This is a genomic window from Arcobacter thermotolerans (genome assembly GCF_983172305.1).
Genome location: NZ_CFAFZJ010000005.1, coordinates 57056 through 113659, shown reverse-complemented (window position 1 = coordinate 113659; position 56604 = coordinate 57056). Strand labels below are relative to the sequence as shown.

Here is a 56604-nt window from a genome sequence, read left to right as displayed (position 1 = left end):
CTATGTTTAGATATGAAAGACCTCAGAAAGGAAGATTAAGAGAGTTTCACCAATTTGGTTGTGAAGTTTTTGGAATATCAAATGTTTATGAAGATGCAAATATTATTATGCTTATTCGTGAAATTCTTGAATATTTTGGTATTGGATTTACTTTAAAACTAAACTCTTTGGGTTGCGTTGAGTGTATGCCACAATATAAAAATAATCTAGTAAATCATCTAAATAGTTTTAAATCTGAGTTGTGTGAAGATTGTAATAGAAGAGTTGATACAAATCCAATTAGAGTATTAGATTGTAAAAACGAAAAGTGTCAAACTCTTTTAAAAGATGCTCCAAAAATAACAAATAGTTTATGTAGCTCTTGCGATAGTGATTTTGAAAAGCTAAAAGAGATTTTAGATTTTAATAAAGTAGATTATGAAGTTGATTCAAATTTGGTTCGTGGGCTTGATTACTACAACAAAACAGCTTTTGAGTTTGTAAGCAATGAAATTGGTGCTCAAAGTGCAATTGCTGGTGGTGGAAGATATGATAGATTGGTTGAATATCTTGGTGGAAAAAGTACAGCTGGAATTGGTTTTGCTATTGGTATAGAAAGATTGCTAGAGCTTGTAAAAATGAATAAAGAGCAAAAAGAGTTTTTATATATTGGTGTTTTAGATGAAAGCTCTTTAAACAAAGCATTTGAAATAGCAATTAAAAAAAGAAAAACAACAAAAACTTATCTTGAATACACACCAAGAGGGTTTGCAAAACATTTTGGTATTGCAGAAAAACTAAATTGCAATATTGTTGCGCTAATTGGAGAAAAAGAGCTAGAAAATGGAATAATTTATACAAAAAACTTAAATACAAAAGAAGAAAATAATATAATTTTAGAGGATTTTTAATATGAAAAACAGATATGGAATAGATATTTGGAGTGATGATAATTTTTTTATTGAAGATGGAGTTGTAAAAGTAAACTACAAACCATATCCATCTTTAATCAAAATTGTAAAAGATGTAAGAAAACAAGGATTTAAAGGACCCCTACTTTTAAGATTCCCTCATATTACGAAAAAACAAGTTAAAACACTTTTTAACACTTTCAATGCAAGTATAAAAGAGTATGATTATAAAGGAAAATTTAATGCTGTTTTCCCTCTAAAAGTAAATCAGTTACCAAATTTTATTCATCCTTTAGTAAGTTACGGGAAAAAATATAATTATGGTCTTGAAGCTGGAAGTAAAGCTGAATTAATTATTGCTATGACTTACAACAATATGGGAAGCCCAATAACTATAAATGGTTTTAAAGATAAAGAGATGATACATCTATGCTTTATTGCTAAATCTATGGGACATGATATTACAGTTATTATTGAAGGTTTAAATGAGCTAGAGATGATTTTAGAAGTTCTAAAAGAGACAAAAATGGAAGCTCCAAATGTAGGTTTAAGAGTAAGACTTCATAGCGGTGGAAGTGGTGTTTGGGCAAAAAGTGGAGGAATTGACTCTAAATTTGGACTTACTTCAACGGAAATTTTAGAAGCTTTTGAGCTTATGCAAGAAAATAAACTTGAAGATTTATTAACAATGATTCATTTTCATATAGGTTCTGCTATGAATACTATTAAACCTTTGAAAAAAGCTCTTAGAGAGTCAGGTCATATTTATGCTGAACTTAAAAATCTAGGTGCAAAAAAACTTAACTCTATAAATATTGGTGGAGGATTAAGTGTAGAATATAGTGCTTACGAACAATCTAGATTTTACTCTCTTGCTGAATTTGCAAGTGATGTTGTATTTACTTTAAAAGATATTGCAAAACAAAAAGGAGTTGAAGAACCAAATATTTTCACTGAATCAGGAAGATTTATAAGTGCAGCTTCAACTGTTCTTATAACTCCTGTTTTAGAGCTATTTTCAGCTGAATATGAACTTGATCACTTAAAACTAAAAGAGACAAATCCTCCTTTAATAGAAGAGTTAAGAGAACTTTTCAAAGATATGACAAAGAAAAAAGCATATGAGTTTATGCACGATAGTATAGACCATTTAGAATCACTTTTAACTCTTTTTGATTTAGGTTATATTGATTTACAAGATAGATCTAATGCTGAAATATTAACTCATCAAATTATTAAAAAAGCTATTTCACTTCTTCAAGTTGATGATTATGAAGAGCTTAAAAGATTTGATAAAAATATTCAAGAAAAATATCTACTAAATTTCTCACTTTTCCAATCTTTACCTGATTATTGGGGAATAGATCAAGAGTTTCCAATTATGCCAATAACTCATTTGGATAAAAAACCAACAAGAAGTGCAAGTTTATGGGATATAACTTGTGATAGTGATGGAGAAATTCCTTTTGATATGAAAAAACCTCTATATTTACATGATGTAAATCTAAATAAAGAGGATTATTTCTTAGGATTTTTCAATGTTGGTGCATATCAAGATACTTTAGGGATGAAACACAATCTTTTCTCCCATCCAACAGAAGTAAATGTTGTATTTAAAGATGAAGAGGTAATTTTAGAAAAACTTTTAGAATCTCAAAAAATTATAGATATTTTAGATGATATTGACTATGACACACAAGAGATGCAAACAATTTTAAGTAGAAATCTTCCAAGTGAAACTTATGAGATATTAAAAAAATATTTAGATGATAATAGTTATTTAAAGACTATATGGAGTTATTATGATGACGAATGAGATAAAAAACGAAGAAGAAAAAATATCTTTATGGAGTCAAATTAAAGAAGATTTTTCTGTTCCAAAACTAAATGATCCAGCTTTTAACTCAAACTTTGAGATATTTTTTAATTACCCTGGAGTTTGGGCAATAATAAATCATAGGGTTGCTCATATTTTATATAAAAAAGGTTTTGAAAAACTTTCAAGAGCTATTTCTGGAATATCATCTTTTTTTACAAAAACCGATATTCATCCAGCTGCAACAATTGGAAGAAGAGTATTTTTAGACCATGCAATTGGAGTTGTTATTGGTTCAACTTCTATTATAGAAGATGATGTTTTAATATATCAGGGTGTAACCTTAGGTGGAGTTAGTCTTAATAAAGGAAAACGACACCCTACAATTAAATCAAATGTAGTTATTGGAAGTGGAGCAAAGATTTTAGGAAATATTACAGTTGGTTCTAACTCAAAAATTGGAGCTAATTCTGTTGTAGTTACTGATGTTCCTGAAAACTCAACTGCTGTTGGAGTACCTGCAAGAATTATCAAAAAAGATAATAAAAGAGATAAAATGGCTCATAATGAACTACCTGATATAAACAAAGAGATGTTTAAATATCTAATAGAAAGAATCACTATTTTAGAAAATAATATAAAAAAAGAGAATCAGTGCGATTGTGATATAAATGAAAAAAATGAAATCTTAGAAAAAGAGTATCTTTGTTTCATAGATGCATTAAAATCAAATAAAAAAGAGTAATTTTGGAATTAGAATTATTAGCCTTTGGTCTTATTACAGGTTTTACATCTGGTTTTTTTGGAATTGGTGGTGGAAGTATTTTAATTCCAATGCTTTTGGTTGCTGGATTTGCTATGAAAGAAGCTGTTGCAATATCTATAATGCAGATGGTTTTTTCATCTATTTATGGCTCTTTTTTAAACTCAAAAAAGATAAAAGGTCTATTTCGTGATGGTATAATTTTAGGAGTTGGTGCAAGTATTGGTGGACTTTTTAGTGGTTACTTTTTACCTTCAATTCCAGATATTTATCTTCAATACCTTTTTATTGCTGTGCTTATTTATACCATTTATACTCTATTTAAAGCACCTGCTTCTCAAGAGATTATACAAGAAGATAAAAATATATTTTTACTTGCATTGATTGGATTTTGTGTTGGAATTTTTGCAATGAGTATTGGAATTGGTGGTTCTTTAATGCTTCTTCCAATACTAGTTCAATTTTTAAAATATGATTTAAAAGTAGCTACTGCTTTGGGGCTATTTTTTGTTATTTTTTCATCTATTGGTGGATTTATATCTACTTCACTGTATGGGAATATGTTATATTATGAGGGAGCTATTATTGGTATTGGTTCTTTAATTGGAGTATATTTTGGAATAAAAATAAAAGAAAAAACAAAATCAACTTCTTATAAAAAATTTGTACTACTTTTAAATCTTTTTGTATTAGCAACTATGATTTATAAAACAGTTGAGTTTTAAAATAGTATTTTAATACCATATTCATAATCTAAAATAGCAGTTTTATAGTAATCTTTTCTATTTTCATTTTTAAGCCCAAATCTTTTTTGGGTTTTTAATTTTATCTCAACTTCTCCATTAAGCAAAAGTTCTCTTATTTCACTATGTTTTAACCAGTGTCCATATCGACTAAGAGTATTTTGCCAAATTTTAAATCCACATTTTGAAGTTGATGTTAATTCAAAAAACTCTCCATCTTCAGTTGTCCATGAAGCGTTACTACAAGCATACAATTCAACTTTTTTCCCTCTTACATCTTTTTTTCTAACTTCAATTTCTCCATCATCACAATATGGACATTTTCCTAATAACATATAAATTACCTTTGATTTTTAAACATTATATAAACTTTTGATATATAAAAAGCTAAAAAATTAACTAAAAATTAACTCATTTTTCATATACTTATACATTTTAAAATAAAGGGAAATTATGAGAAAAAAAATTCTTACTTCAATGTTACTTTTGAGTACAACACTTTTTGCGATGGAACACTCTAACCATAATATGCAGCATCACAATACAAACGAAGTGGCTAATCAAAATAGTAGTTTAACTATTCCAAAAGATGCTAAATGTCCTGTTTGTGGTATGTTTGTAGCAAAATATGAAAAATGGATTGCAACAATTAAAACAGAAAAAGAGAGTTTCTATTTTGATGGAGTAAAAGATATGATGAAGTTCTACTTTGAACCAACAAAATATATAAAAAATGCTGATTTAAAAAATTCAACTATAAAAGTTACTGATTACTACACTCTTGAGCAAATAGATGCAAAAAATGCTTTTTTTGTAATTGGTTCAAATGTTATGGGACCTATGGGAGATGAATTAATACCATTTAAAGATGAAAATAGTGCAAATGAGTTTTCAAAAGACCATTTTGGAAAGAAAATTGTGAAATTTAATGAAATAACTTTGGATACAATACCAAAAAAACATCACTAAACAATGCGTTTTCGCATTGTTTAAATAGATTAATCTTTTATAAATGAGCAACAATAATCAACTAAACTATGTACTCTTAATCTAAACTTTGTATTTGCAGGAATAATAAAAGATGCAGGACCTTCAAACTCTTGCCAATCAGAAGCAGGAAGTAATAAATCAATCTTTCCTCTTTGAATATCAATAACTTCTTTATTTACAGTATTAAGCTCATACTCACCCGCTAACATAATTCCTAAAGTTTTTTTGCTTCCATCTTCAAATGTAATAGCACGGCTTGTAATATTTCCATCGTATAAAATATTTGCTGCTTTTGCTATAGAAACACCTTTAAAATATGACATTATAGTCTCCTTAAAATTTATCGCAATATTATAACAAATGAATTATACGATATTATTGAAGCAAAAGGCTAGAAATCTTTTGATATAATTCAAAAAATTAAATAAGGTGTGAAAATGAGTATCCAAAAAGAGCTTAAAGAGATAATAAATAATGAAGTTTTAGTTGAAATAGAAGATCACATAGATGATATTTTTGAAATAATTGCTGCAAAAAAAGATACTCCTGAGTTAAAAGAAGAGCTTGAAAATATGCAAGAGATGAAAAAGGATTTTGAAGAACTTTTAAAAGATTTAGAAGCTGGTGAAATAGATGATGAAGAGGCTCAAGAGATTTATGATGAAATAGTTGATATGCTTGAAGGTTCAAACGAAGATTAATAATAAGATTAAGATGTGCAAGGCTATATTGTTGATATAAAAGCTGTAAAAGATGACGATTTAATTGTCACTATTATATGCGAAAATGAGTTGATTACTTCATATAGATTTTATGGAGCAAGACACTCAAATATCAATATTGGCTATAAAATCGACTTTGAGCTTGAAAATACAAAATCAACTATTTCAAGACTTAAAGATGTGATTCAACTAGGTTTCCCTTGGATTTTAAACAATCAAAAAATGTATGCTTGGCAAAGATATCTTAAACTTTTTTATGTTCATTTAAAAGAGCTTCATGAGTTAGAACCATTCTACTTTTTTCTTTTAGAAAATTTAGTTTCAAAAATAGAGAAACAAAATGTTTACAGAGCTATTATAGAGTCATATCTATCAATTTTAGAACATGAAGGAAGACTTCATACAGATTTTGAGTGTCTTATTTGTGAAGTTGAAATAAATAGTGATTTATCAATAGTAAGAGGTTTTTTACCTGTTCACAAAAGTTGCATAAGAGGAAAAGTTTTTGATTATTTAAAAATAAAAGAGCTTTTTTTTACAAAAAAAACTATAAATCTAAATGATGATGAAGTAGAAGATCTTTTTGAAATCCTACTTCTTGGGCTTTGAGATAGAGTTAATATAAATCTATTTTTGTTTTAAGATTTTCTATGGTTTGAGCTAATATTTTTGTATCAAATCCATACTCTTTTGCTTTTATAATTCCTTCTTTAATTGATTTTTCGCTTAAAGGTTCTTTTATATTTGCAACAGTTTTTATTACACTTAAAATTTTTGCTTTTCTTTCAAACTCTTTTGAAACACTATTTATATCATCTACAAATTCTATACTATTTATCAAATTTGGACTAAGTTTCCAGTGTTTAAAAATTTGTGCTGTTACATATGAACTAGAAAATCCTAAAAACTCTTTTTCTACCTCTTCAATAGATAAAATTCCTTCTTCTATTTGTGCTTTAAACTCTTTTTCTTTTTGCTCATTTAGAATCATATCAGCAATAATATATTTACCAATATCAATCAAAAGTGCAGGTAAAATAATCTCATCTTTTATAGTTTCATCTATTTTACCCAACCATAAACTAGCCAAAACAGATGCAATGTTTGATGAATTCATAAAATTATCATTTGTAAGTCCATATGGAGCCAAAGTTGTAACTAATAGTTTTTGACTACTAGCTGAAATAGCAACCGATATTGTAAAGTTTATTCCAAGTAAAGATATCGCTCTAAGTGGAGTTTCAACTTTACTTCGAAAACCAAACATAGCTGAATTTGCTATTTTTAAAAGATTTGTTACAATCAAAGCGTCTTTACTTATAATATCATGAAGTTCACTTATCTCTTTTTCACTTTTTCTTCTATACTCTTCTATTAAAATAATAGTTCTAGGAAGAGGTGGAAGGGATTCAACTCTTCTTAATAAATCATCAATTTGCAAAATATCCCCTTGAATTTTATCTAAACATTAAATCTAAAATGCATAACATCACCATCTTGAACAACATAATCCTTACCTTCAAGTCTTAGTTTTCCAGCATCTTTGCATTTAGCTTCTCCACCAAATTTAACAAAATCTTCATAAGATATAACTTCTGCTTTTATAAAACCTTTTTCAAAGTCATTGTGAATAACAGCAGCTGCTTGTGGAGCTTTTGTATTTTTTCTAATTGTCCAAGCACGAACCTCTATTTTTCCAGCTGTAAAATAGCTTTGAAGACCTAATTTATCAAAAGCTTTTTGAATAATTTGCTCTAAACCTGATTCAGCAACTCCTAAATCATCCAAAAATGCTCTTGCTTCATCATCTTCAAGTCCAACAAGCTCCTCTTCGATTTTTGCACATAAAACAATAACATCCGCACCAACATTTGATGCATGCTCTTTTACCATCTCAACATAATCATTTGTTCCAACACTTAATGTATCTTCATCAACATTAGCACCATATATTACATCTTTATTTGATAAAAATCTAAGCTCTTTATCTAAAGATATAAATACTTCATTATCCCTATTTTCAAATGTTTTAACAGGTTGAAGCTCTCCAATATGAGAATATAACTCTTCAGCAATAACAAGTTGAGCAGCTGCTTCTTTACTACCTTTTGACTGTTTTTTAAGTCTTTCAATTTTTTTCTCTAATTGTGAAATATCTGCATAAATAAGCTCTGTTTCAATTATCTCTATATCTCTTAAAGGGTTTACATCACCCTCTACATGAACAATATTTCCATCTTCAAAACATCTAACCATATGCAAAATAACTTCTACTTCTCTTATATTTGATAAAAATTGATTTCCTAGCCCCTCACCTTTACTAGCACCTCTTACAAGTCCTGCAATATCAACAAAATCAATAGTTGAGTGTTGAATTTTATCTGGATTTACTATCTTTGCTAGCTCATCAAGTCTTTTATCAGGAACTGGAACTATTGCTTTATTTGGCTCGATTGTACAAAATGGATAGTTTTCCGCTTGAGCATTTTGTGCTTTTGTTAAAGCATTAAAAGTTGTACTTTTCCCCACATTTGGAAGTCCTACTATTCCTACTCCTAATCCCATAATTATCCTTTTATCTTTATTTATAAATATTATACAATAACCATCAAATCGTTGTTTAAATTGGATTCAAATTTTTTTAAAGCACAATAAATTATCATTATTTATAAAAATATCAAATACTAAATAAGAAATAAAATGACAATTTTAAAAGACTCTATCAAAACAATTCCAACAAACGATAAGGCTATCTTCTATAAAGAATATTATAAACGAAAACAACAAAGAAATAGATAAAAGTCTATTTCTTTGTCATAAAGAGTTTTGAATCTCTTTAAATATTGATTTTAAATCTGATAAATCAAAGTTTACTTCACCATTTAAAGCTTTTTTCTCAATATTTTTCAAAATTAAATTTACCAATTAACATATTTACAATACAAAAAAACTTTATTCTGTAATAAACTACTTAAAATTTATAAGGGTTTTTATGAAACAAAAAGTTTGGATTGTTGGTGCTAATGGTGCAATTGGTTTTGAGCTTGTTAAAATATATTTAAAAAATGGTTTTAAAGTGGTTGCAAGTTCAAGAGATATTGAAAATTCAAAAGATTTTTTGAACTTACAAAGTGAAAACAAAACCAATTTGAAGCTTTTGAATATAGATGTTTTAGATGAACAAGCTTCTAAAGGGGTTGCTCATGAAGCTTTTAATAATTTTAATGGGCTTGATATCTGTTTTTATAATGCCGCTGTTTATGAATCTATGAGTTATGAAAAGTGGGATATAGCAAATTTTGAATCCATGATAAATACAAATTATCTAGGAGCAATTAGAGTTTTAAAACCAATAATTAGCCATCTTGAGAATCAATCAAATTCTTCAAAAATAGTTCTAAATTGTAGTTTGGCTAGTTATTTTGGATTGCCTTATGGTGGAGCTTATAGCGCTTCAAAAGCAGCTTTATTAAATCTTGCACAATCAATTCAACCTGAATTAAAAAGAAAAAATATTAATCTTCAAGTTATAAATCATGGATTTGTAAAAAGCAGGCTAACTTCTAAAAATGATTTTAAAATGCCTCAACTTATGCAGCCAGATTTTGCTGCTAAAAAGATATTTGAAGAGCTTAATAAATCTTATAGATTTGATATAACATTTCCACTATTTTTATCAAGCTTTTTAAAGTTTTTATCAATTTTACCATATAAGATAAGTCTAAAAATCACAAGTAAATTTCTAAAATGATCAAAAATAGTACGATATTTTTTTATGGTATTTTAGGAGTTCCTATTGCCTTTTTAGGATTTCCTTTGTATATATATTTACCTCCTTTTTATGTTGAACATATTGGCTTAAATATTGGATTTGTTGGAGTTATTTTATTATTTGCAAGATTAATAGATATGATAGCAGACCCATTTATTGGAAGATTTTGTGATATTTACAGTTCAAAATTTAAAATTATTTTAATATCATCTATTTTTTTACTTATCTCTTTATATTTTTTAATAAAACCGATCTCAAATAGCTATTTTTATCTATTTATTTTCTCAATTATCACTTATATTTCATATAGTTTTGTATTAATTCCATATTTAAGTTTAAATGCCATTTTAGGTAAAAATGAGTTTGATAATACAAAACTTGCTTTTTCAAGAGAGATTTTTATAATTTTTGGTGTTTTATTATCACTTTTAATTCCATATATATTTTTAGTTTCAAATGACTCAAAAAAGAGTTTAGAGCTTTTATTACTATTTGTTTTGATTATATTTCCAATAGCTTTAATACTTTTTTATCAAAAGATTAAATCTTTGGAGATAAAAAGTGAAAATATAGCTCATAACACTTTTTTTAGATCTTTAAAAACACTATTTAAAAACTATCCTAATCAAAAAAAACTATTTTTTGCTTTTTTATTTAATAGCTTAGCAAATGCACTTCCAGCAACTCTTTTTCTGTTTTTTGTTAAATATATTTTGATTTTAGAAGAGCATACAGGACTATTTTTGATAATATATTTTTTAAGTGCAATTGTTGCTTTTCCTATATGGATAAAAATTTCAAAAATAATATCAAAAAAATCAACTTGGATTTTATCTATTTGTGTTGCTATTAGCACATTTATTTTTGTCCCTTTTTTAAATGAGGGTGATTTTTTCTTTTTTTCTATAATTTGTATGTTTACAGGAGCTTGTCTTGGTGCTGATATGGCTATTCCTTCTTCAATTCAAGCAGATGTTGCAAATTTTATAAAACAAAAAGAGGATTTAACTTCTGTTTTATTTGGTTTTTGGGCAATGATTACAAAACTATCTCTTGCTTTTGCTCTTGCAATATCATTTATAACTTTAGAGTTTGCAGGTTTTGACAAACAAAACATAAACGAATACTCAATTTTTGTAATAATATTTTTATACTCAACTCTTCCAATAGTTTTTAAGATTTTTGCAATATTTTTTTTAAATAGATATGAAATGACAAAATGAGTGTACAAAACTATAGAAATTTATAATAAATTATTAAAATTAAATTAGGAGTTTAATTGAAAATTTTATTATTCATTTTCTTGTTTATATCTTTTTCATTTTCAAAAGATTCTATTGATAAAGTTAAATTTTCAGGTCTTTGGTATGAAATAGCAAGAGTTGAAAATAAATTTCAAACATCTTGTGTTGCATCAAGTGTTGAGTACAAAGTACAAGATGATGGAACTTATAATGTTTTTAATAGATGTTTTGAAAATGAATTAAATGGAAAATTAATAGAGTATAACGGTTTTGCAAAATTAGAAGATAATCAACTTTATATGAGATATTTTTTTATTTTTAGAAGTTCATATAAGATTGATTATATAAATGATTATAAAACAGCTGTTGTAGCAAATGATGATTACTCAAATCTTTGGATTATGAGTAGAGCTCCTAGTATTAATAAAGATGAACTAGATAATATCTTAAAAGATTTAGAAAATAAGATGGATATCTCAAAATTGACTTTTACAAAACTTGACCCAAAAGGAAGATATAGATGAAAATAGCTGTTTTAGGAGCTGGAATAAGCGGACTTGGAAGTGCTTATATTTTAAGTAAAAAACATGATGTAGATATTTATGAAAAAGATAATAGATTAGGTGGACACGCAAGAACAACTCTTGTTCAAGAAGATGATAAATTATTTGGAGTTGATACTGGGTTTTTGGTATTTAATTATGCAACATATCCTCTTTTGACAAAACTATTTAAAGAGCTTGATGTAAAAATAGAGAAATCTGATATGAGTTTTGCATTTTGGGATACAACTAAAAACATAGCTTATAATGGTTCATCTTTAAGAGGAATGTTTGCTCAAAAAAGAAATCTATTCTCTTTTTCTCACTATCAAATGATAAATGATATTTTAACTTTTAATAAAAAAGCAAACAGAGATTTAATGGTTGAATCAAAAGATTTAGATAAGACTTTAGGTGAGTATATAAAAAATTATTCAAAAGCTTTTAAAAATAGATATCTTCTTCCAATGGGAGCTGCTATTTGGTCAACACCAAGCAGTGAGATGAATAATTTTCCAGCAAGAACATTTTTAAAGTTTTTTAAAAATCATGGACTTTTGGGAGTAACTACACATCATCAATGGCTTACTGTTTCAAATGGAAGTATAAATTATGTTGAAAAAATAAAAGATAAAATATCAGGAAAGATATTTTTAAACTCAGATGTTATAAAGATAAAAAGAGTTGAAAATGGTGTATATTTAATACATAAAGATGGTGGAAAAACTTTTTATGATAAAGTTATTTTAGCTATGCATGCACCTGAAGCTTTAGAGATTTTAGAAGATCCATCAGCTAAAGAGCTTGAGATTTTAAGTGCTTTTAAATATAAAGCAAATAGCGCTGTTTTACATAGTGATAATAATATCTTACATCAAAATAGAAAAATGTATGCAGCATGGAACTATACAAGCTCAAATATAGAAAATAGTGCTGTTACTTTAACTTATTGGATAAACTCTTTACAAAATTTAAAAACAAAAAAAGATTATTTTGTATCTTTAAATGAGACAAAAAATATAAAAAATGTTATTGAAAATATATCATATGACCATCCTCAATTTGATTCAAAAGCAATTTTGATGCAAGATAGAAAAGATGAGATTTGTGGAGTTAATAATACTTATTATGCTGGTGCTTACTGGAGATATGGATTTCATGAAGATGGACTTTTAAGTGCTACAAAAGTTGCTTCAAAACTTATGTGTGAGTTTTAAATGATAAATAATAGATCAAATCATAATATCTTTGAAGGGACAATTTATCATAAAAGATATCTTCCAAAAAAACATGAGTTTAAATATAATTTTTACCTTCTTGATATTGATGTTTTTGATTTAGAGAGTTTAAAAAACACTATTTTTTCTATAAATAGTTTTAATTTGATGAGTTTAAAAAGTGTTGATCACTTTGGAAAAAGTAGAGATTTTATAAAAAACATAGAAGAGCTTTTAGAAAAATTTGATTTAAAAGCTAGTTCAAAGATGAGATTTTTAACACTTCCAAGGGTTTTAAACTTTGTTTTTAATCCTATTAGTGTTTTAGTTTTATTTGATGAAAATAGTGTTCCAACACATATTTTAGCTGAAGTTCATAACTACAATGGTGGAAGAGTTGTCTATTGTGTAAAACTTGAAAAACATGAAAAAAATGCAAAATCATACTTTGGAGCTGTAAAAAAAGATATGTATGTATCTCCATTTTTTAAGCATGAAGGAGTTTATGAGTTTGAGCTAAAGTATGATGAACAAAAGCTATTTATAAAAATAGATTTGTATGAAAATCAACAACATAAATTAACAGCAATTTTTAACTCAAAAGCAAAGCCTTATAGTTTCAAAAATATTTTAAAAGTTTTTATAAGATATATGTTTAGCACTTTTTTAGTGGTAAGTAGAACATTTTATCATGCTTTTAGGCTTTATTTAAAGGGTTTAAAAATCTACTCTCCAAGAGATAATGACAAAATAAAAAGGTATTAAATATGAAAAAATTGTGGAATAAATTTGCAGATAACTTCTTTTCCAAGATTAAAATAGGAACGCTAGAAGTTATATTTAAAGATAAAACAACAAAACTTTATGGTGAAAAAAAACTTGAAGATAAAATAACTTTAGAGATATACAATAATAGATTTTTTATAAAAACAGTTCTTTATGGAGATATTGGGTTTGCTGAAAGTTTCATAGATAGAGATTTTGAGACTTCAAATCTTACAAAACTAATAGAACTAGCGCTTTTAAATGCAAAATATCTTGGAACTACAAGCGAAAATGAAAAAAATAAACTAATAAATCTAATGCCATTTTTTAATAGATTTAAACATAGTTTAAGACGAAACTCAAAAACAAATGCAAGAAAAAATATCTCTGCTCACTATGATTTATCAAACGATTTTTACAAACTTATGCTTGATAAAACAATGATGTATTCAAGTGCAATTTTCCAAAATAAAGAGCAAGATTTATATGAAGCTCAAAAAAACAAACTTGAAAAATTATCATCAAAACTAAATCTAAAAGATGGTTCAAAAGTTCTTGAAATTGGCTCTGGATGGGGAGCTATGGCTATTCATTTAGCAAAAGATAAAAAATGTGATGTTACAACTGTAACATTAAGTGTTGAGCAAAAAAAACTTTGTGAAGAGAGATTTAAAAAAGAAGGAGTTGAAGATAAAATTGATATTTTATTAAAAGATTATAGAGATTTAAAAGGAGAGTTTGATGCAATTATTGCTGTTGAGATGTTTGAAGCTGTAGGACGTGAGTATTTTCATATATTCTTTAAAAAGTGTCAAGAGCTATTAAAACCAAGCGGTGTTTTGGTTTTACAAGTAATTACAATTCCAGATCAAAGATATAAAGCCTATTCAAAAGGTAGTGATTTTATACAAAAGTATATTTTTCCAGGTGGACATTTACCAAGTATTTTAAAAATTTTAGAGACAACTTCAAAGCATACAAGACTAAATTTAAATCATCTTGAGGAGTTTACACAAGATTATGCAAAAACTTTGAATATTTGGCATGAAAATTTTGAAAATCATTTAGATGAAGTTAAAAAATTAGGATTTGATGACTATTTTATAAGAATGTGGAAAATGTATCTAAACTATTGTGAAGCTGGATTTTTAACAAGAAATATAAATCTTCATCAACTAGTTTTTACAAGAGATCAAAATATATATTTAAATAAAGGATTAATCGCATGAAAAATTTACTATTAATTTTTATAACAACAATTTTATTAACAGGATGTGCAAGTATGAAAATAGAAGATTTTAACAATACAAAACCAGAGTTTGTTCCTCAAGAGTATTTTAATGGAAAATTAAGAGCTTATGGAATCGTAAAAGATAGAAGTGGAAAGATTATTAGAAGTTTCAAAGGAGAGATGATTGGTTCTTGGGATAAAAATGGTGTTGGAACTTTAGATGAGTTTTTTGTTTATGATGATGGTGAAGAGATGAAAAGAGTTTGGACTCTAAAACCAATTGAAAATAAAAAATTTATAGCAACTGCAGATGATATAGTTGGAGAAAGCCCAATGATTGCAAATGGAAATACAGTTATGATTGATTATGTTATGAGAACTCCATATAAAAACTCAACTATTGATTTAAGTGTGCAAGATTGGCTTCATCTACAAGATGAAAAAGTTATCATTAACCACTCAAAAATGAAAAAATTTGGATTTGTGGTTGGAGAGTTGGTAATTACAATAATTAAAGAGTGAAGTGAATAATCCCTAAAAAAGGCACTTTTCTCAAAGACAATAGATTTAATAAAGATGATTTTTTAAGTCTTGACTAAATAGCTTTACATTTATATAAAGCTATTTTAATCAATTTTATGGAATCATTCAATCTTCTTTTATAAAATTTCTAATTTTCCCATTTAAAAAAGGGTTGCTGTGCTTTTTAATTCTTATGAATTTTTATTGATATTTTTACCATTAACTTTAATAATATATTTTTACTTAAACTCCTTAAAACTTATATATGTTAGCAAAATATTTTTAGTGGTTTATAGTTTATTTTTCTACTCTTGGTGGAATCCTATTTATCTTCCTTTAATTTTAGGAAGTATGATTTTTAACTTTTATGTTGGAAAATCTTTGGGCAAGAAAGCATCCAAAAATATGCTTACACTTGGAATTATTTGTAATATCCTACTTTTGGGATATTTTAAATATGCAGATTTCTTTATTGAAAATTTCAATTGGGCTTTAAACAAAGAGATTCCTTTACTTCATTTGGCATTACCTTTAGCAATTAGTTATTTTACATTTCAACAAATTGCTTTTTTGGTTGATAATTATAGAGGAGAAGTAAAAGAGTTTAGTTTTTTAAACTATTCACTTTTTATAACTTTCTTTCCACAACTTCTTATGGGTCCAATAGTTCATCACAAAGAGATGATGCCTCAATTTGCTCTTAAATGGAGAAGTTACATAAGATGGGAAAATATCTCTTTGGGACTATTTATTTTTGCGATAGGATTAGCAAAAAAGAGTCTATTAGGAGACCCTCTTACAACTTATGCTCAATATGCCTTTGATAATGCACAAAATCTAACAATGATTGAAGCTTGGTATGCTTCAACTTCTTATGTATTATCATACTATTTTGACTTATCTGGATATGCTGATATGGCAATAGGTATTGCAAAAATGTTTAATATAGATATACCAAAAAACTTTAATTCTCCGTATAAAGCTAGAAATTTTGCTGATTATTGGAGAAGATGGCATATCACTTTGAGTAGATTTTTAGGAGATTATATCTATAAAAGTTTAGGTGGAAACAAAAATATAGTTTGGATTATCTATTTAAATATTATGATTACATTTTTTGTCTCTGGATTTTGGCATGGAGCTGGGTGGACATTTGTTGTTTGGGGATTATTAAATGGATTATTTGTGATTTTTGCACATATGATGAAAAAAGCAAATCTTGAAATGAACTTTTATCTAGCTTGGTTTTTAATGTTCATTGGACTTATAATCACAAGAATACTATTTGTATCAAAAGATTTCAGTGATGCTTGGTATGTTACAAAAACTCTATTTGATTTTAAAAATTTAAGATTTAATGAGCTATATTATATTGATCCAATTTTCCAAAGTTTTTATATTGTTCTTGCGCTTGTTTTAGCTTTAGGCTTTAAAAATAGTGGTGAAATTGCTCTTAATTTCAAACCAAATATTAAATATACTCTTTATACAGCAATTTTATTATCTGCTTCTTTATTTACTTTTTCAAGTGCCAAAGAGTTTTTATATTTTCAATTTTAGGAAAAATAGATGAAAAAACATAAAAAATTTATATTTTTAACAATTTTATTCACTTTTATCATCTTTTCTATAGGCTTTTTTATAAGGTATCTTATAGATCCTGTTGGAATAAATAATAAATTTGATATAGGTTTAAGAAAAGATTTTGCTTTAGCATATAGAACTCAAAAATTTGTAGAGTTAAATAAAATTCAACCAAATACAATAATTTTGGGTGGTAGTAGAGTTCACTATTTAAATACAAAAGATATTGAAAAATATACTCAAGATAAAGTATATAATTTAGGTCTTCAATTTGGAACATTAGAAGAACAATACTATTTTTTAAAGCACTCTTTAGAAAATTTTTCTATAAATAATGTATTAATAGGATTAAACTTTTATACTTTTGATGAAAATCTAAAAGAAAACAGTAGTGACTTTAATAAAGATATTTTTGAAAAAGGGTTTAATACTTTTTATCAAATAAAACATTATCTAGAAATACCTCTATTTAAATATCTAAAATATGTTATCCCAAATAATGATAGAAATTTATTTTACGAAAATGGAGCAATAACACTATATCATCAAGAACAAGTTATAAAAAATAATGATAAATCCTATATGTGGGAATCAACTCTAGAACACTATAGAAAAACTTATCAAAACTATAATGTTATAGGAAATTCAAACCTTGAGTACTATAAAAAGATAGTTGAATTATGTAAAGAGTACAATATTAATCTAAAAGTTTTTACAACTGCTGTTCACTCTTCTCAATTAAAGCTTATTGAAGAGACAAATACTCTTGATTTATTCGATATTTGGAAAAATGAAATAGCTTCTATATTTCCATTTTGGGATTTTATGACAGAAAATAGTGTAACTTCAAATGAAGATAATTATATTGACTCTTCACACATAAAACAAGAGTTTGGATATTTATATTTTGCAAAAATTTTTGAAGATTTTGATATCGAAATTCCAGAAGATTTTGGAATTTTTATAGAATAAAAATAAGTATCTTAAAAAGATACTTATTTTAAAAGAAAAGTTTAACTAAAAAATATCCAACTATCATCAACCAAATAAACAGAATAAATGATAGATAAAATGGTTTTATACCACTATTTTTAAACTTATCAATACTAGTTTCCATCCCTAAAGCACTCATAGCCATAGTTAAAGCAAAAGTATCAAAAAAATTAATACTTTCTATTGCACTTTTTTCTAAAATTCCTAAAGAATTAAATCCAACTACCATTATAAAAAATATCGCAAACCAAGGAATTACTATTTTTGATTTCTCTTTTTTTGTATGAAAATTTGTTTTAATCAACCATAAAGATAAAAGAATCAAAAATGGAACTAAAAAAATAACCCTAATCATTTTTTCAATAATTGCATTTGTTGATACTATTTCACCTAAAGCATTACTTGCACCAACAACATGAGCTACTTCATGAAGTGTTGCTCCTATATAAATACCCATTTGAGAACTTGTAAAAAGAAATACTCCTAACTTATCTAAAAATGGATATAAAAACATTCCAATTGTTCCAAAAATTACTACAAAAGATACAGCAACTGCACTTTTATAAGCTTCATTTTTTAATACACTTTGTGTTGCCATAACTGCAGCTGCTCCACAAATAGAACTTCCCGCACTACATAAAATAGCTAACTCTTTATCCATTTTTAAAACTTTTGTTCCAATAATATAACCAAAAATAAAAGTAAAAAAAACTATACAAAAAGCTACTAAAATTCCATTTACCCCTACTTCTTGAAGATTTTGAAAAGTAAGTCTAAATCCATATAAAATAATTCCTAATCTTAAAATATATTTTGTAGAAAAAGTAATACCATCTTGAAATATTTTAGAAAATTTTGATTTCAAACTATTTGCATAAAAAATACCTAAAACTATTCCAATTATAAGTGGACTAATTCCTAAGTTTTTAAAAATATCAAATTCTGAAATAATTGTTGCAATAAGTGCAAAAAAAGATACAAGAATTACTCCATAAAAAGTGTTTATAATCTGTTTATTATTAGTTTTCATAATAAACCTCCTTTTGTTTTGAAAGTATAACTTCTATCATTTAATTTGTAAAATATATTATTTTTAATATAATGATTAATATTTTTAATAAGGAAAAATATGACTTTGAAAGAACTAAACTTTTTTTATAAATTATGTGAAAATCCCCAAGTTACACAAGTTGCAAGTGAACTAAATATTAGTCAATCAGCTATTTCCTTAGCTATAAAATCACTTGAAAATAGTCTAAATGAACAACTTTTTGATAGAATTGGAAAAAAACTAATACTAAATGAAAAAGGAAAATATTTTAAAGAAAAAACTCTTCCTTCGTATTTAGCACTTATAGATGCATCAACAATTTTTCAAGAAAACAAACTAGCTGGAAATATAAAAATTGCTGCTAGTAAAACTATTTCAAACTACATAATGCCAAATATTTATTATGATTTTTTGTCAAAATATAAAGATGTAAAACTTGATATTTTAACTATAAATTCAAGTAGTATAATAGATAAAATACTCAAAAATGAACTAGATATTGGTCTTATTGAGGTAGATACTCAAAATAGCAGTCTAATAAAAGAAAAATTAGCAGATGATGAATTGATTGTTGTCTCAAGTGATGAAAAACATCCTCAAATTGCTTTTATTGATGCTATAAAAAAAAGGTGGATTTTAAGAGAAATAGGAAGTGGGACAAGAGAAATTTTTATGAGTAAAATTGGTGAAATCTCAAAAGAGTTGGATATTTTTATGCAATTACAAGATTTTGAAGAGATAAAAACTATTGTTTTAAATAATAAAAATACAGTAACAGTTCTTTCTAAAGTTATTGTTGAAAAAGAGCTAAAAGAAAAAAAATTATTTGAAATAAAATTAAAAAATATTGAATTTAAAAGAGAGTTTTATTTAGTTTATCATAAAGATAAAACAAAAAACCTACTCTTTGAAACTTTTATTGAGTTTATAAAAAATAGGTTGAATTAACTCTCTTCTACTAAGTTATGATATATACAAAATAATAAAAAATTATTTTAACCTTATAATAGTTTGGCACAATCCAATATTATCAGTTATATCAACAATTTCAAAACCAACTTTAAGTAGTATTTTTTCAAAATCACTATATCTAAACATTTTACTATATCCATTTGCAATAGCAGTAAAATATGGGCTTGTATTAATCACACAATATGAAGCTATTTCATTGCTTTGTCTATCCCAAAATGGCTCCATTATACAAACTTGACTATTTTTGTTCATAGATTTTTTTACTTTTAATAAAATCTGCTCTATTTGTTCATCTTCAAAACAATCTAAAAATTGGCTCATCCAAATAATATCTATATTTTCTGGAACATTAATATCATTAAGCAATACATTAGACTCAATAAATGAAACATTTGTTAAATTCTTTTCATAAATATTTTTTTTTGCTAATTTTATTTGTTGTGGTAAATCCATTATTGTAATATCGATTTGTGGATATTTACTTGATAGCTCGATAGCAAATTTACCAGTATTTCCACCAATATCCAAAATAGATTTGATATTTAAATTATTCAAATACTCTATTGCTTTTGGAAATCCAGAATCAGAATAAAAATGGTCAAATTCAAACCAGCTATCTTGAACTTTTTGTGGTAAACTTGAAAGTGCTGGATATATAGTTTCCCAATCTCCAAACACTTTTAAACCTTCAGGTTTTCTATTTTTTATTGACTCTTCTAAATTATAAAGTCCAAGATAATTTACATAGTGGTTATAATTCATATTTGCATTTGTCATCTTATCACTATTTATAAATATTCCAACTTTTGAAATAAAAAGCTTATTATCTTTCTCATATAAAATATTTGCACTTATTGCTGTCTCACTTAAAACTTTTATGGCGTAAATAGATAAATCAGAAATTTTAGATAACTCTTCAATACTTAAACCATTTTTGTTTTTTGACAAAATATTTAAAATATTTGTATCTCTTAAAACTCTAGCAACTTGAAAAACTATTGGAGCAAAAGCTATTTTTTGTGCTTCATATAAAGCCTCTACTGTTGATAAATTTTGTGCATCTTGAAAGAAACTTTTTTCCATATCTTTTCCTAATATTTTTCTTTATTATTCATTGTTACTTTTTTATGAAATACTTTTTTTGTTACTGGACTTATAATAGTAGTTAAAGAAAAAATTATATCATTTATTCCTTGACTAAAAATAGCACTATTATTGGCTTCTATTTTTGAACCTGCAATATCTAGTTTTGAATTCAAGAGATTTATTGCAATATCTCCTTTTATAGTACTAGAAGTTATGTTTATATTAGAGTTTATTGCTTGAATTGAGTTAGAGCTTGAACCTATATTTGAATCTACTATATAAACATCAGAATTTTCAATTATAAGTCTTTCTATATTACAGTTGTTTAAATGTAAATTATTTGAATTAGTAATTTTTAAATATTTATAACTACAATCTTTTAATTCACCTTTACTATTTTTTAGCTCTCTATTCAAACTACTTTGTTTATAGATTTTTTCATCTTTTTTTATATCATTACTCAAAAAATAATCTAAATAATTAAAATATTCTTCTTTTGAATCAAGTATTGGAACATGTCCACTATTTTTTATTATAAATAGTTTTGAATTATCCAATAAAAAATTTAAAACATATCCACTTCTTAAAGGAGTAACTCCATCATTTTCACCCCATAATATCATTGTAGGAGTTTTAATATTATGTAATTCAAACCAATCTTCAGTCATAAGACCTAATGCTGCTATTGAAGTTGGCGAATTTAAAAATTTTGTTCTGATTCTTTCATCTCTTACAACACTACTTAAATCTTTTGGTAAAATACTTGCTAAACTATTTGTGATATTTGTTGCAAATTGTGATATTTGACCATTTAATTCACTTCTACTATTTTCATCAACCATTTTACTAACTTGATTTTTTATCATAAATTCACCATAGGAATCTTTATGTAAAATTCCAGCAGAATCAATAACAAAAAGTTTTTTAATTTTATCTTGATGTAAAGTAGAATATTTAAGACTAATAGCTCCACCCATAGAGTGTCCAACTAAATAAAATTGTCTATTATCTAAAAATTTAGAAACTAAAAAATCTAAAACTTGTGCATATTTTTCTGGTGTATATTCAACATTATCTTTTGATGATTTTCCAAATCCTGGTAAATCAAAAGTTATCACATAGTAGTTATCTTTTAATTTATGTATAGTTTCTTGCCAAATAGTTGAAGCTTCATCACCTAAACCATGTACAAAAACTATTGGTTCATTTTCAATATTTCCATCAACATTTATATACACTTGTGAATTTAAAACTGGTTCTTGTATATAAAACTCATCTGCAAATATCTTAGAAAAAAGAAAAAATATTACAAAAATATATTTAATCTTGTAACTTAACAATAAAAGTTCCTTTTGCATAAATATCATTTTGGTTTATAAGTTCAAAGCTAAACTCATTTAATAAATCAAAGCTTGTATCTTTTTTAATCTTTATTTGAAACTCCAAAATATCACAATCTTTTAAAAGTTCAACATCTTTAAGGCTAAGTAAAAAGCCAATTTGTGGTTTTTCATTTTGTGAAAAAACAATACTACTTTGAGCTGCCGCTTCGCATATCATTGGAAGGGTTGGCAAATAAGGAAAAGAGCAAGATACAAAAATATAATCTGCATCTTTTTTTACAATCTCTTCTACAAATCTTATTGGCTTTTGGTGAGGTAAATTTTTCATATATCAACTCTTACGATATTTTTTTTAGTTTTATCAAAATTTTGAGCAATAAACATAATATGTTTTATAGAGTTAGGAAAACCTTTTAAAGTTATATTTTCAAGATTTATAGTGCTATCCTCTTTACTTATTTTTACTTTTAAAGCAACAACAGATTCTAAAAAATCAATACAAGAATTCACCTCTTGTATATTTGGAATATTTATAGTTTCACTACAAATCAAAACAACCTCATCATTATCTAAAGCTTTAATGGCACCTGCTTTTAAAACTTTTAAAGAAGTTTCATCTCCACTTGAAATAGTTAATATCTCATTTTTATTTTCAAATAAAATAGAGGCATATGATACAGCTGTATTATAAACAGAGTTTTGAAAATCTGTTGGAGATAACATACTTTCATCTAAAATAGCTTTTAATATGTTTGATGAAGATAGCAACTCTCCAAAAGAGCTTCCGTATATAATTCTACTGTTTTTTGCATCTATTTTATGTAAGGCTTCAATTACAAGTTTTGAAGCTTTTGTTAATCTTCTTCTAAAAACCATTTGAGGTACTAACTCTTTTGTATTTAGCTCTTCAATACTATCTTTATCAAAAAGATAAAAAGCATCTAATATCTCTAAATTAATCTTCATTACACAATCCAAAAATTAAAGATGTATTATTACCACCAAATGCAAACGAGTTACTAATAGTATATTTTATATCTTGTTTAGAAGTAACCATTGGATAGTTTATTCCTTCCATTTCTATCTCATTTAAACCTTTATTTGGCACAATAGTTTGATTTTTTAAAACCATACAACATATAATTGCCTCAATAGCTCCAGCAGCACCTAAAGTATGTCCAGTAATTGATTTTGTAGAACTAACTTGTGGTTTTGTTTTACTATCTTTAAAAAGCTCTTTAATTGCTGTTAATTCTGAAAAATCATTTGCATAAGTTCCAGTTCCATGAGCATTTATGTAATCTATATCATCTGGTTTTAGCTTAGCATCTTTTAAAGCATTTTTCATAGCTTCTATTGCACCAAGTCCATTTGGATGTGGTTGTGTCATATGGTGTGCATCTGAACTATATCCAACACCTAAAATTTCTATTGAACTATCTTGTTTTTTATCTTGTAAAAATAAAATACCAAAACCTTCCGCTACATTCATACCTTCTCTATTTTTATCAAAAGGAGTACAAGGTTTTGAAGATAAAACACTTAAAGCAGAAAATCCACAAACAGTTGTATATGATAAATCATCAATTCCAACAACTAAAACATTTTTATATATACCTTTTTGTATTACCTCTTTTGCATAACCTAATGCATTTGCACTTGAAGTACAAGCAGTTGAAAAAGATATATCATCATAAAAAGTAAACTGTTTTTTTAAAAAATATGCTATTGAATCTATTGGATGTTTTTTATAATCTATATTTTTATAGTTTTTATCTTTAAAATATAAATTTTCAGTTTCACTCATTCCTCCAACGCTTGAACCTACAACCAAAAGAGTATCTTGAAAATCTTTTAAATTTAAATTTTTCAATAGTTCTTTCAATCTTTCAAGCAATATATCATTTAAAGATTTATCTTTTTTTATCTTTCCAATAGCTACAACTCTATCTTTTACATAATTTGTATCTAAAGTTATAGTATCTTTTTTCTCACAAATTGAAGAGAAAAGCTCATTAGCATTATCTCCTGCACAAGAGATAGTGTCAAAATAGTTTACAAAAACTCTATTTTTAAAATTCATTAATTTTGGCTCTCACTCATCTCAACAAGCGCATCAATTCTTTGCTTTGTATTTTTTACAAAATAGTTATTTTCATCCCAAACATAGCCTGAAAGTATTGAAGCAATAGATTGTTTTATCTGTTTAGATTTGTTTTTAGCATAAAAAATTTTTCTTAGTTTTCCACTATACCAAGCATATACAAACTCTCTAAAGACATTTATACCCATCATCATATAATCTTCATAATCTTTTTGCCAATCTACTTCTTGCCCATTTAATTCATCAATAATCAAAGATGCAACTCTTGAAGATGACTCCAATGCCAATGTAACACCTGAAGAGAAAACAGGATCTAAAAACTCTGTAGCATTTCCACTCATTGCAAAACCTTTCCCATACATCTTTTTAATAGATGCTGAGTAACCATTTATAATTCTTACAGGTGCCACTTGTTTTGCATTTTTATATTTTTCTTTTAAATATTTATGACTATTTATAGCTTTTAACAAAAACTCCTCTTTTGAAAGTCCTGTATCTAAGAAATAGTTCTCTTCACAAACTATACCAATAGAAGTTACTCCATCGCTAAAAGGAATTCCCCAAAACCAAGCTTTATTATCATCGTGTATAACAATATCTATAAAACCTTCATTCTCTTTATCTCTTCTTGTTTCGCCTGTCATTCTTGTTAAAATTGCATTTCTTAGTTTTAAATCAGATGGCTCATCAAGATTTAAAAGTTGTGGTAAAACTCTTCCATATCCAGAAGCATCTAAAACAAATCTTGCTTTAAAACTACTTTTTACTCCATCTTCATTTTGTGCGTATATAATATTTTTTTCATTATCATAATCTATAACTTCAACTTTATGTCTTACATCAGCTCCTAGTTTAATTGCTGTTTGAAGTAAAACATTGTCAAACTCTTCTCTTTTTACTTGAAAACTTGTATTGCATTTTTGACCTAAATTATCTCTAAAATCAATTATCTCTTCGATTTTATTCTCATCAATAAAAATTGCTCCTGGTTTTAACATAAAACCTTGCTCTTTTATAACATCTAATATTCCAATACTCTCTAAAACTTCATTACATTTTGGAAGAAGTGACTCACCTATTACAAATCTTGGAAACTCTAATTTTTCCAAAATTGTTACACTAAACCCAGCTTTTAAAAGTTTACAAGCAGCAATAGAACCACTAGGTCCTCCCCCAATTATAAGTACATCACAATTTTCTTCCATGACAACTTCTTATTTTAAATTTTCATTTATATAGTTTAATAAATTTTGAACTGATGAAAAAATAGTCTTATAATCAGCACTATTACTAATTTTTACTCCATACTCTTTTTCAATAATTAAAACTAACTCTATTGAATCAACAGAGTCTAAACCAATCCCATCTTCTCCAAACAAAGCTGAATTGTTATCTATATCATCAACTGTTATATCTTCTAGCTTTAAACCATCAATTAACACTTGCTTAAAATTATCTATTGAAATTGCCATATTTTCTATTCCCTTATATAAAAATTAAGGGATTATTATATCTATATTACTCTTAAGCTTTAAAAAAATAATATTAAGAGAATTTATTATATAATCACTACCAAAAATTTATCCTAGGTACATTATATTTTGAAAAATCTATTTAAAATTTTAGAGATAACAAAAAAAGAGAGTGAAAAAGAGATAACAATTTTATTAACAAATAAAAGTCATCCTTTTTTTAAAGCTCATTTCCCAAAAAATGAGATTTTGGCTGGATTTTTACAAATAGATATTATTGCAGATGTTTTAAAACATAGTGTTAAAAAGATAAATAAGGCAAAATTTTTATCTATAATAAAACCAGATGATATTATTAAATATTGTATTAGTTCAAAAGATAATATATCATATAAAATTATTATTAAAAACAAAGAAAATAAGAAAATTAGTGAGTTTAGTTATGAAATATAAAGATATTATAGTTATTGTCCCTACCTTAAACAATGATTTAACAATTCAAAATGTTGTGGATGATATTTTATCTTTTGGATATAAAGTTATTGTAATTGATGATGGGTACACAAATCCTGTATTAAATTTTTTAAAACAAAATGATAATGTAACTATAATTAGACATGAAAAAAATAGAGGTAAAGGTGAAGCTATTTTAAGTGGAGCTAAAAAAGCAAAAGAGTTAGGTTATGAATATTTTGCTAGTTTAGATGGTGATGGACAACATATGGCAAGTGAAATAAAAAAGCTTCAAAATACAATTTCAAAAGAGAATCAAATAATTATTGGTGCTAGAAATTTTGATATTGCAAATGTTCCAAATGGCTCAAAATTTGGAAGATGGTTTAGTAATTTCTGGGCTTGTTGGGATACTGGATATAAAATAACTGACTCTTTATCTGGATTTAGAATTTATCCTATTTCAATATTAGACCTTCCATACAAAACTTCAAAATTTGATTGGGAAATGGAAGTTTTAGTAAGACACGCATGGGCTGGAAATGAGATAGTTGAAACAGTTATAGAGTGCTACTATCCAAAAGCCGAAGAGAGAGTTAGCCATTTTAGAAAATTTGAAGATACTATGGCTATTGTTTGGGTTCATGTACAAATGCTTCCAATAAAGTGGACAAATATGTTTTTAAATCTATTTAGAAGAAAAAATAAGTAATGGCTACTATTCAAAGAGGAAGTGGATGGAGTATAAAATTAGTTTTTACTCTTTATAAATTTTTTGGTTATAAATTTACATACTACCTGATGTATCCTGTAACATTTTTCTATTTTATTTTTGCAAGTAATGTTTATAAATCTTTAAAAATATATTATGAAAAATTAAATGTTCCATTTACAAAAAAAATCTATTACAATCATCTTTTTATGTTTGCTATGTGCATGGTAGATAGATTTATCTCAAAATATGATTGTGCTTCTTATACTTACACTTATGAAAATAAAGATTTTATAAAAGAAAAAGTTGATAGTGGTTCTATTTTACTTCTTTCACACTTTGGAGGATGGTCATCTTCTACTTGTAATACATTAAGCAATAATATTATTAATGTTGTGATGAAAGAGGTTATTTTAAATAGTATTAAACAAATTGAGAATTCTATTAATAATCCTTTAAAAAATGTTAGAGTAATTGACCAATCTTTAAATCCAATCGAGGTCTCTATAAAAATAGCAAATGCAATTTCTAATAAAGAGTGTGTAGCTTTTATGGCAGATAGAGCAGTAGATCCAAGATTTACACAAAAAGTAGAGTTTTTAGGGGAATTAGCCTCTTTTAATACAAATCCATTTAAAGTTGCATATAAAACAAAGACTCCTTTAACTCTATTTTTCATAGTTCATAAAGATTTACAAAACTACTATGTTCATAGTAAAGAGATAAAAATGGATTTTTCATTAGATGAAAATAGTGCTGTTACAAACTCTTTAAATGAGTATGTAAAAGATTTTGAAGCAATTGTGAAAAAATATCCAAATCAGTGGTTTAATTTATATAATTTTTGGGAAAGGTAATTAAAATTGATAATAGATGAAAGATATATAACTCTAAGTGAGATTATAAATAGTGATAAAATAGAGATTTCAAATGATAAAAAGTTTATAGACCATATAAATGAAACTCATAATTTTTTAATAAATGAGATAAAAGATGGTAAACCAATTTATGGTATTACAACAGGATATGGAGCTAGTGGTAAAAACTATGTAAGCTATGAAGATAGTAAGATTTTACAAACAAATCTTTTCAGATTTCATGGATGTGGTGTAGGAAAAAAACTATCTTATAAAGTTTGTAAATATGCACTAATTGCTAGAACTATCTCTTTAAGTAAAGCAAAATCTGGAGTTAGCATTGAACTTCTTAAAAGACTTGAGATGCTAATACAAAAAGATATTATTCCTGTTATTCCATCTCAAGGTTCTGTTGGAGCAAGTGGTGATTTAACACCACTTTCATATATAGCTGCTGCAGTTGCTGGTGAGAGAGAAGTTTATTATAAAGGTGAGATAAAAGATGTAATGGAAGTTTATAAAGAGCTAAATATTACACCTTATACTTTTAAGCCAAAAGAGGCTCTTGCAATCATGAATGGAACAACGATAATGAGTGCAATTGCACTAGCAGCTATTGAAGAGTTTGAAACAATTTTAGACTCTATGGAATCATTTGTTGCAGGTATGTTTGAAGTTTTATTAGGAGATGATACACCAGTTGCTGATTTTGTGCATCTTTCAAAACCTTTTAGTGGACAAATCCAAAGTGCAAAAAATATAAAAAGAAAAATAGAAGGCTCAAAATTAACTCATGGAAGAGATGATAGATATGATAAATTTTTTGCTGATAATGATTTAAATATTCAAGATAACTACTCAATGAGATGTGCTCCTCAGGTTTTAGGAGTAATTAGAGACAACCTTGAAATTTCTAAAAATTGGGTAGAACAAGAGATTAACTCTGTAAATGACAACCCTTTAATTGATGGTGAAAATAAAAAAATATACACTTCTGGAAACTTTTATGGTGGTTATGTAGCTCACGCAATGGATACACTAAAAATTTGTGCTGGAAATTTAGCTGATTTACTAGATAAAGAGTTTGCACTTTTAGTTGATCATAAATTCAATCGTGGTTTAGGTGAAAATTTAAAACTATCACATGAGCCTTTTTATCATGGTTTTAAAGCTATGCAAATAACTCTTAGTTCACTTAGTGCAGATGTTATGAAAAATACAACTGCTGCTTCAATATTCTCAAGACCAACAGAATCTCTAAACCAAGATAAAGTCTCTATGGGAACAACAGCTGCAAATGATTTTTCTAAAATGATTCCAGACCTTTATAATATGCTTTCTGTTGCATTTATAGGAATGGCTCAAGCTGTTGATATAAGAGGAAAAGATTTAGTTTCACCACATCTTACAAATATTTACGAAAATATTAGAAAAGATGTAAAACCTTTATATGAAGATAGAAGAATGGATTTTGATATTGAAAAAATTTATACTCTAATTGAAATGAAGAAGTTTATATAGATGAAAAAAGTATTAGTTACAGGTGCTACTGGAAGTATTGGCGAAGAGATTGTAAAAGAGTATGCAAAAAATGGTTTTTTTGTATATATTCACTACAATAGTAACCATCAAAAAGCTCAAAATTTACTAGAAGAGATAGATAACAAAGGTGAGCTTATCTCTTTTGATATCAAAGATAAAGAGTCTATAAAAAATAGTTTAGAAAATCTTGATGTTGATGTTTTAATAAATAATGCTGGAATAATAAAAGATAATCTCTTTTTCTTCATGAGTGATGATGAGTGGGAAGATGTAATAAACACAAATTTAAATGGTAATTTTTATATTACAAAAATCATTTCTAAAAATATGATGATGAATAAAAAAGGAAGTATTGTAAATATTGCATCTATTTCTGGAGTTAGTGGAAATGCTGGTCAAGCAAACTATAGTGCAAGTAAAGGTGCAATTATAGCTCTTACAAAAACTTTATGTCTTGAGCTTGGTCGTTATAATATTAGAGTAAATGCTCTTGCTCCTGCAATAATAGAGTCAGAAATGACAAAAGATATTCCAAATCTAAAAGAGATGAAAAAAGCAATTCCTCTAGGAAGATTTGGAACAGCCAATGAAGTAGCAAAGTGTGCATACTTCATAGGAGTTGATGCAACTTATATTAGCGGTGAGGTTTTAAATATTAGTGGTGGTATGATTAGATAAAATGAATTTAATCATATCTTTAATCTATGCTCCCATAGTACTTTTTTCTTTAAAATATTTTGATATAAAAACAGCATCTATTTATATTTTTATCTTCTCATTTTTTTGGTTTTTATTAAATATGAAAAAAGGTTTAAAAGAGTATGGGTTTTCGATTCTTTATATGATTTTTGCTCTAGTAGCATTCTTTGTAGAAAATAGCCTATTTCTTAAAATTACACCATCTATACTTGCATTTATAGTTACTGCATTTGTTTTATACTCATATCTTTCAAAAAGTTCTTTTGTGATTTATTATATTGAGAAGTTCAAAAAAAATTTAAGCATAGAAGATAAGATTTATCTTCAAAACTCAACTCTATTTTGGTTTTTTGTGGCTCTTACAAATTTATTATTACACATTTTTATTTTATACTACAATGATATTGTGATTTGGACTATATACTCAAGTTTTGCTTGGTATTTTGTTTTTATTTTTGGTTTGATTATCCAAATAATTCATAAAAAACTATTCTTTAAAAAGGAAAACTATGCTTAAGATTTTTATATTTTTATCTATTTTTATTTTAAATGTTTTTGCACAAACTATAACTTTTAAAGAGGAAAAATTCTTAAATGCTTTACAAACAAGTGTTTATAAAGATGGGAAAATAGATTTTAAAAAAGATTATATAGAGGTTTCATATAAAAACCTAAGTACATCTTACATTTTTTTTGATGACCATTTTATCTCAAAAGATAATCAAACAGAACAAAAATTAAACTATGAAGATAGAGTTGAATTAAACCTATTTTATAAATTAATAAATTTTATTTATAAAGATAAAAAAGATGGAATTGAAGAGTTTTTTAAACTACAAGAGATTGAAAATAAAATGGTATTAATACCAAATGAATATATATCAAACTCTATTTCAAAAATTGAGTTTAAAAAAGTTTCAAATAAACTAGAGTTTTTAAAAATATATTTCAAAAATGAGGATTATATACAAATTGTTCAAAATTAAAAACTACTTCTCTTTATTAATATTTGCTTTTGTATTAGCTTTAGTTTTTGCTTTTAACTCTTTTAAAACTATATCTACAAATTTAGAAGCCGTAGTTTCTAATAGTGAAAAAAAAGAGCTTTTAAAAAAATTCAATGAGTTTAAAATTAGCAAAAAACTATTTTTATATGTTGATAATTTAGATGATAAATCTTTAAATAAAATAAAAGATATTGAAAATAAACTTTTAGAAATTTCAACTCTAACTTTAGAGAAACAAAAAAACAACGAAGCTTTAAATGAGTATAAAAAAAAGTATTTTTTATACCAAAATAGTTTGAATTTGGAAAAACTTATTAACTTAAGCAACTTAAATATAGAAAAAGAATTAGAAAATTTAAAATCAAATCTTTTAAACTCACAATTTGGATATTTTGTAAATAGCAACGACCCATTTTCTATTTTCAAAAAAGAGCAAGAAGAGAGTAATTTTTTTATAAAAAACAACCATTTAGCAGTTAAAGACAAAGGTTATTTTTCTATCTTTTCAATTTCAAGTAGTGTAAACTCTATTGATGATTATGAAAATTTATACAATGAAATATCAAATATAACAAAAGATGATAAAGATATAAAAATATTCTCTTCAATATTCTATTTTGTAGAGAACTCTAAAATAATTAAAGATGATGTAAATAAGATAATCTATCTTGCAACTTTTATTCTTGTTCTTCTTTATTTGATTATTTTAAGAGATTTAAAACTTCTTTTTAATGCTTTATTAACACTTAGTTCTTCAATTCTTTTTGCACTATTGGTTTGTTCTTTTATCTTTCCTGAAATAAGTATATTTGTGCTTGTTTTTGGAATATCTATATCGACTGTTGCTATTGATTATATGTTTCATCACTATGTTCATAAAGAGTATGAAGGAGCATTTAAGTTTAATAAAGATGTATTTTTAGGGATGCTTACAACTATTACAGCATTTTTTATACTCTCATTTATCTCTTTTAATTTGATTAAACAATTAAGTCTATTTACATTTTTTACGCTTCTTTTTTCATACATTCAATTTGCTTTTATATATCAAAAAATTGGATTTGAATATAAAGAAAACAATTTTTTCAATATCAAAACTATAAACAATATCTCTCCTAAATACATATTACTTTTTACTATTATTGCCCTACTTTTAGCTATTTATAACTTTAAATTTGACTCAAATTTAAAAAACTTAGATGTTGAAAACAAAAAATTAAACTCTTTACAAGAGTTTTTTAATAAAGATATAGCAAAAAATGACAAAGTTCCTTTTTTAATAAAAGCAAAAACTATTGATGAATTAATACAAAACTCTAAAACTTTAAAAGAGAAATTTCCATCTAGTGTAGCTCCTTTATCAACTCTTATAAGTAAAGATGAGTTTTTAAAAAAACAAGAGCTTTTAAAAAATCAAAAAATATCTGAGATAAATTCTAAATTAGAAGATAAAGCAAAAGAGTTTGGTTTTAAAGATGGATACTTTAAAGACTCTTACAAAATTTCACAAAAAGAGCCAAACTATACTTTAGAATATCTTCAAAAATTAGATTTTGAAATTCTAAAGTTTGAAAACTCATTTATTTCATATGTAAATGTATCAAAAGATGATATATCACTTCTAAATAATTTTGATTTTGTTATAAACTTAAGTCTTAAATCTATGTTTGAAGATGAGTTAATTAAAATAGAAAAAGAGTTAATATTTTATGGGGCTTTATCAATATTTTTTATAATATCAATTATTTCAATAAGTTACAGAAAAAATATTCTAATATATCTAGCATTTCTATTTTTCCCATTTTCTATGATTTTATCATTAACACTATTTATAGAATTAAACATTTTACATATTTTTATTCTTTTTATTATATTATCCATCTCAATTGATTATGGAATTTATATAAGTTCATACAAAAAAGATAAAAATACCAACAAAGCAATATTTTATTCAATTCTTACAACATTTGCAGGATTTGGAGTTTTAATTTTTTCTAGTATTAATGCTCTTTTCTCAATAGGAATTTCAGCAACTATTGGTGTTTTATCAATTTTATTTTTATTAATATTTTTAAAAAAGGAAAAATGTGCATCTAATAATCTATAATGATGATAAAACAATTAGCAAACATAAAATATCAAAAGAGCTATTTTTTGATAAAAACTTGCAAAATTGCGTTTCATATATAGCAAGTTCAAGTAAAGAACAAAATGCACTAAAAATTTTTAAATCACACTTTAGTGATGCAAAATCAATACTATTTGATGACTCAAATAAGATTTTACAAAATGAGTTAGAAAAATTAAATATTCCAAAGTTTTCAGATCTTAAAAATAAAATTAAAGCTTCAGAAAATATTTTTGATAAATATAACTTCTCTTTTTTATATTACACTTCAGGAAGCACAGGATTTCCAACAGCTGCTTTAAAAACAAAAGAGAATATTAGTAGTGAGATAGATGATTTAACAACTCTTTTAAGTAGCTACACTATCAAAAAAGTTATAGTTACCGTACCATTTATACATATTTATGGCTCGCTATTTGGACTGTTTTATCCTCTACATAACAATATTGATATAGTTTTAAAAGAGCATTTTTTACCAAATGATTTATTAGATTTAATTGATGATTACTCTTTAGTAATTACAACTCCTCTATATATAAAGGCTTTAAATAAAATAAGTTCAAAAAAAGACTTAAAAAAATCTATTTTTATAAGCTCAACAGCTCCTTTAATGAGTGAAGATGCAAAAGAGTTTAAAGATAAATTTAACTCAAATATTATTCAAATCTTTGGTTCAACTGAAACTGGTGGGATTGCTTATAAACAAAATGATGAAGAGTTATGGACACCATTAAAAAGTGTGAAAATTTCTACAAATAAAAACAGTGAATTAAAAGTAAACTCTCCTTATGTATCAAATATAATATATGAAAAAGAGTTTAAACAAACAAATTATGATATACAAACTTTTGATTATATAGAACTTTTAAATAATAAATTTAAACTTATTGGAAGAAGTTCTCAAATACTAAAAATTGCAGGCAAAAGATACTCTACAGTTCAAATAGAAAATATCCTAGAAAAAGAAGAAGATATATCTAGAGCATTAGTTTTAGTAAATAGTAATAATAATTCATTAAGAGGTGAGATTTTAGATATTACTTTGGAAACAAAAAAAGATTTTACAACAAAAGATATTCAAAATATTTTGAAAAAAGAGCTTTCAAATCTAAAATTTTCTATAAATTTAAAACTAGTTGATAAGATAAAAACGTCATCAACTGGTAAAAAGCTAGCGATACAATAAAATGTCAATTATTATAAAAAATCTAAACAAATCATATAAAGATACAAAAATCTTAGAAAATCTAAATTTAGAGATAAAAAGTGGCTCTATTTTTGGACTTTTAGGACCAAATGGAGCTGGAAAAACAACTTTAGTATCTATTTTAAATAGTTTGATAAAAAAAGATAGTGGTGAAGTTTTTATATATGATTATAATTTAGATAGTGAATTAAATAAAATAAAAGCTATTTCATCTTTTGTTCCTCAAACCTATGCTTTTTATCCAAATCTAACAGTTTATGAAAACTTAGAGTTTTTTGGTTCTTTATATGGATTAAAACAAAATAGATTAAAAGATAAAATAGAAAATGCCATAAGTGCTTGTGCCTTGGAAAAATATATAGATAAAAGAGCTTTAACTTTTAGTGGTGGTGTAAAAAGAAGGCTAAATATTGCTATTGGACTTTTAAATTCTCCAAAGATTTTATATCTTGATGAACCAACAGTTGGAATTGACCCACACTCAAGAAGATATATTTTGGAGATAATAAAAGATATAAATAAAAATAGTGATACAACAATTTTTTATACATCTCATTATATGGATGAAATTGAATTTTTATGTGAAGAAGTAGCTATTTTAGAAAACAAAAATATAGTTTTAAAAGATAGTATAAAAAATTTAAAACAAAACAACAATTTAACTCTTGAAGAGTTATTTTTAAATATTACAAAAAAGAGTTTAAGAGATTAATGTTTTACTATATTTTAAAAAAAGAGTTTAAACTAATTTTTAGAGATATTCATGCTTTATTAGTTCTATTTTTAATGCCATCAATATTTATTTTAATTATGTCTTTAGCTCTTAAAAATACATATTCACAAAATATTGAATCAAAGTTAAAAGTTGCAATTATTAGCCAAAACAGTAAAGATATAGATCTTTTAATAGAAGAGTTAAATAAAAATCCTTACTTTGAAGCTAAAATCGAAAATAGCACTTCAAATAAAGATTTAATTTATGAATTAAAATATGATTTTGCTATTAAACTTGATTCAGATTTTAAAAATCAGATAAATAAAAATAGCAAAGATTTTTTTATAGAAATATTTAGCAAACCAAATATCAAATATGAGTTTTATACAATTTTAAAAAATGAGATTGTTAAAAATATTTCAAAATCAATAACAAAAGATTTTTTTATAAATTCAAAAATTGATGCAAAAAATCTTGATAATCTTGATAATTTAATATCAAATCAATATATCTTTAAAAATGAAAAAGATAGCTCTATTATAAACTCAGTACAACAAAGTGTTCCTGCTTGGTTAATTTTTTCTATGTTTTTTATACTTATTCCAATTTCAAATACATTTATAAATGAGAAAAATTTTGGAACAATTCAAAGAATAAAAAGTATAAATATCCCACTTTATACTTTGCTTTTAGGGAAAATTTTGCCATATTTTATAATCAATCAAATACAACTAATCTTTATGATTTTAATTGGAATTTATATTGTTCCTTTATTTGGTGGTGACTCTTTAAAAATAGAAGGAAGCTATTTTTTAATTATTCTAATATCTTTTGCCATATCTTTTGCAGCTATTAGTTTTGCACTTTTAATTGCAAATATTAGCAAAACAACTGAAGAAGCTACATCAATTGGAGGGGTTATAAATATTATTTTTGCAGCAATTGCTGGAATAATGGTTCCTAAATTTGTTATGCCACAATTTATGCAAGATTTAAGTCTATTTTCTCCAATGTCTTGGGGACTTGAAAGTTTCATAGAAATTTTAGTTAATAATGGAAGTTTTAGTGATATAAAATCATATTTGTTATACTTAGTAATTTTTGGTACAATGTGCCTCATTTTTGCAAATTTTATACTAAATAAAGGAAAAAATTAATGTCAGATTTAAAATATGAATTAAAAAAACTAATCATAGAAGAGTGTGAAAAAGATTGTCAAATAGAAGATATAAAAGATGATGAGCCACTTTTTGGACCTGATTCTATTTTAGAACTAGACTCTATGGATGCTTTACAAATATCTATGGCAATTCATAAAAAATATGGTTTAAAAACGACAGATAGCAAGGAATTAAGAAAAATAATGGAATCAATAAACACTATGGAAGAGTATTTAAGAAAAAATGCATAAAGTTTTCATCACTGGCTCTTCAATAATTTGTGCTTTGGGAAATAATAAAAAAGAATCTATAAATAAACTTAAAAATATTAATAATAAAAACTATAAAGAGTACCTAAAAGAGAACTTTGAAGATATAAACTATTATAAAATAAAACAAAATTTTAAAACTCAAAAAGAGAAATTTTTCTCTATTTTAGAAAAAACTATTTTAGATGCTATAAATGATGCAAAACTATCAAAAGAAGATAGAGAAAATTTGCATATTTATTTAAGTTCAACATCTATGAATATCTCTTTAATTGAAGAGAGTTTTTCAACAACAAATAGTATTCACGCTATTAATTTTGAAGAGATTTCAAACTTTGTAGAAAATATTATATCTTCAAAATATCCTTGCGTGTTTATTCAAACAGCTTGTACATCTAGTGCAAATGCAATTATAAAAGCTAGTAATGAGATAAAAAATGAAGATATACAAAAAGCTATAATAATTGGTTTTGAATTTTTTAATCAATCAACTTATAAGGGATTTGAATCTTTAATGCTACTTAGTTCTAGTGGCGAGTATAAACCATTTGATAAAGATAGTGATGGTTTGATTTTAGGAGAAGCTTGTAGTTGTGTAATCTTAGAAAATCATAAAAAAGCAGATGATGATTTTGAAATAGTTTCATATTCAAATAGTTTTGATAATTACTCAATAACTAGTTCAAATCCCGATGCAATAGCAACTTTTAATTGTTTAAATCAAGCTTTACAAAATGCTAATTTAGAAATTAGTGATTTAACTTGCCTAAAAGCTCATGCGACAGGAAGTGAAAATTCAAATCTTTCAGAGGTAAATGCAATAAACAATCTATTTAAGCATCATAAAAATAGTTGTGATGTTGTAGTTTTAAAACCATATATTGGTCATACATTGGGTTCTTGTGGTACAAATGAAATAATTCTTTTATGTGAAAGTATAAAAAGTGGAACTTTGCCAAAAACAATAAATTTTAAAAATGGGTATGAAAATATAGATTTTAAACCTCTTTTAGAAGATAAAGTTGTAAATGGTGCAAATATTTTATTTCATTTTGTTGGATTTGGTGGAAGTAATGCTTCACTTGTTTTATCAAATAAAAGGTCTTAAATGTATATAAAATATTTTTTTAAACATGAAACTCCTTCAAAAAGTGAAAAAGATTATAAAGCACTTTTAAAAGAGATTACGACTCTTGATGTAAGAAAAATATCAAAACTTAACCTACTTGCTATTTATGGTGCAATTAAAACTTTGAAAGATAAAGAACATAAAAAAGATTTAAGTCTATATGCTGCATCAAATTTTGCTTGTATTCAAGAAACTTACAAAATATTGCAAGAGTTAAAATCCGAAAATCCAGTTATGCCTTTTGATTTTTTGAATATAAATACAAATAATATGGGTTTTTATATAAGTAAAGCTTTAAATACTATGGGAAATAACTACACTATATCATCAGATTATCTATCTTTTGAAAAAACTCTATATACAATATTTTTAGAGTATAAAAATAGAGTTAATAGTAGTTTTTTAGTAGGAGAAGTTGATAGTTCTTTAGAAAATCTTCCATATTTAGGAGATTTATATGCTTTTGAAAAAAATATCTCAAATGATATTTCATCATGGATATATTTTGATGATATTTCAAATAACTCTATAGCAAAATTAGAATTTGTAAAATATTTTTACTCAATAGATGATTTAAATAATTTCTTAAAAGCTAAAAAATATGATGCAATATCTTTAAATAGTTTTGCAACAAAATTTAAAGATGAGTTAAATATAGATAACTCTTTAATTAAAACTTATCAAAACTTTTTTAGTTCTTCAAATATTATAAATCTTTTAAATGATGAATTTAAAAACTCAATATTTATTAGTTTAGATAATAAAAAAAGAGCTTACTTATTCTATTTTACTAAATAGTTTTTAAAATCCCAAAAGCCTCTTCTTCGTATTTAGAGGCTTTTATTAAAATATCTGATATCTCTTTGGGCTCAAATCTATCTATTTTCTTTGCACTCTCCACACATTTTAAAGCAAACTCTCTTAGGGTATCTCCTGAAAGTAAAATCAGTTCACTAGCTTTTTCAAGTTTATTAACATCAAGATTGTAAGTTTTTGCCTCTTTTAAAAATGCTGAATACAAATACCTAAAACCTCCACCACCTGTTCCTATCTCTTCTTGCATTCTTACAATATGTGTTAAATAGTTTTTTATATATCTCTCATCTTTATTTTTAAGTTTTTCTATAGACTTTGCTAGTTTTCTCATACCTTTAACTCCAGCATACGGGAAAGGGGTAAGCATAGCTTTTGCGTTTTTTCTTATAGATTTTTTTAAAATATTATCAAAATCAATCTGCTTTGGAATATTTAAAACATAATACATAAAACCTTTTGGAGCAAAAACTCCTTTAGCAAATCTAGCTTTTATCAAATCTTTTTGTGAACACTCTACAACATCTTCAAAAACAGGATCTGAAATTTTATAATTCTTACCAACTTTTGCATAAACCAAAAGATTATGTGCATTAAAATGAAATCTCATATTTTCTGGCATATATGGAAGATAAAAAACAGAAGTTTGAAGACCTACTATTTTCCCATCTTCTATTGCCAAATCTAATTCTATATTAGCTTCCAGCATATTTTTAAAACTTTTTTTGAAAATCTTAACACCTAAAACTTTCTCAATACTATTTATAATATTTTTTGGAATTGCTCTATATGCAATTAGTGGCATATTATTTACTTTTATAATTGGAAAAAAAGCAAAAGTAAGAGTACTAGTAAGACCAAAAACCATAGGTTCGCTTAGCTTCAATCCAGAATTTGTAAGCATAGAAGATATAACTCCACTTTCACAATGTGCAAATTGTGAGTGTTTAAAATTATTATTCATAGTTAAACTCTTTTAGCTCTTTTAGACTAATATCAAAAAGATTTGAATATTTTTTTAAAATTTCATCATTTAGTTTGTTAAAATGTTTCATTTTTAAATGTCTTTTTACTCTAAAACTAAACATTCCTACACCACTACATAATGTTGGTAAATCCATTCTATTTTTATACATAAAATATTTTATAGGAGAAGATACACCTTGTTTAATCTCTTCTAAGCACTCTAGTTCTAAAACTTTATACTCATTTACAGCTGTTAATGTTGCAAACTCCTCAGCACTACTTCCATAATTTACTCTACTAAACTCTCCACTATTATTTTTTGCATACATAACTTTTTGTTGTCCATTTAGTGTAGAGTTCTCTTCTTGAGGAATATAATTATTCACTATACAACTTCAAGTGAAAAAAATGCAGTAGAAAATCTTCCACTTTCAGGAACATAACATAGAATTTTTTCACCTTTTTTTAATTTTCCACTATTAAATAACTCTTCTAAAATTATATAAATTGATGCACTTCCTGTATTTCCAAAATTTGTAAGATTTGTAAACCATTTTTCATAAGGGATTTCAAAATTAACTTTTTTTAACCCTTCATACAGTTTATCTCTAAAATATAAAGATGAGTAGTGAGGTAAAAAATAGTTATAATCACTAGCTTTTATATCTCTCTTTTTTATAATCTCTTGAAGTGGTTTTACGACTGTATATTCAACTATATTTTCATTTAAAAGTTTTACATCTTGTCTTACACTTAAAAGTGATTTTTCCATAACTTCATTTTGATCAAATGCTCTCCAAGACTTTATTTTACTATCTTCTAAAATCTCTAATCCACTATACATACAAACTGGCATTTCTCCAGCATAAGATAAAATATCTATAAACTCTATTTTTAATGAAATCTTATCTTTATTTGGTTTATCCTGTAAAAGCATAGCACCAGCACCATCTGATAACATCCATCTTAAAAAATCTTTTTCAAAAGCAATATTTGGATTTGTTTCCAACTCTTCAAGGCATTTTGACTCTTCCTCAAAATTTCTAGCACTTAATATTGGAGATGATGCTTCAGAACCTGTAGATACTCCACATAAAATCTCTTTTGATTTAATAGCTAAATATATATATTTAAGAGCATTTACTCCACTAAGACATATTCCTGAAGCTGAAATTGTCTCTATTGGTTTTAATTTTAACTCACCTTGAACCATCAAACTATGTCCTGGCATAAGTTGGTCAGGAGAAGTTGTACCACAAGCAAGAACTTCAATATCATCAAGAGAAAAACTAATATTTTGAAGCTTTTTTATAGCATTACTACAAAGTTCTGCATTTGTAAAAAGCTGCTTTTGAGTACCCTTTTCTAATACATAAAATCTTCTTTTAATTCCATTACTTCTTAAAACAATATTTTTTGCTTTTGATTTTTTACCACCAATATATCCCAAATAATCCTCAATCTCATCATTAAAAACAGGTTCATTTGGCATAAATTTTTCAATTGCATTTATATAAACATCAACCACTATAAAAACTCCTTCATTCTAAAATCTTTGCTTCCACTTGGTAATTCATAAAACTCTTTTTCTTTTAAAACACTATTCTTGTTTAATTTTCTTAATATAGTTTGAACTATCATATTTATAGGCACTACAGTTAAAATCATTAAAATTAAAAATACCAAATATATCATTACAGCTACTCTTCTTTTTTTATCGCCAAAATTACCAATTTTTCGTATTAATTTTCCCCAAATTAGAAAACTCTTATTTCCTATTTTTTCACTTTTAATTAATTTAATATCAACCTCAACAGCTTTTAAACCTTGTAAAAGACTCTTCTTTTCTATTTCTTTATTTTGCTCTAAAGCTTGAACTAATGCTTTCCCAAATCTTTGAGATTTCATAATATCTTTTTCATCTATTCCAGCACTTGTTAATCCTAAAAAACTATCTTTTTTTCCTGTTAACATCCATCTAGGAGTTGTTATAAATGTCTCTAAAGAGCTTCCTTTATCAATCAAAACTACATTGTCAATTAAAGTAGCCTCTAACTCTTTTAAAAGAACTTTTACTTTTTCTTGAGCCATTATCCACATATTTCTACAAGCAATTAATGTAATAACTGGTTTATCTTTAAATTTCTTCTTAGCATACGAGCTTTTTAAAAAACTACTTATAGGAATAGATGGAGATAAAAACCAAACTGTATAAGCTAAAATGATTAAATCAAAGTCATCTTCATCATCTTCTATATCTTGTAATTCACAAGGAACCATATATACAGACTCAGGAAAAGTATCCATAAAAGTCATAAAATCCCATGGAAAAGGATATTTATTTTTAGGTTTTATATTTTTAAATATTAACTGAAAATTTTCATTTCCTAAAAAAGGTTTTGTAAAATTCTCAACTAAACTATTTAATTGTCCAGTTTGCGAATATGATAGCACTAAGATTTTTTTTTGATTCAAGTTATTACTTTTTATAAATTATTTTAAAAAAGAGCTATTAGCTCTTTTTTAATTTTGTTAGTCTTCTAAATTATTTAGTTGAACTCTAATAGCATTATTTAGATTTTGTACCCAACCATTATAGTTAGGGTGAATAGTCTGTTTAGCTGCATCATATTTTAAACCACTACTACTATTTTTATAGTTAATAGCATAAGAAGTTCTGTTATATGGAATTTCAACAGTAGCCGAATGCCCTCTTAAATTCAACTGTCCCTCAGCAAGCCCTGGCTTAACTTTTGTTATTATCCAACCTAATTGAGAACCAGCTGTTCTTATAGCTTTAAAAACTTGATCGTCAGTTGTACCTTTTTTAACACTTATGTCACTTGTAGGAACATTATATACAGTTGCTCCAGTTCTACAACCTGTAAGAATAAAAATGCCCACAAGACCTATCAACAATATTTTAAAAATATTAGTCATATTTTCCCCTTTTTTGTAAAATTAGGTTTTAATAATATCAAATTTTCTTTAAATTTATTATTATTTTTGTGTAAATAATCTATAGATTATCACTCTTAAGAAAAATAGTTCTTTAAATAATCATTTTTTAAAGAAATTCAGACTAATTTTAAAAATCTATAAAACTATAACTCTAATTTAGTTTTAACCTTGCATTCCAGAAGTAGAGTTTTGCTTTGTTTTACAAAAACTTTTTTTTGCAACTACTATCTCTTTTTGTCTCTCTTTTCTTAATGTATCTTTTTCAACAAATATCTTCTTTTTTGTAAAAGGGTCTAACTCTGTATAGTACATAACAGCTGAGTAAGTTCCAGGTGTTGGAGTGAAAACTTGTGCTTGTTCTGGATTTATCTTTAACTCATGAGTTGTAAACTGTTTAAGCTCATGCATATGGCTCTCTTTACACCCTGGATGAGCAGCTATTAGATAATATGTTAAAAACTGTTTTTTACCACTCTCTTTATTTAAATCATCAAACATCTTTTTAAACTCAATAAGTGATTGTTTACCTGGTTTTCCCATATGATGAAGCACTTCATCACTTGTATGTTCAGGAGCAATTTTCATTTGACCTGATATATGATGGTCAATTATCTCTTTTAAATACTCTTTTCCATGATTTTTATCAGCATCTATAAAATCGTATCTAATACCTGAAGCTATAAATGCTTTTTTAACTTTTGGAATAGCTCTTATATCTTTTAGAAGTTTTATGTTTCTGCTATGATCTACTTTCATTGTACGACATAGTCTATGAGCATCCACACATCTTTTATTATCTATACAAGTTCCCAGATTCATCTTCTTTTTGCACTCATAACCATACATATTTGCAGTTGGTCCTCCAACATCAGAGATTATTCCTTTAAAATCTTTTAGTGTTGTAAAATGTTTTGCTTCACTTAAAATATTTTCTTCACTTCTTGTTCTTATTGTTCTTCCTTGATGGGCTGCAATCGCACAATAGTTACACTCTCCCCAACATCCATGATGAGTCATAATTGAGAATTTTATAGTCTCTAATGCCTTTACTTTTCCATCTTTTGCATGATATGGATGTAAATCTCTTTGATATGGAAATGAGGCAATTTTATCCATCTCATTTTCTTCTAAATACCTACTTGGTGGATTTTGTATTAGAAATCTGCCATCTACTTCTTGGCAAAGACCTTTTGAATACATTGGGTCGTTATTATCATAAAAAGCTCTAAATAGATCAATATATTTCTCTTTATTCTCTAAACACTCTTTGTGTGAAGGTATTTGTAAATACTCTTTTACGGGCTCTTTTGATATATAACATAGTCCTGCAATAGTTCTTACATCTTTACCCTCTTTTAAATAAAGTCCTAAATCTATTATTGCTTGTTCACCCATTCCATAAATCATATAATCAGCTTTTGAATCAAATAAGATAGGTTTTCTAAGAGTGTTTGACCAATAATCATAGTGCGTAAGTCGTCTAAGACTTGCTTCTATTCCTCCCAAAACAATAGGCGCTGTATTTTTAAAATATCTTCTTATGAGATTTGTATATACTAAAGTTGCCCTATCTGGTCGCTTATTATTTTTTCCACCAGCAGTATAATCATCATCATTTCTAAACTTTTTTGTAGCAGTATAGTTTGAAACCATTGAATCAATACTTCCACCACTAACTCCCCAAAAAAGTTTTGGCTCCCCTAGTCGTTTTACATCAACATCACTATTAATATCTGGTTGCCCAATAATTCCAACTCTTAAACCAATATCTTCAAGGATTCTTCCAACAACAGCAATACCCATAAAAGGAGAGTCTATATAGGCATCTCCTGTTATTAAAACAACATCTAGTTCATCCCAACCTCGCTGTTTCATCTCATCTTTTGTTGTTGGTAAAAATCTATTTTGTTTATTCATAATTCTTCTTTTATCTATATTTATTAATATAATAGCTAAATATGTTTTATGATACTATTTTAGTAAATTTTACTAGGGGGATTAAGAAGATGAAAAAATTGTTAGCTTTAACTATGGCTTTTATGTTATTTTTTAGTGGGTGTTATCAAAAAGCAAAAGGAAGAGAATACTATGAAGTTTTTGATGAAAAAATAGTTGCATTTGCTATGAAAGAAGATGATAAATCTTTTATTATTTTAGGAGAAAAGTATAGTTATGTTTTTAAGCCTGATAAAACGCTTGAATATCTAATCCAAAATCTTAATGAAGCTTATAAGTTTGATATAGAAAATGGAGGTTATACTATACTATCTGATGAGAAAAATGTAGTTGCAGGTTTTAAAGTTATTATTGATGAAGAAAATTCATCAAAAGAGCTTCTATCTTGGGCTAAAAAAAATGGTGCTTATAAACCCAAAATAGAAGGTATGGAAAAATATCTTTTTATAAATATGTATATGGAAGGTAAACTATATTTACCAAATGAAGAATTAAATAAATCTGTACCAAAACTAGATAAAGAATTCAAAATAAAAGTTAAAAAAGAAAGGTTTGTAGATACAGATAGAACAGAATTAACGAAGTTAGGAAATTTTGGTGCTATGATGGTGTTTATTCCTATATTTCTTATTTTAGAGGTAGTTGACTAAATCAGTTAGTAGATAGCTAATCTTAGCTATCTACACTTTTTCTTACACGAATATGTAACTCTTTTAATTGAGCTTCATCAACGCTTGATGGAGCTTGAGTTAATAGACATTGAGCTTTTTGAGTTTTAGGGAATGCTATAACATCTCTAATAGAATCAGTTCCAGCAAGTAACATTATCATTCTATCAAGACCTAATGCAAATCCTCCATGAGATGGTGCTCCATATTGTAGTGCATCAAGTAAGAATCCAAACTTCTCTTTTGCCTCTTCTTGGCTAATTCCCATAAGTTCAAATACTTTACTTTGAATCTCTTCTTTGTGAATTCTTATACTTCCACCACCAAGCTCTGTTCCATTTAAAACAATATCATAAGCGATTGATTCAATCTCTTCTAAATCTTCTTTGTTTAAATCTTTTGGCATTGTAAATGGATGGTGAAGTGCTTTTGTTCTTCCATCTTCAACTTCAAACATAGGGAAATCTACAACCCATAAAAACTCATATGTATCTGCTGGAATAATATTCATCTCATTAGCTAAGAATAGTCTAAATCTTCCCATATAATCCCAAACAGTTTTTTTATCCCCTGCTCCAAAGAATACTACATCTCCAACTTCAAGATTTGTAACTTTTACAATCTCTTCTAAATCAGCTTCACTAAAGAATTTTGTAAGTGGACCTTTAAGTCCATCTTCTTTCATTTGGAAATATCCAAGACCTTTTGCTCCAAATTTTCTTACATAATCTTCAAAGCTTTTCATTTGTCTTTTTGAGAAGATATTATCTCCATTTGGACATCTTAATGCTTTGATTCTATTATTTTTCTTATCTTTTGCAATATCTGTAAAAATTTCGTTTGTTGATTTTTCAAAAATATCAATAACATCAATTAAAGGCATATCAAATCTTAAATCAGGTTTATCACTTCCATAACTCTCCATAGCTTCACTATATTTCATTCTTCTAAAAGTTTCTGGAATAGTTTTACCACATTTTGTAAATATATCATAGATTAATTTCTCAGCAACAGCTATAACATTCTCTTGAGTACAGAAACTCATCTCAACATCTATTTGTGTAAATTCTGGTTGTCTATCTGCTCTTAAATCTTCATCTCTAAAACATTTTGCAATTTGGAAATATCTATCAAATCCAGCAACCATTAAAAGTTGTTTAAATAGTTGAGGAGATTGAGGAAGTGCATAAAACTCACCTGCATGAACTCTTGATGGAACTAAATAATCTCTTGCTCCTTCTGGAGTTGATTTTGTTAAAATTGGAGTTTCTACATCTAAAAATCCTAACTCATCAAGTGTATTTCTAGCTTGAATAGTAGCTTTACTTCTTAGTTGGAAAATATCAAAAGATTTTTTGCTTCTAAGCTCTAAAAATCTATTTCTTAGTTTTATCTCATCATTTACTTTCTCATCATTTATATCAAAAGGCATAGCTTTAGATCTATTTTCAATAATAAGATTCTCTAAAATAATCTCAATTTTTCCAGTCTCTAAGTTTGGATTTTCTAACCCTTCACCTCTAGCTCGTACAGTTCCAGTTGCAATTAAAACATACTCATCTCTTACAGTTTCAGCAACAACTAAAGCATCTTTACAATCTTGTGGATCAGCAACAAGCTGAACTAAACCACTTTTATCTCTTAAATCTATAAAAATAATTCCACCGTGATCTCGTCTGCTATTAACCCAACCAGCAACAGTAACTTTTTGACCTATTAAATTCTCTTTTACACTTGTATTATAATGTGTTCTCAAAATTAAACTCCATTTTCTAAATAAGGGGTGATTTTATCCAAATTTTACTTAATCTCAACAAATCCATACTCTGTACTTTTAAATAGTCTTGGAGTATAAACAGCTTGATTTTCTACTATTTTAGTTGGTATTAAATTATTGTTTCCATTTACTAAATAGTTTGCACCAACCAAAGTTGAGTAATCAACCCATTCAAAATTTATATTTCCACCAAAATTTAAAATCTCATCTCTTAATTTGTTATCAATTTTTTCAATAGAGTTTGCAAGAACCATTTTTTCTCTATCTTTATCTTGAGTTAGCGTCATTAACATAGGATCAAAATTTATTTGAGTAGAAAATATAAACTTTGGATAAATATCATTTGCTCTTAGTTGAGACATTATTAGTGAACTTTTTACTATATCTACATTTAAAAATATTGAGCTATTTCTTAATCTTGAATCTACAACAATATTTTTAAAGTTTGTTTCACCATTTTTTATCTCTTTTCTTGCTGTTGTATAACTAACAACATTTTCATAACTATTTTTTAACTTATTTCCCAAATATGTATTTTGATAAAAAAGTACATTTGGACCATCAGAGTAATAACTTAATTTTTTAAGTTGATCTTCATAAGAGATAGAACCAAAAATTAAATTATCGTTTTGAGATAAACTATCTTTTTTTTCAATTAGTGGAAGATAAACCATAATATCATTTAGTGGCGTTGTATTTAAATTATTTATTGCGTTTGGAGTATAAAGTGCAATTACTTTTGTAATTCCCTCTTCTTTAACTTTATTAAATGCATTATTTATACTATCAGCACTCTCATTTTGACTATCAATTACAACTAAATCATAATTTGCATTTAAAAATGTCAAATACCCAGCAACTGTATTTATAGAATTTTTTGCATATTTAGATACTAAAGAGGATGGATAAACAAAGGCAATCTTAAGATTTGCCTTTGTGCTATCAAATTTTATTTCAGGTTCACTAGATGCTAAAACTTCACTATTCTCTTCTTGTGTTATCTCATTTTTAGAACCATTGTTGTTTATAATCTCTTCTTGAATTACACTATCGTTTGAGATAAACTCTTCAACAACTGTTTTTTTATCTTCCTCAACTTTTTTTACTGGAACATTCTGATTTGGCATTTTTAGCTTTACAACTTTTTGTGTACAACCCGCCACTAAAAAAGCCATAAAAATTAAAATAAGTAGATGCTTCAATTTAACTCTCCTCATATAGATTTTTGATTTTTAACATATCAAGATAAGTATCTTTTTTCAAAGATGGATTTTTTAGTAAATAAAGAGGAGAAAAGATTGGTACTAAAATAGCAGAATTAAAGCTTAAAACTTTTCCTCTATTTTTTAAAAATTCACCACTACTTTTTAACAAATAGTCATGAACTCTCTCTCCTACAGCAACAATAATTTTTGGTTTTATAACCTCAATTTGCTTTAACAAATAACAATTACAACTCTCAAAATTTTGAAAACTTGCCTCTTTTGTTCCTCTACATTTTACTAAGTTTGTAGTGTAAACTTCATCTTTTTTTATTTTTAAACTACCTTCAATCATTTTTGCTAACATATCACCAGAATTTCCAACAAAAAAAGAACCCAAATCATCTTCACTTTTTGATGGCTCATCGCAAATAAACATAATTTTTGAATTCTGACTTCCATATCCAAAAAGTGTATGTTTTCTTGTTTTTGACAAATCACACAAATAGCAGTTTGTAACTGATTTTTTAAGCTCTTCTAAACTGTTTGGCAATGCAAAATCACAACTACTATAAAAGTTTATATTTAAGTCACTATGATATTTAATTCCAAAAAGTTTTTGATTATAAAGGTATTTTAAAACTTGATTCTTAACTTTATTTGTCATACTTCATTTTACAAAAAATATGCTTTAGTATCAATTTTTAAGAAGATTTATTAAATAGAGAAACTTCTCTATTTAATAACTATTTTTTTCTATGAACAATTCTTCCCTTATCAAGTGAATAAGGTGTTATCTCAACTGTTACAGTATCATTTGGTAATATTTTTATATAGTGCATTCTCATTTTTCCAGAGATATGACACAATACAACATGACCATTTTCCAACTGAACTCTAAACATTGCATTTGGTAAAGCTTCAACTACTTTTCCATCAACAACAATTACATCATCTTTTGCCACATTAGCCCCTTAATTTTCTCTATTACTTAAAATAACTGCTCGTCCATCAACTACAGCAACCGTATGCTCATAATGACTCCCTCTTAAACCATCGGCTGAAACAACATCCCAACCATTTTTAAGAATAACAGGGTTTCTATCTTTTTGACATATCATGGGTTCTATACAAAACACCATTCCATTTTTTATTTTTGGTCCAGATTTTGTACCACCATGTTCTAAGTAGTTTGGAATTTCAGGTTCTTCATGTGGTTTTCTTCCAATTCCATGTCCACAAAATCTAACTAATGGCTGATAACCTCTTGAAGTAATAAAATCTTCAATAGCTTTTGATAACTCTTTAAATCTCATACCATCTTCAATTATGTCAATAGCATAATACAAAGCATCTTTTGCACAAGCTATCAGCTCTTCATCTTTTTTAGAGATATCTCCAATTGGCATTGTAATAGCACTATCACCATACCAACCGTCAACTTCAGTTCCTATATCAAGACCTAAAATATCACCATCTTTTAAAACTGTATCGCTTGGAATTCCATGAATTATAACTTCATTTAGTGATGTACAAACAGCATTTGGAAATCCATATAAACCTTTAAAAGCAGGTCTAGCTCCTAGGCTTAAAATAAATTTTTCGCCCATAGCATCAACTTCTTTTAAAGTCATTCCAGCTTTTACATTCTCTTCTAGATATTTTAGTGTTTTTGCAACAGCTTGATTTGCAACAAAAAGTTTTTCAATCTCTTCAGGTTTTCTAAGCGCAATAGACATTTTATAGTCCAACTGCACTTAAAGTTTGATATTTATTTGAATATTGTTGAGCCTCTATTTTTCTCATAGTATCAATAGCAACTTGAACTACAATTAAAACTGAAACCCCTCCAAAATAAAAAGGAACACCCATTGCTTTTACAATTAACCAAGGAAGTGTAGAGATTAATCCCATATAAATAGCTCCCCAGAAAGTTAATCTACTAGCAACTGTATTTAAAAACTCGGCTGTACTAGCTCCTGGTCTAACACCAGGTATAAATCCACCTTGTCTTTTTAAGTTTTCACTTATATCTTTTGCATTAAATGTAATTGATGCATAAAAAAATGCAAAGAAAACTACAAATAAAAACATAAATAAGTTAAATGTATATGAACTAGGATTCATATAATCAGCTATCATCACTAAATATTTATTTTGACTTCCTTGTAAAACTGTTGCTGGAAACATCAAAATAGCACTTGCAAAAATAGCAGGAATAACTCCACTTAAATTTACTTTAATTGGAATGTAGTTCATAACTCTTTTACTTTGGTTTTGCATAATTACTTTTCTTGAGTATGAAACAGGAACTCTTCTCTCTCCCAACTCAACATAAATAATAGCTCCAACCGTTGCAAAAATAACTAGTAAAATACCAATTACAGTTAAGAAGTACATTTGACCATTATTTACTAAATCAATAGTTCCACCAATAGCACTAGGAATTGCTGAAACGATACCTGCAAAGATAATCAGTGAAATACCATTTCCTATACCTCTTTGAGTTATTTGCTCACCTATCCACATTAAAAGCATTGTTCCTGTAAGCATTGAAATAGCTGAAACTGCAATAAATGTATTCATATCAATAGAAATTGCTGCTTGCCCATTTTGTCCAGTTAATGAATTAAGACCAATAGATACTCCAATTGATTGAATCAATGTAATAACAATAGTTGTATATCTGATGATTTGCATATATTTTTGCATCCCATCTCTCTCTTTTTTCATTTTACCAAGTGCTGGGAAAGTTGCTGCTAGAAGCTCCATAATAATTGAAGCTGTAATGTAAGGCATAATTCCTAGTGAGATAATACTTAGTCTTTCAACTGCATTTCCACTAAACATATTTACAAGACCTAATGCATTGTTTGCATTTGAATCAAAGAACTCTTTAACTACATCAATATTAACTCCAGGTACTGGCACATATGCCAGTAGTCTGTAAAGAAAAATAAAGCCTAATGTAATAAGAATCTTATTTACTAGATCTTTACTCATAATTATTTTCCAGTAGTTGTAACGTTTTCGTCTTTAATCTTAGCACTTAAATTTTTAGCTGTTGCACCAATAAGTTTTACTTTTACAACAGTTTTTGATAATTTATATACAGATCTAATTGATTCAACTGTAATTTCTGGTAATTCAGCAATTGCAGTTACTTTTTCAACATTAATTGTATATGGTTTAACTACTCTTGATACAAATCCAACTTTAGGAAGTCTTCTTGCTAGTGGTTGTTGTCCACCTTCAAAACCTCTTTTTACATTGTATCCAGATCTAGCTTTTTGACCTTTATTACCTTTTCCAGCAGTTTTACCGTTACCGCTTCCTTGACCTCTACCTTTTCTTTTAGGAGCTTTTGTGCTTCCGCAAGCTGGTTTTAAATTTTCTAATATCATATTCTTATCCTTTTATTCTTGCTAAAGCTTCAACTGTAGCTTGTACAAGGTTATTTGGATTATTTGAACCTAAAGATTTTGCAATAATATCTTTAACTCCAGAAAGCTCAAGAACAGGTCTTGCAGCTCCTCCAGCGATTAGTCCAGTTCCTTCTGAAGCTGGTCTTAATAAAATTTTACTTGCATTATATTTGTGTTCAATATCATGTGCAATTGTAGTTCCTTTTATAGAAACTGTCACTAAGCTTTTGAATGCATCATCTAAAGCTTTTTTAATAGCATCTGGAACTTCTTTTGCTTTTCCTGTTCCAAAACCTACTGTACCGTTTTTATCTCCAACAACAACTAAAGCTGTAAATCTGAATCTTCTTCCACCTTTTACAACTTTTGTTACTCTTCCGATTTTAACGATTGCTTCTTGAAAATCTTCTCTATTTACTGCCATCATTAATCCTTATAATTTAATACCATTTTCTCTTAATGCGTCAGCAAATGCTGCAACAACACCATGATAAAGATACCCGTTTCTATCATAAACAACTGTTTCAATACCAGCTGCTTTTAATTTAGAAGCAAACTCAGCTGCAACTTTTACAGCACCCTCTTTATTTCCACCTAAACCCATAGTTTGTGAGCTAACTGCTGCTAAAGTTCTACCTTCAACATCGTTGATAGCTTGTGCACTAATGTATTTGTTAGATTTAAAAATCGATACTCTTGGTTTTTCAGCTGTACCAGAAATATTAGCTCTAACTCTTTTTTTTCTTTTTATTCTTAAAGCAATTTTTTTTGCTAAATCTTTTTCTCTACTCATAGTTACACCTTATTTCTTAGCAGTTTTTCCGGCTTTTCTAATGATTTTCTCATCAGAATACTTAACACCTTTACCTTTGTATGGTTCTGGTTTTCTAAAGCCTCGAATAATAGCAGCAGCTTGCCCAACTTGTTGTTTATCTGCACCTTTAACTGTAATAATGTTTTTCTCAACAGAGATATCTAATCCTTTTTGGATTTCAAAATTAATTGGATGAGAATAACCTAAGATTAACTCTAAAACATCACCTTTTACAGCTGCTTTATATCCAACTCCATTGATTTCTAAAGTTTTTGTGAAACCTTCATGTAAACCATTAACTGCGTTTGCTGTTAATGCTCTGTAAGTTCCCCAAAATGCTGCAGCTTCTTTTGTTTCTCCATTTTTTGTTAAAACAACTTGACCATCTGCAACTTCAATTCCAACTCTTCCATGAGTCTCGACTGTAGAAACATTGTTTCCTTTTTTAACACTAATTAGTGTTCCATTTACTGTTACTTCAATTCCAGCAGGAATTGTGATAGGTTTTTTTCCAATTCTAGACATTACACTCTCCTACCAAACAGTACAAAGTACTTCTCCACCAACATTAGCAGCAAATGCTTCATCATTTGCAATAATACCTTTGTTAGTTGAAAGAATAATAGTACCGTATCCGTTTTTGAAATTTTTAATTTCAGAAGCTGGTTTATAAACTCTTCTTCCTGGTTTTGAAACTCTTACAATTTCGTTAATTGCTGATTTCTCTTTATCATCATACTTCAATTCAACTTGAATTGTTTTTTTATTATTTTGTCCGTCAATAACTTTGAATCCAGCGATATACTCTTTTTGTAAAAGTACATTCATTACTCCAACAACTGTGTTTGAGTGTAATAATGTTGCAACTTCTAATCTTCTCATTGCAGCATTTCTAATTCTAGTTAAAGCATCTGCGATTAAATCATTCATCATAGCTTTTTTCTCCTACCAACTAGCTTTTCTAACACCAGGTAATAAACCTTCGTTAGCCATTTTTCTTAAACAAACTCTACATAGACCAAAATCTCTATAAACTGAGTGAGGTCTTCCACAAACAGAACATCTTGTGTATGCTCTTACAGCAAACTTAGGTGTTCTTTGTTGTTTAGCGATCATAGATTTCTTTGCCATTACGCTCTTCCTTTTGTAAATGGAATTCCAATTAACTCTAACAATCTATATGACTCAGCATCACTTGTTGCAGTAGTTGCGATTGAAATATTCATTCCGTGTGTTTTAATGATGTTATCATAAACTACTTCTGGGAACATCAATTGCTCATCAAGTCCGAAGTTAAAGTTTCCTCTTCCATCAAATCCATTCTTGTTTAGACCTCTAAAGTCTTTTACTCTTGGTAATGCAATGTTACATAATTTATCTAAAAAGTGATACATTTGCTCACCTCTTAAAGTAACTTTAATACCAACAGGCATTCCTTCTCTTACTTTAAATCCAGCTACAGATTTTTTAGCAATAACTTTAACTGCTCTTTGACCAGCAATTAAAGAGATTGTATCTTGCATATTTTGGATTAATTTAGTATCTTTCATAGCTTCACCAGCACCAACAGAGATAACAACTTTATCAACTTTAGCTGTTAAAGTTTTATTTTTTGGAAACTCTGCTTCAAGAACTGGCTTGATTTCAGCTTTATATCTTTCTAATAATCTTGATGCCATATTTTACCCTTCCACTTTTGCCACATTTGAAATATCAATTGGCATCTCTTTATTTATAAATCCACCATCTGGATTTTTTTCTTGATCAGGTTTAACAGTTTTTTTAGCAACTTTACAATCTTTTACGATTACTTTGTTTACTTTTGGTAATACTTGTAAAACTTCTCCAGTTTTTCCTTTGTCATCACCAGCAATGATTCTAACTGTATCACCTTTTTTTATTTTTAATTTAATAGCCATTATAGTACCTCCGGTGCAAGTGAAACGATTTTCATAAATCCTGAATATCTAACTTCTCTAGCAACTGGTCCAAAAATTCTTGTTCCAACTGGCTCTCTTTTAGCATCTAAAATAACAGCAGCATTGTCATCAAATCTGATTAATGAACCATTTTCTCTTTGAACTTCTTTATGAGTTCTTACAATTACAGCTTTAACAACTTGACCTTTTTTAATTTTTCCAGTTGGAAGAGCTTTTTTAACAGAAGCAACAATAACATCACCAACAGTTGCATATCTTCTTTTAGAACCACCTAAAACTTTGATACACATAATCTCTTTAGCACCTGTGTTATCTGCTACATTTAATCTTGTAAAACTTTGAATCATTATTTAACTCCTGTAGCAAGGATCGTTTTTAATCTAAAAGATTTAGTTTTAGATAGTGGTCTACATTCAATAGCAATAACACTATCACCAACATTTAATTCATTTTTTTCATCATGAATTAAATATTTTTTAAATCTTTTAACTGTTTTATGATACTTTGGGTGTAAAACTGATCTAGTTACTAAAACAGAAGCTGTTTTATCACCTGATCTTTTTACTACTACACCTTGAATCTCTCTTTTATGTGTCATACTTAGATCCTTAGTTAGCTTTAACAGCTGTAATAGCAGTCTGAATTTTAGCAATATCTTTTTTTGCTACTCTTAATTCAGATGTATTTGTTAACTGCATAGTTTTTAGCTTAGCTTTTAATTCAAAAAGAAGCACCTTTTTTTCTTTTAATAACGCTTGTAATTCGCTCAAGCTTTTATCTTTAATATCAGTATAGTTCATTTTCGCTATCTCTTGTTACAAATTTAGTTTTAAATGGTAGTTTATGCATAGCTAAAGCTAAAGCTTCTCTTGCTAAACTTTCATCTACTCCAGCCATTTCGAAACAAACTCTTCCTGGCTTAATGTTCATTACCCATTTATCAACGCTACCTTTACCTTTACCCATTCTTGTTTCAAGTGGTTTAGCAGTTAGTGGTTTATCAGGGAATACCATAATCCAAACTTTCGCTTGTCTTTTTACTTTTCTTGTCATGGCAACCCTAGAAGCTTCAATTTGTCTTGAATCTACTCGTCCATGCTCAACAGCTTTAATTCCGAAATCTCCATAAGCTAAAGAGTTACCTCTGTGAGCTTCACCTCGATTTCTTCCTTTCATCATTTTTCTAAATTTTGTTCTTTTAGGCATTAACATAATTATTTACCTCTTTTCTTTGCTGGTCTTCTTTTTGGTTTAGACTCAGGAGTTTCAGATTTTTCAGTTGGAATTCCTTTTGCAAGAACTTCACCTTTAAATATCCAAACTTTAATCCCAATACAACCATAAGCTGTATGAGCTTCTGCAAAACCATAATCAATTCTAGCTCTTAATGTATGTAAAGGAACTCTTCCTTCTAAATACCACTCAGTTCTTGCCATTTCAGCTCCACCAAGTCTTCCAGAAACAGATACTTTAATACCTTTTGCTCCACCTTTAAGTGCATTTTGCATAACTCTTTTCATAGCTCTTCTAAATGCAACTCTTCTTTCTAATTGTTGAGCAACATTCTCAGCTGAAAGTAGTGCAGAAGTTTGAGGTTTTCTCTCTTCTTTAATATTTACAGCTATCTCTTTTCCTACAAGTTTAGATAAAGAGTCTTTTAGTTTTTCAACATCTGCACCTTTTTTACCGATAATAATTCCAGGTCTAGCAGCAACAACAGTAACTCTTACTTTTTTTGCAGTTCTTTCAATAACAGTTTGAGCAATTCCAGCATAATATAACTCTTTTTTAACAAACTTTCTTATTTTGTCATCTTCAGCTACATTTGCAGGCATTGTTTCAAATTTTGGAAACCATCTAGACTCCCAATTTCTATTAATACCTAATCTTAAACCTATTGGATTAACTTTTTGACCCATTACTTGTCTCCTTTTGTAGATGCAGCTACTTCAATCATAATATGTGCAGTTGGTTTATGCTTTGGTGAAGCTGAACCTCTTGCTCTTGGAGTAAATCTTTTAAGAACTGGTCCTTTGTCTACTCTAGCACTTGTAATTACTGCATCAGCTGAATCCAATCCAGAGTTTGCAACAGCAGAAGCTATTACTTTAGATATAATTCCAGCAGCTTTGTTTGGAGTAAATTGTAAAGATGCAATTGCATACTCTGCATTCATCCCTTGAACTTCTCTAGCAATTAATCTTGCTTTAATAGGAGAAACTCTAATAAATTTTAATATCGCTCTTGCCATTATTACGCCTTTCTTTGAACAGAACCTTTATGGCCCTTAAATGTTCTAGTTGGTGCAAACTCACCTAATTTATACCCAACATGGTTCTCTGTAACATTTACAGGAACAAAGTTTCTACCATTATGTACATT

The 56604-nt window shown here is 27.0% G+C and carries 71 protein-coding genes (2 of these 71 only partly in view); 32 read left to right on the top strand and 39 right to left on the bottom strand.

Annotated elements, in window-relative coordinates; all coding sequences use genetic code 11:
• The 4 genes in view from hisS to AC5LG6_RS05900 are tightly spaced (at most 2 nt apart) and all read left to right on the top strand, a layout consistent with a single transcriptional unit that may run on beyond the window.
• Positions 1-890, top strand: the 3' portion of a protein-coding gene (hisS, locus tag AC5LG6_RS05915; protein WP_498585948.1) for a histidine--tRNA ligase. The gene continues 340 nt to the left of window position 1, outside the view; only the last 890 of its 1230 coding nucleotides appear in the window; its start codon lies beyond the left edge, outside the window; its stop codon occupies positions 888-890.
• A gap of 1 nt (position 891) precedes the next feature.
• Positions 892-2706 (top strand): biosynthetic arginine decarboxylase, encoded by a 1815-nt coding sequence (speA, locus tag AC5LG6_RS05910; RefSeq protein WP_498585947.1) that lies wholly within the window; start codon positions 892-894, stop codon positions 2704-2706.
• A complete protein-coding gene (gene cysE, locus AC5LG6_RS05905) occupies positions 2696-3451 on the top strand; it encodes a serine O-acetyltransferase (RefSeq protein WP_066358818.1) in 756 nt (251 codons plus the stop codon). The genes speA and cysE overlap by 11 nt, the downstream gene beginning before the upstream one ends.
• A gap of 2 nt (positions 3452-3453) precedes the next feature.
• On the top strand, positions 3454-4194 hold the full coding sequence (locus AC5LG6_RS05900; RefSeq protein ID WP_066358812.1) for a sulfite exporter TauE/SafE family protein: 741 nt from the start codon (positions 3454-3456) through the stop codon (positions 4192-4194).
• Here AC5LG6_RS05900 and AC5LG6_RS05895 read toward each other — a convergent pair.
• The gene (locus AC5LG6_RS05895) at positions 4191-4547 is read right to left on the bottom strand and encodes a hypothetical protein (protein WP_431393839.1); all 357 of its coding nucleotides are present in this window, start codon (positions 4545-4547) and stop codon (positions 4191-4193) included. The genes AC5LG6_RS05900 and AC5LG6_RS05895 overlap by 4 nt on opposite strands.
• 118 nt (positions 4548-4665) lie before the next feature.
• On the opposite strand from AC5LG6_RS05895, the gene AC5LG6_RS05890 reads away from it, so the two are divergent.
• The gene (locus tag AC5LG6_RS05890; RefSeq protein ID WP_498585946.1) at positions 4666-5181 is read left to right on the top strand and encodes a nitrous oxide reductase accessory protein NosL; all 516 of its coding nucleotides are present in this window, start codon (positions 4666-4668) and stop codon (positions 5179-5181) included.
• A 29-nt stretch (positions 5182-5210) separates the two neighbouring features.
• Here AC5LG6_RS05890 and ppnP read toward each other — a convergent pair whose 3' ends face one another.
• Positions 5211-5525, bottom strand: a complete 315-nt coding sequence (ppnP, locus tag AC5LG6_RS05885) for a pyrimidine/purine nucleoside phosphorylase (protein ID WP_498585945.1) — start codon at positions 5523-5525, stop codon at positions 5211-5213.
• Between the two features lie 114 nt (positions 5526-5639).
• Here ppnP and AC5LG6_RS05880 point away from each other — a divergent pair, with 114 nt between their 5' ends.
• Both AC5LG6_RS05880 and recO read left to right on the top strand, forming a co-directional pair.
• Entirely contained in the window at positions 5640-5903 is a 264-nt protein-coding gene (locus AC5LG6_RS05880; RefSeq protein ID WP_066155257.1) for a hypothetical protein, read from the top strand.
• A 15-nt stretch (positions 5904-5918) separates the two neighbouring features.
• Positions 5919-6533 (top strand): recombination protein RecO, encoded by a 615-nt coding sequence (recO, locus tag AC5LG6_RS05875; RefSeq protein WP_120987196.1) that lies wholly within the window; start codon positions 5919-5921, stop codon positions 6531-6533.
• A 7-nt stretch (positions 6534-6540) separates the two neighbouring features.
• Here recO and AC5LG6_RS05870 read toward each other — a convergent pair whose 3' ends face one another.
• Both AC5LG6_RS05870 and ychF read right to left on the bottom strand, forming a co-directional pair.
• Complete coding sequence (locus tag AC5LG6_RS05870; protein WP_066347928.1) at positions 6541-7365, bottom strand: HDOD domain-containing protein; 825 nt, start codon at positions 7363-7365, stop codon at positions 6541-6543.
• A 20-nt stretch (positions 7366-7385) separates the two neighbouring features.
• Positions 7386-8489 (bottom strand): redox-regulated ATPase YchF, encoded by a 1104-nt coding sequence (ychF, locus tag AC5LG6_RS05865; protein ID WP_066407085.1) that lies wholly within the window; start codon positions 8487-8489, stop codon positions 7386-7388.
• Positions 8490-8916: 427 nt separating this feature from the next.
• Here ychF and AC5LG6_RS05860 point away from each other — a divergent pair, with 427 nt between their 5' ends.
• The 9 genes from AC5LG6_RS05860 (at position 8917) to AC5LG6_RS05820 (ending at position 17773) form a co-directional block, all read left to right on the top strand.
• Complete coding sequence (locus AC5LG6_RS05860; protein WP_498585944.1) at positions 8917-9675, top strand: SDR family NAD(P)-dependent oxidoreductase; 759 nt, start codon at positions 8917-8919, stop codon at positions 9673-9675.
• Positions 9672-10919, top strand: coding sequence for an MFS transporter (locus AC5LG6_RS05855; protein ID WP_498585943.1), 1248 nt, complete (start codon positions 9672-9674; stop codon positions 10917-10919). The genes AC5LG6_RS05860 and AC5LG6_RS05855 overlap by 4 nt, the downstream gene beginning before the upstream one ends.
• Positions 10920-10975: 56 nt before the next feature.
• Entirely contained in the window at positions 10976-11464 is a 489-nt protein-coding gene (locus AC5LG6_RS05850) for a lipocalin family protein (RefSeq protein ID WP_319058778.1), read from the top strand.
• On the top strand, positions 11461-12699 hold the full coding sequence (locus AC5LG6_RS05845) for an NAD(P)/FAD-dependent oxidoreductase (protein ID WP_498585942.1): 1239 nt from the start codon (positions 11461-11463) through the stop codon (positions 12697-12699). Before AC5LG6_RS05850 ends, AC5LG6_RS05845 begins: the two co-directional genes overlap by 4 nt.
• Positions 12700-13464 (top strand): DUF1365 domain-containing protein, encoded by a 765-nt coding sequence (locus tag AC5LG6_RS05840; RefSeq protein WP_498585941.1) that lies wholly within the window; start codon positions 12700-12702, stop codon positions 13462-13464. It begins immediately after the preceding gene.
• Between the two features lie 2 nt (positions 13465-13466).
• Positions 13467-14693, top strand: a complete 1227-nt coding sequence (locus AC5LG6_RS05835) for a class I SAM-dependent methyltransferase (RefSeq protein ID WP_498585940.1) — start codon at positions 13467-13469, stop codon at positions 14691-14693.
• Positions 14690-15217: a DUF3833 domain-containing protein gene (locus AC5LG6_RS05830; RefSeq protein WP_498585939.1), complete on the top strand. Its 528-nt coding sequence runs from the start codon at positions 14690-14692 to the stop codon at positions 15215-15217. The genes AC5LG6_RS05835 and AC5LG6_RS05830 overlap by 4 nt, the downstream gene beginning before the upstream one ends.
• A gap of 177 nt (positions 15218-15394) precedes the next feature.
• Positions 15395-16777 (top strand): MBOAT family O-acyltransferase, encoded by a 1383-nt coding sequence (locus AC5LG6_RS05825; protein WP_498585938.1) that lies wholly within the window; start codon positions 15395-15397, stop codon positions 16775-16777.
• Positions 16778-16786: 9 nt separating this feature from the next.
• Positions 16787-17773: a hypothetical protein gene (locus AC5LG6_RS05820; RefSeq protein WP_498585937.1), complete on the top strand. Its 987-nt coding sequence runs from the start codon at positions 16787-16789 to the stop codon at positions 17771-17773.
• 28 nt (positions 17774-17801) lie between these two features.
• Here AC5LG6_RS05820 and AC5LG6_RS05815 read toward each other — a convergent pair whose 3' ends face one another.
• Positions 17802-18824, bottom strand: coding sequence for a YeiH family protein (locus tag AC5LG6_RS05815; protein ID WP_498585936.1), 1023 nt, complete (start codon positions 18822-18824; stop codon positions 17802-17804).
• Positions 18825-18923: 99 nt separating this feature from the next.
• Here AC5LG6_RS05815 and AC5LG6_RS05810 point away from each other — a divergent pair, with 99 nt between their 5' ends.
• Positions 18924-19793: a LysR family transcriptional regulator gene (locus AC5LG6_RS05810; protein WP_498585935.1), complete on the top strand. Its 870-nt coding sequence runs from the start codon at positions 18924-18926 to the stop codon at positions 19791-19793.
• Positions 19794-19835: 42 nt separating this feature from the next.
• Here AC5LG6_RS05810 and AC5LG6_RS05805 read toward each other — a convergent pair whose 3' ends face one another.
• The 7 genes from AC5LG6_RS05805 to AC5LG6_RS05775 are packed head-to-tail and all read right to left on the bottom strand — an operon-like array spanning position 19836 to position 25822.
• Positions 19836-20900: a methyltransferase gene (locus AC5LG6_RS05805; protein ID WP_498585934.1), complete on the bottom strand. Its 1065-nt coding sequence runs from the start codon at positions 20898-20900 to the stop codon at positions 19836-19838.
• A gap of 8 nt (positions 20901-20908) precedes the next feature.
• The gene (locus AC5LG6_RS05800) at positions 20909-22243 is read right to left on the bottom strand and encodes an alpha/beta fold hydrolase (RefSeq protein ID WP_498585933.1); all 1335 of its coding nucleotides are present in this window, start codon (positions 22241-22243) and stop codon (positions 20909-20911) included.
• Positions 22224-22574, bottom strand: coding sequence for a hotdog family protein (locus tag AC5LG6_RS05795; RefSeq protein WP_066154729.1), 351 nt, complete (start codon positions 22572-22574; stop codon positions 22224-22226). The genes AC5LG6_RS05800 and AC5LG6_RS05795 overlap by 20 nt, the downstream gene beginning before the upstream one ends.
• Positions 22571-23212 carry a beta-ketoacyl synthase chain length factor gene (locus AC5LG6_RS05790; protein ID WP_498585932.1) on the bottom strand — a complete coding sequence of 214 codons (642 nt, stop codon included), beginning with the start codon at positions 23210-23212 and terminating at the stop codon, positions 22571-22573. Before AC5LG6_RS05790 ends, AC5LG6_RS05795 begins: the two co-directional genes overlap by 4 nt.
• Positions 23202-24329 carry a beta-ketoacyl-[acyl-carrier-protein] synthase family protein gene (locus AC5LG6_RS05785; protein WP_498585931.1) on the bottom strand — a complete coding sequence of 376 codons (1128 nt, stop codon included), beginning with the start codon at positions 24327-24329 and terminating at the stop codon, positions 23202-23204. Before AC5LG6_RS05785 ends, AC5LG6_RS05790 begins: the two co-directional genes overlap by 11 nt.
• Positions 24329-25555, bottom strand: coding sequence for an NAD(P)/FAD-dependent oxidoreductase (locus AC5LG6_RS05780; protein WP_434275290.1), 1227 nt, complete (start codon positions 25553-25555; stop codon positions 24329-24331). The genes AC5LG6_RS05785 and AC5LG6_RS05780 overlap by 1 nt, the downstream gene beginning before the upstream one ends.
• A gap of 9 nt (positions 25556-25564) precedes the next feature.
• The gene (locus AC5LG6_RS05775) at positions 25565-25822 is read right to left on the bottom strand and encodes a phosphopantetheine-binding protein (protein ID WP_164469748.1); all 258 of its coding nucleotides are present in this window, start codon (positions 25820-25822) and stop codon (positions 25565-25567) included.
• Positions 25823-25951: 129 nt separating this feature from the next.
• Here AC5LG6_RS05775 and AC5LG6_RS05770 point away from each other — a divergent pair, with 129 nt between their 5' ends.
• Genes AC5LG6_RS05770 through AC5LG6_RS05705 form a run of 14 tightly spaced genes read left to right on the top strand, consistent with a single transcriptional unit; the run spans position 25952 to position 38498 of the window.
• Positions 25952-26275, top strand: a complete 324-nt coding sequence (locus AC5LG6_RS05770) for an ApeI family dehydratase (protein WP_066219857.1) — start codon at positions 25952-25954, stop codon at positions 26273-26275.
• Positions 26265-26987 (top strand): glycosyltransferase family 2 protein, encoded by a 723-nt coding sequence (locus AC5LG6_RS05765; RefSeq protein ID WP_498585930.1) that lies wholly within the window; start codon positions 26265-26267, stop codon positions 26985-26987. The genes AC5LG6_RS05770 and AC5LG6_RS05765 overlap by 11 nt, the downstream gene beginning before the upstream one ends.
• Entirely contained in the window at positions 26987-27844 is an 858-nt protein-coding gene (locus tag AC5LG6_RS05760; protein ID WP_260880668.1) for an LpxL/LpxP family acyltransferase, read from the top strand. The genes AC5LG6_RS05765 and AC5LG6_RS05760 overlap by 1 nt, the downstream gene beginning before the upstream one ends.
• 6 nt (positions 27845-27850) lie before the next feature.
• Positions 27851-29365: an HAL/PAL/TAL family ammonia-lyase gene (locus tag AC5LG6_RS05755; RefSeq protein WP_498585929.1), complete on the top strand. Its 1515-nt coding sequence runs from the start codon at positions 27851-27853 to the stop codon at positions 29363-29365.
• Complete coding sequence (locus AC5LG6_RS05750; protein WP_260896130.1) at positions 29366-30064, top strand: SDR family NAD(P)-dependent oxidoreductase; 699 nt, start codon at positions 29366-29368, stop codon at positions 30062-30064.
• Position 30065: 1 nt separating this feature from the next.
• Entirely contained in the window at positions 30066-30602 is a 537-nt protein-coding gene (locus AC5LG6_RS05745; protein ID WP_390850134.1) for a hypothetical protein, read from the top strand.
• Positions 30595-31071 carry a hypothetical protein gene (locus tag AC5LG6_RS05740; protein WP_434249204.1) on the top strand — a complete coding sequence of 159 codons (477 nt, stop codon included), beginning with the start codon at positions 30595-30597 and terminating at the stop codon, positions 31069-31071. Before AC5LG6_RS05745 ends, AC5LG6_RS05740 begins: the two co-directional genes overlap by 8 nt.
• Complete coding sequence (locus tag AC5LG6_RS05735; RefSeq protein ID WP_498585928.1) at positions 31058-33199, top strand: MMPL family transporter; 2142 nt, start codon at positions 31058-31060, stop codon at positions 33197-33199. Before AC5LG6_RS05740 ends, AC5LG6_RS05735 begins: the two co-directional genes overlap by 14 nt.
• The gene (locus tag AC5LG6_RS05730; RefSeq protein ID WP_498585927.1) at positions 33180-34406 is read left to right on the top strand and encodes an AMP-binding protein; all 1227 of its coding nucleotides are present in this window, start codon (positions 33180-33182) and stop codon (positions 34404-34406) included. The genes AC5LG6_RS05735 and AC5LG6_RS05730 overlap by 20 nt, the downstream gene beginning before the upstream one ends.
• Before the next feature lies 1 nt (position 34407).
• Positions 34408-35139 carry an ABC transporter ATP-binding protein gene (locus AC5LG6_RS05725; RefSeq protein WP_260892854.1) on the top strand — a complete coding sequence of 244 codons (732 nt, stop codon included), beginning with the start codon at positions 34408-34410 and terminating at the stop codon, positions 35137-35139.
• Positions 35139-36299, top strand: a complete 1161-nt coding sequence (locus AC5LG6_RS05720; RefSeq protein WP_120987261.1) for an ABC transporter permease — start codon at positions 35139-35141, stop codon at positions 36297-36299. Before AC5LG6_RS05725 ends, AC5LG6_RS05720 begins: the two co-directional genes overlap by 1 nt.
• Positions 36299-36553, top strand: coding sequence for an acyl carrier protein (locus AC5LG6_RS05715; protein WP_066154680.1), 255 nt, complete (start codon positions 36299-36301; stop codon positions 36551-36553). The genes AC5LG6_RS05720 and AC5LG6_RS05715 overlap by 1 nt, the downstream gene beginning before the upstream one ends.
• Positions 36546-37679, top strand: a complete 1134-nt coding sequence (locus tag AC5LG6_RS05710; protein WP_498585926.1) for a beta-ketoacyl synthase N-terminal-like domain-containing protein — start codon at positions 36546-36548, stop codon at positions 37677-37679. The genes AC5LG6_RS05715 and AC5LG6_RS05710 overlap by 8 nt, the downstream gene beginning before the upstream one ends.
• Positions 37680-38498 carry a hypothetical protein gene (locus tag AC5LG6_RS05705; protein ID WP_498585925.1) on the top strand — a complete coding sequence of 273 codons (819 nt, stop codon included), beginning with the start codon at positions 37680-37682 and terminating at the stop codon, positions 38496-38498. It begins immediately after the preceding gene.
• Here the strand turns inward: AC5LG6_RS05705 and darH are convergent.
• The 6 genes from darH to AC5LG6_RS05675 form a co-directional block, all read right to left on the bottom strand.
• A complete protein-coding gene (gene darH, locus AC5LG6_RS05700) occupies positions 38491-39477 on the bottom strand; it encodes a BtrH-related acyltransferase DarH (RefSeq protein WP_498585924.1) in 987 nt (328 codons plus the stop codon). The two genes, AC5LG6_RS05705 and darH, sit on opposite strands and share 8 nt — an antisense overlap.
• Positions 39470-39865, bottom strand: a complete 396-nt coding sequence (locus AC5LG6_RS05695; protein WP_434247554.1) for a DarG family dialkylresorcinol biosynthesis protein — start codon at positions 39863-39865, stop codon at positions 39470-39472. The genes darH and AC5LG6_RS05695 overlap by 8 nt, the downstream gene beginning before the upstream one ends.
• Positions 39865-41007, bottom strand: coding sequence for a beta-ketoacyl-ACP synthase III (locus tag AC5LG6_RS05690; RefSeq protein ID WP_276527780.1), 1143 nt, complete (start codon positions 41005-41007; stop codon positions 39865-39867). Before AC5LG6_RS05690 ends, AC5LG6_RS05695 begins: the two co-directional genes overlap by 1 nt.
• Complete coding sequence (locus AC5LG6_RS05685) at positions 41007-41954, bottom strand: dialkylresorcinol condensing enzyme (protein ID WP_498585923.1); 948 nt, start codon at positions 41952-41954, stop codon at positions 41007-41009. The genes AC5LG6_RS05690 and AC5LG6_RS05685 overlap by 1 nt, the downstream gene beginning before the upstream one ends.
• A 57-nt stretch (positions 41955-42011) precedes the next feature.
• Positions 42012-42419: a hypothetical protein gene (locus AC5LG6_RS05680; RefSeq protein WP_066219904.1), complete on the bottom strand. Its 408-nt coding sequence runs from the start codon at positions 42417-42419 to the stop codon at positions 42012-42014.
• A 183-nt stretch (positions 42420-42602) separates the two neighbouring features.
• On the bottom strand, positions 42603-44357 hold the full coding sequence (locus AC5LG6_RS05675; protein ID WP_498585922.1) for a YgiQ family radical SAM protein: 1755 nt from the start codon (positions 44355-44357) through the stop codon (positions 42603-42605).
• A gap of 89 nt (positions 44358-44446) precedes the next feature.
• Between AC5LG6_RS05675 and AC5LG6_RS05670 the strand changes: the two genes are divergently transcribed.
• The gene (locus AC5LG6_RS05670; RefSeq protein WP_498585921.1) at positions 44447-45046 is read left to right on the top strand and encodes a hypothetical protein; all 600 of its coding nucleotides are present in this window, start codon (positions 44447-44449) and stop codon (positions 45044-45046) included.
• A gap of 22 nt (positions 45047-45068) precedes the next feature.
• Here AC5LG6_RS05670 and aspS read toward each other — a convergent pair whose 3' ends face one another.
• The 21 genes from aspS to rpsS form a co-directional block, all read right to left on the bottom strand.
• Positions 45069-46820 carry an aspartate--tRNA ligase gene (gene aspS, locus AC5LG6_RS05665; RefSeq protein ID WP_498585920.1) on the bottom strand — a complete coding sequence of 584 codons (1752 nt, stop codon included), beginning with the start codon at positions 46818-46820 and terminating at the stop codon, positions 45069-45071.
• Positions 46821-46864: 44 nt separating this feature from the next.
• On the bottom strand, positions 46865-48043 hold the full coding sequence (locus AC5LG6_RS05660; RefSeq protein WP_498585919.1) for a hypothetical protein: 1179 nt from the start codon (positions 48041-48043) through the stop codon (positions 46865-46867).
• Position 48044: 1 nt separating this feature from the next.
• Complete coding sequence (locus tag AC5LG6_RS05655) at positions 48045-48710, bottom strand: uracil-DNA glycosylase (RefSeq protein ID WP_498585918.1); 666 nt, start codon at positions 48708-48710, stop codon at positions 48045-48047.
• 79 nt (positions 48711-48789) lie between these two features.
• Positions 48790-49008 carry a translation initiation factor IF-1 gene (infA, locus tag AC5LG6_RS05650; protein WP_066154649.1) on the bottom strand — a complete coding sequence of 73 codons (219 nt, stop codon included), beginning with the start codon at positions 49006-49008 and terminating at the stop codon, positions 48790-48792.
• A gap of 9 nt (positions 49009-49017) precedes the next feature.
• A complete protein-coding gene (map, locus tag AC5LG6_RS05645) occupies positions 49018-49782 on the bottom strand; it encodes a type I methionyl aminopeptidase (RefSeq protein WP_066154646.1) in 765 nt (254 codons plus the stop codon).
• Between the two features lies 1 nt (position 49783).
• Positions 49784-51046, bottom strand: coding sequence for a preprotein translocase subunit SecY (gene secY, locus AC5LG6_RS05640; protein WP_498585917.1), 1263 nt, complete (start codon positions 51044-51046; stop codon positions 49784-49786).
• Between the two features lie 2 nt (positions 51047-51048).
• Entirely contained in the window at positions 51049-51447 is a 399-nt protein-coding gene (gene rplO, locus AC5LG6_RS05635; protein ID WP_066154641.1) for a 50S ribosomal protein L15, read from the bottom strand.
• 4 nt (positions 51448-51451) lie between these two features.
• Positions 51452-51892, bottom strand: a complete 441-nt coding sequence (gene rpsE, locus AC5LG6_RS05630; protein ID WP_066154638.1) for a 30S ribosomal protein S5 — start codon at positions 51890-51892, stop codon at positions 51452-51454.
• A gap of 9 nt (positions 51893-51901) precedes the next feature.
• Positions 51902-52261 carry a 50S ribosomal protein L18 gene (gene rplR / locus AC5LG6_RS05625; protein ID WP_066154635.1) on the bottom strand — a complete coding sequence of 120 codons (360 nt, stop codon included), beginning with the start codon at positions 52259-52261 and terminating at the stop codon, positions 51902-51904.
• A 9-nt stretch (positions 52262-52270) separates the two neighbouring features.
• On the bottom strand, positions 52271-52807 hold the full coding sequence (gene rplF / locus AC5LG6_RS05620) for a 50S ribosomal protein L6 (RefSeq protein ID WP_066154633.1): 537 nt from the start codon (positions 52805-52807) through the stop codon (positions 52271-52273).
• A gap of 9 nt (positions 52808-52816) precedes the next feature.
• Positions 52817-53215 (bottom strand): 30S ribosomal protein S8, encoded by a 399-nt coding sequence (gene rpsH, locus AC5LG6_RS05615; RefSeq protein WP_066154631.1) that lies wholly within the window; start codon positions 53213-53215, stop codon positions 52817-52819.
• A gap of 12 nt (positions 53216-53227) precedes the next feature.
• Complete coding sequence (locus tag AC5LG6_RS05610) at positions 53228-53413, bottom strand: type Z 30S ribosomal protein S14 (RefSeq protein WP_004510833.1); 186 nt, start codon at positions 53411-53413, stop codon at positions 53228-53230.
• Positions 53413-53961 carry a 50S ribosomal protein L5 gene (gene rplE / locus AC5LG6_RS05605; protein ID WP_498585916.1) on the bottom strand — a complete coding sequence of 183 codons (549 nt, stop codon included), beginning with the start codon at positions 53959-53961 and terminating at the stop codon, positions 53413-53415. Before rplE ends, AC5LG6_RS05610 begins: the two co-directional genes overlap by 1 nt.
• 3 nt (positions 53962-53964) lie before the next feature.
• Entirely contained in the window at positions 53965-54201 is a 237-nt protein-coding gene (gene rplX / locus AC5LG6_RS05600; RefSeq protein ID WP_066154625.1) for a 50S ribosomal protein L24, read from the bottom strand.
• Entirely contained in the window at positions 54201-54569 is a 369-nt protein-coding gene (gene rplN, locus AC5LG6_RS05595) for a 50S ribosomal protein L14 (protein ID WP_024776088.1), read from the bottom strand. The genes rplX and rplN overlap by 1 nt, the downstream gene beginning before the upstream one ends.
• Positions 54569-54820 (bottom strand): 30S ribosomal protein S17, encoded by a 252-nt coding sequence (gene rpsQ, locus AC5LG6_RS05590; RefSeq protein WP_066154623.1) that lies wholly within the window; start codon positions 54818-54820, stop codon positions 54569-54571. Before rpsQ ends, rplN begins: the two co-directional genes overlap by 1 nt.
• Before the next feature lie 10 nt (positions 54821-54830).
• A complete protein-coding gene (gene rpmC / locus AC5LG6_RS05585) occupies positions 54831-55022 on the bottom strand; it encodes a 50S ribosomal protein L29 (protein WP_066154621.1) in 192 nt (63 codons plus the stop codon).
• On the bottom strand, positions 55009-55434 hold the full coding sequence (gene rplP / locus AC5LG6_RS05580; RefSeq protein ID WP_066154618.1) for a 50S ribosomal protein L16: 426 nt from the start codon (positions 55432-55434) through the stop codon (positions 55009-55011). The genes rpmC and rplP overlap by 14 nt, the downstream gene beginning before the upstream one ends.
• Before the next feature lie 2 nt (positions 55435-55436).
• Entirely contained in the window at positions 55437-56141 is a 705-nt protein-coding gene (rpsC, locus tag AC5LG6_RS05575) for a 30S ribosomal protein S3 (RefSeq protein WP_066168001.1), read from the bottom strand.
• A complete protein-coding gene (rplV, locus tag AC5LG6_RS05570) occupies positions 56141-56473 on the bottom strand; it encodes a 50S ribosomal protein L22 (protein WP_066154612.1) in 333 nt (110 codons plus the stop codon). The genes rpsC and rplV overlap by 1 nt, the downstream gene beginning before the upstream one ends.
• A 2-nt stretch (positions 56474-56475) precedes the next feature.
• Positions 56476-56604 carry the 3' end of a 30S ribosomal protein S19 gene (gene rpsS / locus AC5LG6_RS05565; protein ID WP_066154611.1) on the bottom strand. It continues 147 nt past the right edge of the window, so the window shows 129 of its 276 coding nt (coding positions 148-276); its start codon lies off the right edge, out of view — the gene reads right to left on this strand; the stop codon is at positions 56476-56478.

What these genes read in the sequence shown, in the direction of transcription:
- speA (WP_498585947.1), top strand. Translation starts at nt 892, where the DNA reads ATGAAAAACAGATATGGAATAGATATTTGGAGTGATGATAATTTTTTT.
- cysE (WP_066358818.1), top strand. Translation starts at nt 2,696, where the DNA reads ATGACGAATGAGATAAAAAACGAAGAAGAAAAAATATCTTTATGGAGT.
- AC5LG6_RS05895 (WP_431393839.1), bottom strand. Translation starts at nt 4,547, where the DNA reads ATGTTATTAGGAAAATGTCCATATTGTGATGATGGAGAAATTGAAGTT.
- AC5LG6_RS05890 (WP_498585946.1), top strand. Translation starts at nt 4,666, where the DNA reads ATGAGAAAAAAAATTCTTACTTCAATGTTACTTTTGAGTACAACACTT.
- ppnP (WP_498585945.1), bottom strand. Translation starts at nt 5,525, where the DNA reads ATGTCATATTTTAAAGGTGTTTCTATAGCAAAAGCAGCAAATATTTTA.
- AC5LG6_RS05880 (WP_066155257.1), top strand. Translation starts at nt 5,640, where the DNA reads ATGAGTATCCAAAAAGAGCTTAAAGAGATAATAAATAATGAAGTTTTA.
- ychF (WP_066407085.1), bottom strand. Translation starts at nt 8,489, where the DNA reads ATGGGATTAGGAGTAGGAATAGTAGGACTTCCAAATGTGGGGAAAAGT.
- AC5LG6_RS05860 (WP_498585944.1), top strand. Translation starts at nt 8,917, where the DNA reads ATGAAACAAAAAGTTTGGATTGTTGGTGCTAATGGTGCAATTGGTTTT.
- AC5LG6_RS05855 (WP_498585943.1), top strand. Translation starts at nt 9,672, where the DNA reads ATGATCAAAAATAGTACGATATTTTTTTATGGTATTTTAGGAGTTCCT.
- AC5LG6_RS05845 (WP_498585942.1), top strand. Translation starts at nt 11,461, where the DNA reads ATGAAAATAGCTGTTTTAGGAGCTGGAATAAGCGGACTTGGAAGTGCT.
- AC5LG6_RS05840 (WP_498585941.1), top strand. Translation starts at nt 12,700, where the DNA reads ATGATAAATAATAGATCAAATCATAATATCTTTGAAGGGACAATTTAT.
- AC5LG6_RS05835 (WP_498585940.1), top strand. Translation starts at nt 13,467, where the DNA reads ATGAAAAAATTGTGGAATAAATTTGCAGATAACTTCTTTTCCAAGATT.
- AC5LG6_RS05830 (WP_498585939.1), top strand. Translation starts at nt 14,690, where the DNA reads ATGAAAAATTTACTATTAATTTTTATAACAACAATTTTATTAACAGGA.
- AC5LG6_RS05820 (WP_498585937.1), top strand. Translation starts at nt 16,787, where the DNA reads ATGAAAAAACATAAAAAATTTATATTTTTAACAATTTTATTCACTTTT.
- AC5LG6_RS05815 (WP_498585936.1), bottom strand. Translation starts at nt 18,824, where the DNA reads ATGAAAACTAATAATAAACAGATTATAAACACTTTTTATGGAGTAATT.
- AC5LG6_RS05810 (WP_498585935.1), top strand. Translation starts at nt 18,924, where the DNA reads ATGACTTTGAAAGAACTAAACTTTTTTTATAAATTATGTGAAAATCCC.
- AC5LG6_RS05805 (WP_498585934.1), bottom strand. Translation starts at nt 20,900, where the DNA reads ATGGAAAAAAGTTTCTTTCAAGATGCACAAAATTTATCAACAGTAGAG.
- AC5LG6_RS05795 (WP_066154729.1), bottom strand. Translation starts at nt 22,574, where the DNA reads ATGAAAAATTTACCTCACCAAAAGCCAATAAGATTTGTAGAAGAGATT.
- AC5LG6_RS05790 (WP_498585932.1), bottom strand. Translation starts at nt 23,212, where the DNA reads ATGAAGATTAATTTAGAGATATTAGATGCTTTTTATCTTTTTGATAAA.
- AC5LG6_RS05785 (WP_498585931.1), bottom strand. Translation starts at nt 24,329, where the DNA reads ATGAATTTTAAAAATAGAGTTTTTGTAAACTATTTTGACACTATCTCT.
- AC5LG6_RS05780 (WP_434275290.1), bottom strand. Translation starts at nt 25,555, where the DNA reads ATGGAAGAAAATTGTGATGTACTTATAATTGGGGGAGGACCTAGTGGT.
- AC5LG6_RS05775 (WP_164469748.1), bottom strand. Translation starts at nt 25,822, where the DNA reads ATGGCAATTTCAATAGATAATTTTAAGCAAGTGTTAATTGATGGTTTA.
- AC5LG6_RS05765 (WP_498585930.1), top strand. Translation starts at nt 26,265, where the DNA reads ATGAAATATAAAGATATTATAGTTATTGTCCCTACCTTAAACAATGAT.
- AC5LG6_RS05760 (WP_260880668.1), top strand. Translation starts at nt 26,987, where the DNA reads ATGGCTACTATTCAAAGAGGAAGTGGATGGAGTATAAAATTAGTTTTT.
- AC5LG6_RS05750 (WP_260896130.1), top strand. Translation starts at nt 29,366, where the DNA reads ATGAAAAAAGTATTAGTTACAGGTGCTACTGGAAGTATTGGCGAAGAG.
- AC5LG6_RS05745 (WP_390850134.1), top strand. Translation starts at nt 30,066, where the DNA reads ATGAATTTAATCATATCTTTAATCTATGCTCCCATAGTACTTTTTTCT.
- AC5LG6_RS05740 (WP_434249204.1), top strand. Translation starts at nt 30,595, where the DNA reads ATGCTTAAGATTTTTATATTTTTATCTATTTTTATTTTAAATGTTTTT.
- AC5LG6_RS05725 (WP_260892854.1), top strand. Translation starts at nt 34,408, where the DNA reads ATGTCAATTATTATAAAAAATCTAAACAAATCATATAAAGATACAAAA.
- AC5LG6_RS05720 (WP_120987261.1), top strand. Translation starts at nt 35,139, where the DNA reads ATGTTTTACTATATTTTAAAAAAAGAGTTTAAACTAATTTTTAGAGAT.
- AC5LG6_RS05715 (WP_066154680.1), top strand. Translation starts at nt 36,299, where the DNA reads ATGTCAGATTTAAAATATGAATTAAAAAAACTAATCATAGAAGAGTGT.
- AC5LG6_RS05710 (WP_498585926.1), top strand. Translation starts at nt 36,546, where the DNA reads ATGCATAAAGTTTTCATCACTGGCTCTTCAATAATTTGTGCTTTGGGA.
- AC5LG6_RS05705 (WP_498585925.1), top strand. Translation starts at nt 37,680, where the DNA reads ATGTATATAAAATATTTTTTTAAACATGAAACTCCTTCAAAAAGTGAA.
- darH (WP_498585924.1), bottom strand. Translation starts at nt 39,477, where the DNA reads ATGAATAATAATTTTAAACACTCACAATTTGCACATTGTGAAAGTGGA.
- AC5LG6_RS05680 (WP_066219904.1), bottom strand. Translation starts at nt 42,419, where the DNA reads ATGACTAATATTTTTAAAATATTGTTGATAGGTCTTGTGGGCATTTTT.
- AC5LG6_RS05675 (WP_498585922.1), bottom strand. Translation starts at nt 44,357, where the DNA reads ATGAATAAACAAAATAGATTTTTACCAACAACAAAAGATGAGATGAAA.
- AC5LG6_RS05670 (WP_498585921.1), top strand. Translation starts at nt 44,447, where the DNA reads ATGAAAAAATTGTTAGCTTTAACTATGGCTTTTATGTTATTTTTTAGT.
- AC5LG6_RS05655 (WP_498585918.1), bottom strand. Translation starts at nt 48,710, where the DNA reads ATGACAAATAAAGTTAAGAATCAAGTTTTAAAATACCTTTATAATCAA.
- map (WP_066154646.1), bottom strand. Translation starts at nt 49,782, where the DNA reads ATGTCTATTGCGCTTAGAAAACCTGAAGAGATTGAAAAACTTTTTGTT.
- secY (WP_498585917.1), bottom strand. Translation starts at nt 51,046, where the DNA reads ATGAGTAAAGATCTAGTAAATAAGATTCTTATTACATTAGGCTTTATT.
- rplO (WP_066154641.1), bottom strand. Translation starts at nt 51,447, where the DNA reads ATGATATTAGAAAATTTAAAACCAGCTTGCGGAAGCACAAAAGCTCCT.
- rpsE (WP_066154638.1), bottom strand. Translation starts at nt 51,892, where the DNA reads ATGGCAGTAAATAGAGAAGATTTTCAAGAAGCAATCGTTAAAATCGGA.
- rplR (WP_066154635.1), bottom strand. Translation starts at nt 52,261, where the DNA reads ATGAGTAGAGAAAAAGATTTAGCAAAAAAAATTGCTTTAAGAATAAAA.
- rplF (WP_066154633.1), bottom strand. Translation starts at nt 52,807, where the DNA reads ATGTCTAGAATTGGAAAAAAACCTATCACAATTCCTGCTGGAATTGAA.
- rpsH (WP_066154631.1), bottom strand. Translation starts at nt 53,215, where the DNA reads ATGATGAATGATTTAATCGCAGATGCTTTAACTAGAATTAGAAATGCT.
- AC5LG6_RS05610 (WP_004510833.1), bottom strand. Translation starts at nt 53,413, where the DNA reads ATGGCAAAGAAATCTATGATCGCTAAACAACAAAGAACACCTAAGTTT.
- rplE (WP_498585916.1), bottom strand. Translation starts at nt 53,961, where the DNA reads ATGGCATCAAGATTATTAGAAAGATATAAAGCTGAAATCAAGCCAGTT.
- rplX (WP_066154625.1), bottom strand. Translation starts at nt 54,201, where the DNA reads ATGGCTATTAAATTAAAAATAAAAAAAGGTGATACAGTTAGAATCATT.
- rplN (WP_024776088.1), bottom strand. Translation starts at nt 54,569, where the DNA reads ATGATTCAAAGTTTTACAAGATTAAATGTAGCAGATAACACAGGTGCT.
- rpsQ (WP_066154623.1), bottom strand. Translation starts at nt 54,820, where the DNA reads ATGACACATAAAAGAGAGATTCAAGGTGTAGTAGTAAAAAGATCAGGT.
- rpmC (WP_066154621.1), bottom strand. Translation starts at nt 55,022, where the DNA reads ATGAACTATACTGATATTAAAGATAAAAGCTTGAGCGAATTACAAGCG.
- rplP (WP_066154618.1), bottom strand. Translation starts at nt 55,434, where the DNA reads ATGTTAATGCCTAAAAGAACAAAATTTAGAAAAATGATGAAAGGAAGA.
- rpsC (WP_066168001.1), bottom strand. Translation starts at nt 56,141, where the DNA reads ATGGGTCAAAAAGTTAATCCAATAGGTTTAAGATTAGGTATTAATAGA.
- rplV (WP_066154612.1), bottom strand. Translation starts at nt 56,473, where the DNA reads ATGGCAAGAGCGATATTAAAATTTATTAGAGTTTCTCCTATTAAAGCA.